The following is a 57,671-nucleotide window of genomic DNA, read 5'->3' as shown; positions in this document are numbered from 1 at the left end:
CCGGTCGAGCTTCGGCATCTGCCGGGGATCGGGAGCGAGGATCTGCACCGCCGGCAGGAGCAGGCTGACCGCCTGCCTGTCCAGGATCGCGTCGCCGTCGAGCAGCCGGACTTCCATGACCTCCGAATTCCCGTCCGCGTTGAGCGGAGTCGGCATCCGGAAGCTGAACGCGTACGGAGTCGGCTCCTCTCCGTCCCCCTGGAAGTTGGCGTCGAACTGCCGGGCCTCCAGGACCTGGCCATTGACTCCGATGAGCTCGATCGCGAACCGGCCCTTCCCGCCGCGCTCGATCGGCACGGCCCGCTTCAGGCGCCAGGTCGGCCAGAGGACGCCCGTCCCCTCGGGGTTGATGATGCCGTTGATGAACCCGATGTCGATCGTCGGCAGCTCCTCCTCGGGAGGGTTCAGCAGACCGTACGGCATGAACACGTCGATCGGGATGACCTGCCACCAGTTGAAGTGACAGGAGTCGAAGAGCGACTCGGGCGTCGTGGCCTGCCACAGGTTCCAGAAGTGCGAGTAGCGCGACGGACTCTGCCACGCCTGGCTCGTGAACAGGCCGGGCACCATGACGTCGAACTGGCTGGAGGAGACGGGCACCGCGAGGTCGGTGTCGAAGCCGGTGATTCCGATCTGACCGGTCGCCATCGACTGATGCACCTGGCAATAGTTGTGGTACAGCTCGTGGTTGAAGGTGCGCTGGAAGCGGCTCGCCTCGGTGTTGCCGTAGGCGGCGACATCGTGCGGGGCCGCGCAGGACGGAAGCTGGGACAGCCCGTTGCCGTTGACCGGTCCGGGCCACCAGCCGTAGACGTTGTCGTAGGTCGTCCCGCCGACCGTGCGCATCAGCGCCAGCGAATCGAGCAGCGTGCCGTCGACCGTCGTCGAGAGATCGGTCGGCCACTGCTTCACGGTCGGGTTCAGCCAGTACTGCAGCTTGCAGGGGGCCAGCGGCCCCGCCTTCAGGAACCAGGCCATCCCGTTCGCCGCCATCCCCGCGTCGGCGATGCGTGTCGCGTCGCTGTCGAACTGCAGCCGCACCCCCTCCACGCGTAGACGCTGGTTATGGATGAAGTCGCGGCTCGTCGACGGCGGGCTCAACACGTTGATGTTCGGTGTGGAGGACGACAGGGCCAGCTCGAACGACACGTTGCCGCTCGGAGGGAAGGCCCAGGTGAAGGTGAGACTGCTGTTGGCGTTCTCCGGGTTCGGGCTCGTCCAGGGGGCCACGGAGATCGGTCCGTTGATGGGCGCCAGCGTCGCGATGACCGTCGCTCCCTGCCTCACCGTGAGCGTGCCGTTCACGCTGACGGGAGGAAAGAAGGTCGGGAAATGAAAGCTGAATCCCAGGATGCTGAAGTGGATGTAGCGCTGCGCCTGGATGTAGGCCCGGATGGCGGTCGGCTTGTGGGCCGACAGACCGATGCCCGGGTCCGCCGGCACCTGTGGGCGGGTCTGGACCGACTGGGTGACCTCCAGGTCCCCCAGCGCCAGACTGACCTGGCCGTCGTGGGCGCGCGCCAGTCCGGCCCCGAGCGGCAGGAGCAACAGGGTGAGAAGCGGGAAGATTAGGGACCGACACCTCATGGGGCCTCCTCGGAGAGAGCGTTCTCTCCTCAGACACGGGTGAATGGGTCCCGGCCTTTCCCCCGCCCGGTGCGTCAGGGCTCGGAGGTGGCCGCGCTCGCCCAACTGCGGACGCGGCGACCATACGAGTCCGACGAAGCCATCACGAGAGTTCAGCCAGGAAACAGGAAATCAGATTGCGGGAGGCTAACAGGAAGAGTTCGAGAGCGCAAGACCCCGTCGAGCGGAAAAATTCATTCGGCGCACAGGATGGGATGGAAATCGCTGCACGGTCCGGGACTGAACAGCCCCGTGCCCTTCTCGCGCAACAGGGTTCCGTCGATCCGGGTGCCGTCGGGGTGGACGGTCATCTGCCAGTCCTTCCCCGCCGTGCTGTCCGAGCAGTTTCTGGCCAGGTCGAGGTCGTCCACCCAGGACCTGTCGCTCTCGCTGGACAGCCAGAGCACTCCACGGGTGCCGTAGGCGTTCTTGATCTCCCCCGTGCTCGGGAAATGGCTGTCCGGGAACTCCGCCCGGCATTTCCGGGTCGCGCCGGTCCGGCCTCCCAGGTCCCCCTGGTAGGCGGCCGTGGTCGAGCGCAGGGTCATCGGCAGCGTCCCGCTGCCTTGCAGGGTTACGAGGAGGCGCCCGCCGGCATCGGTGGACAGATTGCCGACGGAGACGGTCCCGGCCACCGGCTGGATGGCGGGGAAATTGGAGACGGCCACCGGCACCGGCCCGGCGGTGGCCGCCGCCCCGGTCGTCGCCCGCGGGCGCTCCGCCCCGACTCCCGGCAGGAACAGCGCCGCGGCCCCGGCGAGCCCCAGACAGGCCCACGCGGTCATTCTACGCATGCCTATTCATGTACGACGAGGCGGACCAGGATGCAACAGGAAACCCGCTGCCAGAACGGGTTTCATGGCAACTGCGCCGATCCGGGGACGGGTGGGCCGTCCGAGGAAGCGTGCTCTGGACACTCGTCCGGCATCCGTGGCATTCTCCGTCTCCGCGACCTTTCGGGTTGCCACGATGCCGGAGTGGCGAAACTGGTAGACGCACGGGACTCAAAATCCCGCGGGCGCAAGCCCATGTCGGTTCGAGTCCGACCTCCGGCACCAACCGACCGCCTGGCGCCGATTCGGCTTCAGTGCTCCGACGCCCCCGCCGGCGCCGCTTTCACTTCGTCGGGCAGCTTCTGCGGCTTCTTGTCGCTCGCCGGCGTCCCCTCGGGAGTCGGATTGAGGTGGGCGTCGAGCCAGCCGATCCATTCGCGGTAGACCGAGCGCATACGCACGGGGTCCGAGGGGAAATGCCCCGCGACGGGCCAGGCGACGAAGCGTGTGTCGACGCCGTTGTCCTTGAGGGCGTGGTACAGGCGGTACGACTGGGTCACGGGGACGCGCGCGTCGCCGGTGTCCGAGAGGATGAGCGTGGGGGTCTTGATGCGGCCGGCGTAGGTGATCGGCGACTGCTCGCGGTACGACTTCTCGCGCCCGCCCGTCCAGGGCGATCCTTCGAACGACCAGCGCGCCTGCACGTTGAAATCCGACAGATTGTACTGGTCAACCCAGTCGGTGACCGGGGCGCCGGCCACGGCCGTCTTCCATTCGTCGTAGTGGCCGATGAGCCACGAGGTCATGAAGCCGCCGTACGACCAGCCCGAGACTCCGATGCGCGAGGCGTCGACCGAGCCGCGGTCCTTCACGACCTTGAGACCGGCCATGACGTCCCTGCCCGGGCCGGCGCCGGCGTCGTTGACGATGGCGCGCTGGTAGGCGTTGCCGAGATTGTCGCTGCCGCGGTAGTTCGGCTGGAAGACGATGTAGCCGCGCGCGGCCATCAGCTGGCCGAAGGTCGAGAAGCTCTCGGTCGAGGCCGCCTGCGGTCCGCCGTGGATCAGGAGCACCATCGGATACGTCCTGCGCGCGTCGAAGTCCGGCGGGTAGATCAGCACGCCGTCCTCCGACCAGCGGTCGGGCCCCTGCCACGCGATGCTCTCGACGCGTCCGAGGTCGAGAGCCGCCACCGGATCGTTGAACGAGGTCAGCCGCTGCGCAGGTGAGTCGGCCGAGGCCATGTAGTACAGCTCGGTCGGGTGCTGCGACTCGCTGCCGGTGAAAGCGATGGCGCCGCCCGGCGCCACGGCCGCGTCGATCCAGAACGACCAGGAGGGGTTCGCCCTGCCGAGGTCGAGCCGGCGCGCCTTCCCGTCGACCGGCTGGAGCCACAGCGAGACGCGCGTGCCGTCGTTGCCGCCCACCAGGAGCGCGCGGCCGTCCGGCATCCAGATCGATCGGTACAGACAGCGGTCGAGCGCGCGGGTCACGACCCTCGGCTCCCCTCCCGCCGCCGGGACGACGGCGACCTCGTTGACGTTGTTCGGGTTTCCGTCGCGCGGATACCACAGGGCGACCTGCCGGCCGTCGGGGCTGAAGCTCGGATACCCTTCCAGGGTCCGGCGACCGGTCAGCGGGCGCACGGCTCCCGTGGCGACGTCGAGGATCTGGATGGACGACTGATCGGAGTCGCCGAAGTGCGGCCTCTCCTGGCGCGTGAAGGCGATGCTCTTGCCGTCGGGCGACCAGGACAGGGGGGACGAGGGAGGACCGGGCGGCTGGCTCACGGGCAGGGACCAGGTTCCGGACGTGAGCCGCTTCGCCCCTCCGCCCTCGGACGGCACCAGCCAGATGTGCGACCGGTTCGGCGCCTCCTGCGCCAGGAAATCGTTGTCCCCGACCTCGAAGGCGTCCTCCCCCTTCTTCATCTCCTCGAGCTTCGCGGGAACGTCTTCGGTCACGAAGGCGAGAGCGCCGCCGTCGGGCCTCCAGGCGAACTGCTGCACGCCGCCCCAGGCGTCCGTGATCTGCAGCGCGTCGCCGCCGTTCATCGGCAGCACGAAGATCTGCCGGCGACCCTCTTCATCTTTCTGTTCCGCGGCAGCCGGCGTTCCGGCATCGTCCTTCTTCGCCGGCTTCTTCGGCGTGCCCTTGGCCAGGAAGGCGATCCGCGCCCCGTCCGGAGACCAGCGCGGATGGGCGAGCTCCTCGCGTTCGCGCGTGAGGATCCGCTGCGCCTTGGTCGCCACGTCGACGAGGACCAGCTCGGCCTCGTGCCGGTTGTCGTCGTAGTTGGGGCGCGACACCACGATGAGGATCGATTTTCCGTCGGGCGACACCTGCGGATCGCTCGGGCGCACCAGGCGCGCCAGGTCCTCGAGAGCGAGGCGGCGTGGTGATGCGCTCGTGGCCGGGGCGTCGGCGAGCGCCGGCAGGGTGAGAAGGCATGAGGCCAGCGCGACAATAAGAACGACGGGGCGTCTCATCGATGCGTCTCCTTCAGAATGACGGCAGGGTGGGGCGATTATATCGGACTCACCGCCGTTCGCAGAGGATGACGTGATCGGTCGAATCGGCGCCGAATGGCTCGCGCCGGAAGGAGCCCCAGTGCTCGCGAACCACGAACCCCTCCTTCCCGAGGAGGACCTCCAGCTCGAATCGCGTGTACAGGTGGAACATGAGGCTGGTTCGCCGCTCGTCCAGCACCTCGCCGCCTATCCTCATAGTCCTCCAGGTGTAGGTCACCTGCAGATTTCCGGACGTATCCAGGGGGCGCGTGTCGACGCTCCTGACGACCACCTGATCCGTGCCCGTCAGGGCTCGTTCGATGGCACGGCTCTCTTCGTGAGGGCGAGTCAGCAGATCGGGGTCGGGCCGCAGGACATCGAAACAGAGGAGCCCGCCGGGTTCGAGGTGACGGGTCACGTTGCGCAGCCAGGCCCGTCTGTCGTCCGGATCGAGCAGGTGTTGCGCGACGCGGAAGGGGGCGGTCACGAGGCGGTAGCGGTTGGCGAGGCACGCGCTGCGAATGTCCCCCTGGGTCAGGCCGATCCTGCGCCTGACCTCGTCGGGCTCGGCGGAAAGCTTGTCCCGCAGCGCCCGCAGCATGGCGGGCGAGGAATCGATGCCGTGGATGGCGACCCCGGCGCGGGCAGTCGCCAGGAGGTTCCGTCCGCTGCCGCAGCCCATTTCCAGGACCTGTCCGCCTACTTCCCCTGCCAGTGATGAGTAGAACTCGATGTCCTCGACTCGGCCGGCGGCCACGTAATCGGCGTCATAGAAGCGGGCCATGAGGGCGTACGGGTCCGGGCCCTCCGGTTCAGTCACGCGCTTGCCATTCATGTCGGCGTCGATCCCGCACGAAAATACCGCCTGACCTTGCCGCCGCGCAAGCGGTCTCCTGGCATGCTCGCGTCGCCCCCGGCTCGAACGGGTGGCATGCTAGGATCGGACGTGGCCTCATCCGGCAACAATGCCCGGCACGAGCGGCTTCTTTCCGCCCGGGACAGGCTCGCCGCACTGCTGTCGCGTTGGCGGGCGCGCCATCCGGCCGCGGCTCTGGAACGCGTCGAACGCTTCGTCCCGGTCATTCAGGGGCTCGCTCCTCCCGGCGACGATCCGCCCGGACAGCGGCCGGAGCTCCTGCGTTTCCCGGGTCTCTCCGCGCGGCCGTGGTACGAGAACGACCGCTTTCCATGGATCGAGCCGCTCGAGCGGCGCTGGCGCGAGACGCGCGCCGAGCTCGATGCCCTGCTCGCACGACCGGGCTCCTTCGCGACGTTCGTCGACGGGGAGGGGGCCGAGTACCGGGAAGAAAAGTTCGGCCTGCGCGACCGCCGGGACGCCTGGACGGTGTTCGACCTCCTGTCCCCCGACGGCGTCCGGTGTTGCCCGCGCACCGCGGCCGTGGTGGAACAATTGATCGGCGAGGTGTTCCTGGCCCAGTTCTCCCGGCTGCTTCCAGGGACTCACCTGCCTGCCCACTGCGGTCTGGTCAACTATCAGCTGACCCTGCACCTCGGCGTTCTCATCCCGCCCGGCTGCACGATCCGCGTCGGCTCCGAGACGCGGACGTGGACGGAGGGCCGCTGCCTCGTCTTCGACGACAGCTTCGAGCACGCAGTCTGGCACCGTGGAGAGGGGGACCGGGTCGTCCTCCTCGTGCGCTTCCCGCACCCGGACCTGACCGCCGTCGAGATCGATGCCCTGGCCGACATCGAGGAAAATGTGGGGGCGCTTCTCGGCGACACCGCCGCCGCACGCAAGGCCAGCCTGCAGGACTTGCGCCTGCTGCCTTGCCAATCGGATAACATCCGGACCCGGAGGACCGCATGGCCGCTGAAGACAAAGACGACGACCTCTACAGGGTCGTGATCAACCACGAAGAGCAGTACTCCATCTGGCCGATCGACAAGGAGAACGCGCCGGGCTGGAAGGACGCGGGCAAGACCGGCACCAAGGCCGAATGCCTGGCCCACATCAAGGAAGTCTGGACCGATATGCGGCCGAAGAGCCTGCGCGACAAGATGGACCGGGACAAAGGCCGGGCTTAGGGTCCCGGCCCTGAAGCCTCTTTTTTTTGCCCGGCGGACGGCGCCCTGGACGCCCCGGCAACGGCCGCTTGCAGGCGCGCTCGGAGCTCCCCGGCCAGGGCGTGGACGTGCGGCTCGCGCAGCATCGAATAATGATCGCCCGGGACCTGGTGCACCTCCACCCCCCCGGCGGCGATTTCGCCCCAGCCGAGCGTCGGATCGCGATGGTGCGCCGTCGCGTCCGCGGCGCGGAACAGGGTCACGCGTCCGGGATAGATCCCGGGCAGGTAACCGCGCAGGGCCTTCAGGTTCGACCTGAGGACTTCAAGCAGACGCCGGACCTCCGCGTCGCGGATCTCGGGCGGCAGGAGCCCCTCGGCTTTCGCCCGCTCCACGACGCCGTCCAGTCCGGACGCAGATCCGCCGCCCAGCTCGCGCGCCAGCATGGCCACCAGCGATGAGCCGTCCACCGGATTGGAGGACTCGGGAAGCGAACCCGGGGCGCGGCTGTCGATGAGCGCGAGCAGCGACACGCGCTCGCCGCGTGCCGCGAGCCGGCGGGCCATCTCGAACGCGACCACTCCGCCGAACGACCAGCCGCCGAGGGAGTACGGCCCGCGGGGCTGGTGCTTCCTGAGGGCCTCGGAATACTTCGACGCGAGGGCCTGGACCGAGGTCTCCGGCGTGTCCCCGTCCTCCAATCCCGGCGCCTCCAGGGCCATGAACGGCCGGTCGGTCCCGAGACGGCGCGCCAGTGCACCGTAGCAGAGGATCGTCCCGCCGATCGGGTGCACGCAGTAGAACGGCGGCCCCGTGGCGGAGTCGCCTGAGAGGCGCACGAGCGGCGGGCGCACGTCCGGCGCGGCTCCGCGCCGGAGCGCGTCCGCGAGTACGGCGATCGTGCCGCCGCGGAACAGGGTCGAGAGCGGCAGCCGCCTTCCGAACTCGCTCTCCACCCGCGCCATGAGTCGGACGGTCAGGAGGGAGTGACCGCCGAGGTCGAAGAACGATTCGTTCACACCGATCGGACGGACGTTCAGTACCTCCTCCCAGAGAGCCGCCAGACGACGCTCCACGTCGTCACGGGGTGCCGCGGCTCGCGTCGCCGGTCGCGCGGGATCCCGTCCTGCCCCTCCCGGCCGCACCACCCGGAGGGCGCGGCGGTCGACTTTGCCGTTTGGCGTCCTCGGCAAGGAGTCGAGCGCGACGATGGACGACGGCACCATGTGGACCGGCAGCTTCTGCTTCAGGAAGGAGCGCAGGTCGCCGGGCAGGACCACCTCCCCTGCCTCGGGCACCACGAACGCCACCAGACGACTGTCGCCCGGGGACGGCTCCTGGACGACCACGGCGCTCTCGTGGATGGACAGGTGCTGCGCCAGGACCGCTTCGATCTCCCCCGGCTCGATCCGGTAGCCGCGCAGCTTGATCTGGTGATCCGTGCGCCCGAGAAATTCAAGCGTGCCGTCCGGCAGGAAGCGCCCCAGGTCGCCCGTCCTGTAGAGGCGAGCGCCGCGCTCGCCGCTCCAGGGATCGGGCAGGAAGACCTCGGCGGTCAGGTCGGGACGGTGGAGGTAGCCTCGGGCCACGCCGGCCCCGCCGACGTACAGCTCGCCCGGGACACCGATCGGCGCCGGCTCCATTTTGCGGTCGAGCACGCGGAGCCGCGCGCCCGGGATCGGGCGGCCGATCGGAACGCTGTGGTTCCCGTCCTCCACACCTCTCGCCGGCGCGGTGCATTCGTGCGCGGCGCACCAGACCGTCGCCTCGGTCGGTCCATATTCGTTGAACAGTCGGGCCTCCGGGAGCAGGCCGCGGTGCTTCGCCACAAGCTCGGGCGGGCAGACCTCTCCCGCCACGATGACGGTCCGCAGCGACGCGAGATCGTCGGGCCGCGCCTGGGCCAGCGTGTAGGCGTACAGAGACGGGACGCTCAGCCAGTGCGACACGTGCTCTCCCCGGATCAGGTCGAGGAGTCTGTGCGGGTCCTCGTGGACGTTCTCGGGAGGCACGACGAGTGTGCCCCCGGAGGAGAGAGTCCAGAAGATCCCCGCCACCGAGCTGTCGAAGGCGAAGGGCGGGAGCAGCAGGAAGCCGGCGATCGTCTCCCGGTACATATCCAATCGGGCGGCGGTCGAGCGGGCCAGGTTGCCATGCGTCACGAGCACCCCTTTCGGCAGCCCCGTCGAGCCGGACGTATAGATGACGTAGGCGAGATCGTCGCGGTCGGGGCGGCGGTCGAGGGGCGACGCGCCCGCTGCGGCGATCGCCGCGGCGTCGTCCGCGTTGTCCAGGCAGACGGCGCGCGGCGGGCGCAGCCGAAGCGACGATAGCAGCGGTTCGCGGGTCAGCAGGATCGGGGCGCGCGTGTCGCGCAGGATGAACTCGAGCCGCTCGCGGGGATAGCCCGGGTCGAGCGGGACGTAGGCGCCGCCCGCCTTCAGGACAGCGAGGATCCCGACGATGAGGTCGAGGGAGCGCTCGAGACAGATCGCCACGGGGACCTCGGGCCCGACCCCCAGGGATCTCAGATGCCGGGCCAGCCGGTTCGCGCGGCGATCCAGCTCCCGGTAGGCGAGGCGGCCGGTCCCGGAGACGACGGCCGGCGTCCCGGCTGTGCGGGCCGCCTGCGCCTCGATCCGATCGAGGATCAGGGGATCCTCCGTCCGGGTCTCCCCGCCCGCGCCCCGGCTCCACTCTTCGAGCACGGTCCGCCGCTCCGAAAGCCGCAGGATCGGCAGGTCCGACACACGTCGCTCCGGGTTGTCCAGGGCCGCGCGCAGCAGGACCTCGAGGTGTCCGGCCATCCGGCGGATTCTCGGTTCATCGAACAGATCCGTGGAGTACTCGAACGAACCGGCCAGCCCCTCCCCGGCGTCGGTGATCGACAGCGTCAGGTCGAATTGCGACGTGCCGGTGTCGATCTCCATGTACTGCATCGTCAGGCCGTCAAGTGCGGGGACGTCCTCGCTCGGGGGTTGCAGGGCGAACATCACCTGGAACAGCGGCGCGCGGCCGAGGTCGCGCTCGGGCTGCAGCGCCTCAACCAGCTTCTCGAACGGCAGGTCCTGGTGCGCGTAGGAGCCGAGGGCGGAGTCCCGCGTGCGCCGGAGGAGCGCCCGGAACGACGGATCGCCGCAGAGGTCGCCGCGCAGAACCAGCGTGTTGACGAAGAAGCCGATCATCCCTTCGGTCTCCACACGGCTGCGCCCGGCGATCGGCGTCCCGACCAGGATCTCCTCCTGCGCCGTATAGCGGTGCAGGAGCGACTGGAAAGCCGCGAGGAGCGTCATGAACAGGGTGACTCCCTCGCGGCGCCCGAACTCCTCGAGATCCTTGCCCTGATCCGGCGGCAGGGCGAAGGAATAGCGCGCTCCGCGGTAAGTCTGGATCGGCGGACGGGCCCTGTCGGCCGGAAGGTCGAGGACCAGGGGCGCCCCGGCCAGCCGCTCCTTCCAGTACTCAAGCTGCCCCCGCAGGACGTCCCCCTGCAGCCACCGTCTCTGCCACAGGGCGTAGTCGGCGTACTGGACCGCCGGCTCCGCCAGGGAGGACGGGCGCCCGGCGCGGAAGGCGCCGTAGATGTGCGCCAGCTCGCGCAGGAACACGTGCATCGACCAGCCGTCGCTGACGGCGTGATGTGTCGTCAGGAACAGGACGTGATCGTCGTCGGACAGCCGCACCAGGCCGGTGCGCGCCAGCGGGCCCCGAGCCAGATCGAAAGGGGCGCGGGCTTCGTCACGCGCCAGCCTGAGGATCTCCCCTTCGCGCTCGCGGGCCGGCAGGCGGCCCAGGTCGACGACCGGCAGGTCGAGCTCCGACGCGGCTGCGATGACCTGCACCGGCTCGCCCCGGCGCTCGGCGAACGTGGTCCGCAGCGCCTCGTGGCGTCGGACGATTTCGGAGTGGCTCCGCCGCAACGCCTGCACATCGAGTCTCCCCCGCAGACGCAGAGCGGCGGGGATGTTGTAGAAGGCGCAGCCGGGCTCGAGACGGTCGAGAAACCACAGACGCTGCTGCGCGAACGACAGCGGCAGATCGCCGTCCCGCGGCGCTCTGCGGAGCTCCGGAACGTCATGCCCCGCGGCCGCGGCGCTACCGCTCTCGATCGCACGCAGCAGCCCCGCCACCGTGGGCGCGTCGAACAGGGCGCGCAGGGGGAGGTCGACCTTGAACGCCTCGCGGACACGCGAGACGAGCTGCGTCGCCAGCAGCGAGTGGCCACCCGCCTCGAAGAAATTGTCGTTGAGGCCGACCCGTTCCGTCCTCAGGACATGTCCCCACAGACGGGCCAGCTTCTTCTCCTCGGGAGTGACCGGTGCGGCATGCTCCGCGGCTCCCGCGAGCCTGGAGGGACCCGGCGCCGGCAGAGCCTTGCGGTCCAGCTTGCCGTTCGGCGTCCGCGGCAGCGCCGCCAGGACGACGAACGTCGCCGGCACCATGTACTCCGGGAGTCGCGCCGCGAGGTGGCGCCGCAGCTCGCGCAGCGACATGGACGCCGGCCCCGGCTTCGGGACGACGTAAGCCACCAGGCGTCTGTCGCCGTCGCTCTCCTCCCGCACCTGGACGACCGTCTCGCCGATCGCCGGATGGGAGCCCAGCACCGACTCGATCTCCCCCGGCTCGATCCGGAAGCCGCGGATCTTGACCTGCTGATCGATGCGGCCGAGAAAATCGATCGTCCCGTCGGGGCGGAACCGCCCGAGGTCGCCCGTGCGGTACATCCGGGCGCCGGGCGCGTCGCCGAACGGATCCGGGATGAACCGCTCCGCCGTCAAGCCGGGGCGGTTGATGTAGCCGCGCCCCGGGCCGATGCCGCCGACGCAGAGCTCTCCCGGCACGCCGGGGGGCACGGGGTCCAGGTTCTCGTCGAGAATGTAGACACGGGTGTTCGACACCGGGCGGCCGATCGGCGTGGTGTCGGTCGCGCCCCGGGAGGGGCGCGCGATCGTCGTGTAGACCGTCGCCTCCGACAGGCCGTACAGATTGATCACCCTCTCGATGGTGCCTTGCGTGTAGATCCTCTGCACCAGGGGGTTCTGCAGCGCCTCCCCGGCGAGACTGACGGTCCTCACCGAGGCGGGAATCCCGCCGGTCCTGAGCAGCTCGGCGATCGCCGACGGCACCGTGTTGATGAGGCGGACCTGGTCGCGCGCCGGGAGAGTCGGGAGCTCCAGGGCGTTTTCCGCCAGGATGACCGTGCCGCCCCACGACAGCGGCCCGAAGATCTCCAGGACCGACGAGTCGAAGCAGATCGAGCTGCTGGCAAGAACACCCGAGAGGTCCCGGTCGCCGAAGGTCTCGCGCGCCCAGTGCAACAGGGACACCGTGCTCCCGTGCTCGATCGCCGCTCCCTTCGGCCGTCCTGTCGAGCCCGAGGTGTAGATGACGTACGCGAGATTTCCCGGCGCGACCCCGCAGAGCGGGCGGTCGGAGGGTTCGCGCTCGATCGCGTCGCGGTCGCGGTCCAGACAGAGGACGCGCGCCCGGTGGGGAGGGAAGAGCCCGAGCAGGTTCTCCTCTGTGATCAGCACCGTCGCCCGGGTGTCCTCCAGCATGAACGCCAGGCGCTCCCCGGGATAGGCCGGGTCGAGCGGCACGTAGGCCGCGCCGGCCTTGAGTGTTCCGAGAAGCGCGACGACGATGTCGAGCGATCGCCGCAGGCACACGGCCACGAGCGCCTCCGGCCCCGCGCCGAGCGCGCTGAGCCGGCGCGCCATCCGGCTGGACCTGCGGCCGAGCTCCCCGTAGGTCAGGGTCCGGGTTCCGTCCACGACGGCGACGGCTTCGGGTGTCCTCTCGACTTGCGCCTCAAACAGGTCGTGCACGCAGCCGTCGAGCGGGTAGTCCCGCCGCGAGTCGTTCCACTCGACGAGGACCCGGCGGCGCTCGGGCGCCGTCAGCGCCTCGAACCGGTCGTGCCGGCCATCGGGGGCGCCCGCCATCGACGCCAGCACACGGGCGTAGTGCGCCGCGATCTCCTCCACCTCCCGGCGCGACAGCTCCGCGGAGCGGTAGTCGAGGGCGAGGTAGACCTGGGAGGTGGACTCGTCCAGGTTGAACTGGGCGGTCAGGGCGAAGTAGGTCTGCTCGAACCCGTACCCGCCCCACAGATCGAGCCCTCCCTTGCGCTCCAGCCTGCGGTAGACGTGGAAGTTCGTATAGTTGAAGGCCGTATCGGAGAGAAACCGACCCCCGGTCATGCGCTGCAGCTCGGACATCGGGAAACGTCTGTACGGCAGCATCTCGCGCTCGGCCTCGAAGGCGCGCCGCGCCAGGTCGCTCCAGGTCCCCCCCGAAAGACGCAGACGCAGCGGCAGGGTGTTGAGGAAGATGCCGAGGATCTTTTCGCCGTCCTGCTCTTCGGGCCGGCCGTTGGCGATGAGGCCCGTGACGACGTCCCCGCGGCCGGCGCACAGAGACAAGACTTTCAGGTGCGCCGACAGCAGGACACTCTTGAGAGGCACGCCGGCCGACCACCCCAGGCGCTGCAAGGCGCCCGAGGTCTCGGGAGATATCGGCACCTCCACGCGGCAGACCGGGAGGGCTCCTGTGTCCCGGGACGCCATCTCGAGGCGCGGCAGCCGTGTGGCGGTGGCATCCGCCACCTTCCCCGCCCAGAAATCCCGGCACCCCTCCGATCGGAGTGCCTCACGCTCCAGCGCGACGAAGTCGCGGTAGGTCGAGCGGAGCGGCGGCCCGGGCGGCGGGTCCTCCCCGCGGAGCAGGGAGGAATACGTCTCGATCAGATCGGTCATGAGCGTCGCCACGCTCCAGCCGTCGAAGAACGGCTCGCTCACCGTGAGCTGGAACCTCGCCTCCGCCAGGAGGTGCACGTGCAGGCGCATGAGCGGCCGGCGGGTCCAGTCGAAGGGGATGCGCATCTCCTCTTCGACCCACGCGGCGAGCGCCCGGTCCTGTTCCGGCGGAGACAGGCGGCCGAGATCGAGGACCTCGATCGGAATCTCTGCGTCGCCGTGCACGAGCTGAAGCGGCTCGCTGAAGCCGGTGAGGTCGAACGAGGTCCTCAGGATCGGCTGGCGCTCGACCAGATACCGTACGGCAGTCCGCAGCCGGTCGCGCAGGAAAGGGGCGCCGATCTCGATGCTGCTGACGTAGATGATGTAGTCCGGGCTGAATTCGCTGTGAAAGACGAACCCCTGCTGCAGCCGCGACAACGGGTAAGCATCCTCAACGCCTGAGGGAAGCCGGTTGCGATCCTCGGGAGAGACGAGGTCGAAGGCGCCCGGGCGGGTGCCCGGGGCGTCCGCCGGCAGGACGCGCGCGAGCTCGGCGGCCAGACCGCGGATCGTCTGATGGGCGAACATCTGCTGCAGGGTGATGTCGATCCCGGCCTCCCCCGCCTTCGTCCGCACCTGGATGCAGCGGATCGAATCCCCCCCCAGGGCGAAGAAGTTGTCGTCGATGCCGATTGTCTCGAGGCCGAGCACCTCCGCCCAGATGTCCGCGATCGCCTTCTCCACAGGTGTCCCGGGCGCGACGTACCCTCCCTCGAGATCCGGCCGCGCGCGCTCGGGCACCGGCAGCGCGCGCCGGTCGACCTTGCCGCCTGGTGTCGCCGGCATCGCCTCGAGGAACAGGAAGGTCGAGGGGACCATGTAGTCGGGCAGTCGCTCCATCAGGAAACCGCGCACGACGTCCAGGGTGCGCAGGGCGCCGCTCTCCGGCACCACGTAGGCCACCAGCCGCTTCTCTCCCGAGGCCTCGGCGCGCGCCACGACCACCGCCTGACGCACTCCGGGGCAGCAGGCGAGGACCGCCTCGATCTCCCCCGGCTCGATCCGGAAGCCGCGGATCTTGACCTGGTCGTCGGCGCGCCCCAGATAGACGACCTCGCCGCCCGGACACCGGCGGGCGAGGTCACCGGTCCGATACAAGCGGGAGTCCGCACGCTCGCCGGAGGCGAAGGGATCGGCGACGAACCTCTCGGCGGTGAGATCCGGGCGGTTCAGGTAGCCGCGCGCCAGGCCGTCCCCCCCGACGTAGACCTCCCCGATGACACCGTACGGGGCAGGCTCCATGTTCGGATCGAGGACGTGCAGGCGCAGATCCGGCATCGGCCGCCCGATCGGGCTCCCCTTCCTGCCCGCGTCACCGACGCGCAGCCGCCGGCAGGTCACGTGCACGGTCGTCTCGGTGATTCCGTACATGTTGAAGAGTTCGGGCTTCTCGTCGCCGTGCCGCTCGAACCAGGGGCGCAGCGCCGCCGGCTCCAGCGCCTCGCCGCCGAAGATCACCAGACGCAGGGCCGGATCCCGCTCGGGAGCAGCGCTCCGCTCTGCCTGCATCAAGGGGAGAAAGGCGGACGGCGTCTGGTTGAGGACCGTGACGCGCTCCCGGCGCAGGAGATCGAGAAACGCCTCGGGCGATCGGCTGACCAGGTGCGGGACGACGACGAGCCGGCCGCCGTGCAGCAACGCTCCCCACATCTCCCAGACCGAGAAGTCGAAGGCGCAGGAGTGGAACAGCGTCCAGACGTCGGCCGGGCCGAAGTCGAACCAAAGGCGCGTCGCCTCGAACAACCGGGTGACGTTCCGGTGCGTGACCACGACCCCCTTGGGGCGGCCGGTCGAGCCGGAGGTGTAGATGACGTAGGCCGCGTGTTCCGGGCGCGCGCCGGACTCGAAGGGCGATGTGCCGTCCCGATCGGGCTCTCCCTCGTCGGCGTCGACACAGATCGCTTCGGGTCCGCGGCCCGCCGTCGGTGCCGGGAGTGCGTCCAGGAAACGCGCGCGCGTCAGGATCACGCGCGCCTGCGTATCGTCCAGGATGAAGGCGAGCCGCTCCCGCGGGTAGGCCGGATCGAGAGGGACGTAGGCACCGCCCGCCTTGAGGATCCCGAGAATCGCGACGATCAACTCCGGGGATCGGTCCAGGCACACGCCGACCAGCGATTCGGGACCGACTCCGCGGCGGCGCAGGATCCGCGCCACGCGGTCGGCCCGGGTGTTCAGCTCTCCGTAGCTCAGAGCCTGGTCCTCGAACGTGAGCGCGATGGCGGCGGGGAGGAGCAGGGCCTGGCGCTCGAAGCGGTCGTGCAGGCAGAGCGTCCCGGTGGCCCGCGGAAGCGGCCCCCCCGGGAACGCCAGCAGCTCCCGCCGCTCGTCCGGGCGCAGGAGCGGCAGCTCCGCGATGCGGCGGTCCGGGTCGGCGGCGGCGCCCTCGAGGAGCGTCTGGAAGTGGCCCAGGAGCCGCTCGACCGTCGCGGCATCGAACAGATCCGTGCTGTACTCGAGCGAGCCGTCGAGACTGGGGCCCCTGTCCTCGACCTGCATCGTGAGATCGAACTTGGCCGTCCCGGTGTCGATGTCGACCGTCTCGACCGAGACATCGCCAAGACGCAGCTCCGGGATCGGCATGTTCTGCATCACCAGGGCGACCTGGAACAGCGGCTGGCGCGCCGGGTCCCGGGGCAGCGACAGAAGGTCCACGAGCCTCTCGAACGGCAGATCCTGGTGCGTCTGCGCCTCCAGGACGACCTCGCGCGCGCGCCGCACGACATCCCGGAATGTGGGATCGCCCGACAGATCGCCGCGCAGCACCAGGGTGTTGACGAAGCACCCGATCAAGTCCTCCGCCTCGAGGCGGCTCCGCCCCGCCACCGGCGTGCCGACGCACACGTCGTGCTGTCCGCTGTAGCGGAAGAGCAGAGTCTGGAAGGCGGCCAGGAGGACGGCGAACGGCGTCGTGCCCTCGCGCAGCGCGAGGCTCCTGATCACGGCGCTCGCGTCCTCGGACAGCCGGAAAGAACGGAAGGCGCCGCGGAACGTCGCGGACTCGGGGCGCGGCCGGTCGAACGGCAGGTCGAGGTGGCCGGGGGCGCCGTGGAGCCGCCGCTTCCAATAGGCGATCTGCTCCTGCATCCGCGCGTCCTGCAGGCGATCCTGCTCCCACGCGGCGTAGTCGGCGTACTGGATCGGCAGGTCCGCGAGTCGGGGCGGCCGCCCCGCGACGAGCCCTTCGTAGAGAGTCTGGAGCTCGCGCAGCAGGACCCCGAGCGACCAGCCGTCGCCGACGATGTGGTGCAGGGTGAGGATCAGGATGCGATCCTCCTGGTCCAGGCGCAGAAGCCGCGCCCGGAAGAGCGGTCCGTGCGCGAGGTCGAACGCCGCGCCCGCCTCCTCCGCCGCCAGACGGAGCGCTTCACTCTCGCGCGCCCCGGCCGGCAGCGCGGTCAGATCGATACGCGGCAATCCGGACGGCTCCGCCGGCAGGACGCGCTGCACCGGCTCCCCGTCCGCCAGAGTGACGATGGTCCGCAGGGCCTCGTGGCGCCCGACGATGGTCGAGAGGCTGCGCTCGAGCGCGTCCTCGTCCAGAGGCCCGCGCAGGCGGAGGGCCAGCGGGATGTTGTAGGCGGGGTTACCGGGCCGCATCTGATCGATGAACCAGAGACGTCTCTGGGCGGACGACAGCGGGGACGGAGCGCCGCGGGGCAGGCGCGCGATGCCGTCCTCCCGGATCGGGGCGGCCCGCGGCGCGTCACCGTCAATCAAGGCCGCCAGCCCGGCGATCGTCGGCCGCTCGAACACACGGCGCACCGGGAGATCGACGCGAAGCGCCTGACGCACCCGGGAAACGAGCTGCAGGGCGAGGAGGGAGTGGCCGCCGGCCTCGAAGAAGTTGTCGTGGATGCCGACCCGCTCGCCGCCGACGAGGTCGATCCAGAGGCGTGCCACGGCCCGCTCCGTGGCGTTGCGCGGGGACACGTGCGGGGCCGGTGCGGCCGCCGGAGCCGCCTCCCGGTTCGGACCCCTCCCCTCCCAGGGTGTGTCCACCAGTCCCGGGAGAGGGACGGTCGCCGGGCGCCGCGACGGGTCGGTCAGGAACGCCTCGAGCAGGATCTCGAAGTGACGGGCCATCCGCTCGATCGACGGGCGATCGAACAGGTCGGTGCTGTACTCCAGGACGGCCTCCATGGTCCCGTCCTGCTCCGAGACGATCAGCGTCAGGTCGAACGGCGTCGACCCGAGCTCGAAGTCCACGGGCTCCGCCTCCAGGTCCGGGAGGGCCGGCACGTCGTGAGCGCCGCCCTGCAGGACGAACATCGTCTGGAACAGAGGGTGGACGGAGGGATCGCGCGCCGGTCGCAGCGTCTCGACGATCTTCTCGAACGGCAGATCCTGCCGGACCAGGGACTCGAGGGTCGTCGCGCGCGCGCGCCGCAGCAGCTCCGAGAAAGTCGGGGCGCCCGAGAGGTCGGCGCGCAGGACGAGACTGTTGACGAAGACACCGAGGAGCGGCTCGGTCTCGAGGCGCGTGCGACCGGCGACCGGCGTCCCGATGCACAGATCGTCCTGGCCGGTCAGCCGGGACAGGAGGGCCTGGAAGGTGGTCAGGAGGACCATGAACGGCGTGGCGCTTTCACGCTGCGCCAGCTCCTTCAGGCGCCGCACGGGCCCCGCCGGAACGACGAACGCGACGCGCGCGCCGCCGTAGGTCGGCGCCGGCGGCCGCGGGCGATCGAGCGGCAGGCCCAGAACGGGCGGCGCCCCGAAGAGATGCGCCCGCCAGTACTCCAGGTGTCGCCGCGCCTGGTCGCCCTTGAGCCAGAGCCCCTGCCAGTGCGAGAAGTCCGCGTACTGGAGCGTCGGATCGGGAAGGGGCGACGGACGCCCCTCCAAGAATGCCCTGTAAAGCACGGCGAGCTCGCGATCGAACAGATCGATCGACCATCCATCGCCGACGATGTGGTGCATCGCCAGCACCAGGACATGCTCGTCGTCCGAGAGACGCAGGAGGACGATGCGCACGAGCGGGCCGCGTTCGAGGTCGAACGGACGGCGGGCCTCCTCCGCCGCGCGGCGCCCGATCTCCTCCGCCTGGCGATCTCCCTGGATCGGGCCGCACTCGACGATGGGCACCTTCATCTCCAGAGCCGGCGCGATGCGCTGGACCGGTCCGTCCGGCGTCTCGACGAACGTCGTCCGGAGAATCTCGTGGCGCCTGACGATCTCGTTCAGGGCGCGCTCGAGCGCCTGGCGGTCGAGCCGGCCGTGCAGCCTGACGGCGCGCGCCATGGTGTAGGTCGGCGCGCCGGGGGCGAGCCGATCGAGGAACCACAGACGCTGCTGCGCGAAGGACAGCGGCGCGGGGGGGCCCGCGGGTCGCTTCGGGATCGGAGCGGACCCCTCCCCCCGCGCGACTCGATCGCGCAGCAGGCGCATCAAGTGCGCCCGCCGCTCCGGGTGCAGGTCTCCGGCACGATCCGTGGGATCAGGATTCTTCGGCACGCGCTCCGTCCTCCCCGTCCATGAGACCCAGCATGGCGTCGAGCTCGCTCGGGGACGCGGCGCTCAGGTAGGCCGTCTCCACCAGCCGGCCGAGGCCGCGGATCGTCGGCCGGTCCAGGAAATCCTTCAGGGAGACCTCCGCCCCGAGATGCGCCCGCACGCGCGAGATCAGGAGCGTGGCCAGGAGGGACTGACCGCCGGCCTCGAAGAAATTGTCCTCGACGCCCGGGGTCTCGACACCCAGCAGGCCGCCCCACAGCCGCGCCAGCTCCCGTTCGATCGGCGTGTCGGGCGGCACCGGAGCCGGGTCCGCCTCGGAGCGCGCCGTCCCGGGCGCGGGCAGCGCGCGGCGATCCACCTTGCCGTTCGCCGTCGTCGGCAGCGCCTCGAGCGTCACGATAGCCGACGGCACCATGTAATCCGGCAGCGACCGCTTCAGGAAGGCGCGCAGCTCGGCCGGCGCCGCCTCCTGACCCGACCGGGGCGCGACGTAGGCGACCAGGCGTCTTTCTCCGTCCCCGTCCTGCCGGGCCAGGACAGCCGCTTCGCGCACCGCCGCGTGGCGAAGCAGCGCCGCCTCGATCTCCCCGGGCTCGATGCGGAAGCCGCGGATCTTCAGCTGGTCGTCGATGCGGCCCAGGTACTCCAGGTCGCCGTCCTCCGAGAGGCGCGCCAGGTCGCCCGATCGGTACAGACGCGCCCCCGGCGGGCTCCCGTAAGGATCCGGCACGAAGCGTTCGGCGGTCAGATCGGGCCGGCCGAGATAGCCCCGCGCCAGACCGGGCCCGCCGACGTAGATCTCCCCCGGCACGCCGATTGGAACCGGTCGCAGGAAGGCGTCGAGCAGATGCACGCGCCACCCGGGGATCGGCCGGCCGATGGCGCTCTTCGACGGGCCTCCGGAATCCCCGCCTCGGAGCGGGTGCCAGGTCACGATCACGGTCGTCTCGGTGATGCCGTACAGGTTGAAAAGGAGCGGCCCGTCGGGGTGACGCGCCATCCACGGCGTCACATCGTCCGGATTCAGGGCCTCGCCGCCGATGTTCAGGAGTCGCACCGCCAGGGCGTCCTTGCCGTGCCGCTCGTCCTCCTGAAGAAACTGCCGGAGCTCCGCGGGTGTCAGGTTCAGCACCGTCACCCCTTCGCGGCGGAGCAGATCGTAGAACGCCTCAGGTGATCGGCCGACCAGAGGCGGCACCAGGACGAGGCGGCCGCCGTGCAGCAGGGCTCCCCAGATCTCCCACACCGAGTAGTCGAAGGCGCAGGAGTGGAGCTGGGTCCAGACGTCGCGCCGGTCGAACCCGAGCCGCTCCCGCGTCGACTCGAACAGCGCGGCGGCGCTCCGGTGCGTCACCACAACACCCTTCGGACGCCCCGTCGAGCCGCTGGTGTAGATGACATAGGCCGGGTTCTCCGGGAGCGCAGTCGGCGCCAGGTTCGCATCGTCGCCGGTCGACGGGTCCGGCGAGGCCACGACTTCCTCGTCGCAGAGGACGATCGCGGCCGAGTATCCGGGGAACCTGTCGATCGTTCCCTCCGAGACAATCAACGCCCCCGCCCCGGCATCGTCGAGCATGAGCGCCAGCCGGTCGACCGGGTAGCCCGGGTCGAGCGGCACGTATGCGCCGCCCGCCTTGAGGACCGCGAGCATCGCAACGATCAGCTCGATCGATCGCGGCAGGCAGATCGCCACGCGTGTCTCGGGCCCGACGCCCCGGTCCCGCAGGCGACGCGCCAGACGGTTCGCCCGCCGGTTCAGGTCGTCGTAGGTCAGGCGAACGCTCCCGGAAACGACGGCGATCGTGCCGGGCGAACGCTCCGCCTGAGTCTCGAATCGCTCGTGCAGGCAGCCCTCCGTCGTGACACGGCGAGGAGGGTCGCGCTCCTCGAGCCAGACCCGCTCGGAAGTCGTGAGCATCGGCAGATCGCACAGTCGCCTCCCGGGGTCGGCCGCAATCCCCTCGAGCAACGCCTCTAGATGGCCGAGCATGCGCCTGATCGCCGAAGCGTGGAAGCGTCGCGCGTCGTAGCTGATCTGGATCGACGGCTCGGACTCGGGTGGCACGACGACGTTGAGCGGGTAGTGGGTCCACTCGGCTGCGCGCAGGTCGCGGATCTCCAGATCCCCCGCGCGCTCCAGGAGCTCCCGGTCGAGGGGGTAGTTCTCGAACACGAAGATCGACTCGAAGAGCGGCGTGCCGCGCGGCACGTCGCTCCACTGCTGAACCTGGACCAGGGACGTGTACTCGTACTGCCGCATCTCGACCTGCGCCTCCTGGAGCCCTCTCAGCCATTCGGCCACCCTCCGGCGTCCCGGCAGTCGAACCCGAACCGGGAGCGTGTTGAGGAACAGACCGACCATCGTCTCCGATCCCGCAAGCTCAACCGGGCGTCCCGACACGACGCCGCCGAAGAGCACGTCCTCCTCGCCGCTGTACCGGGAGAGGAGAAGCGCCCACGCCCCCTGCAGGACCGTGTTCAGCGTGAGCTGCTGGCTGCGCGCCAGGGTGCGAAGCCGGGCGGCGAGGGCGCGGGACAGCCGGATCCGCTCCAGCCGGTAGTCGTCCGGCCGCGCCGACCGGGACGCGGGTCGGTCGACCACCAGGGGGGTCGGGGCGCGGAACCCGGCGAGCGCCCTGCGCCAGTATTCCTCGGCCGCTCCCGGATCCTGCCTCTGAAGCCACGCGACGTAGTCGCGGAACGGCCGCGTCTCCGGGAGACGCGCCTCGTCCTCCCCGCGGCAGGCCTGATACAGCGTCATGACCTCCTTGAGCAGGACCGGCAGCGACCAGCCGTCCAGGAGGACGTGGTGATGGCTCCAGACGAACTGGTGGAGATCGTCCGCAAGCCGCATGATCGCGAGGCGCTGCAGCGGCGCCCGGGACAGGTCGTAGCCGCGCCGCATGTCCGACGCCAGGAACTGCTCGAGCTCGCGTTCCTGCTCGGCGCCGGCGAGACCGCGCCAGTCGAGCCGGTCCCAGGCCGGCTCGACGCGCCGGCATACAACCTGAAGGGGCCTTTCGACGCCGGCCCACAGGAACGAGGTGCGGAGGATCGGGTGGCGCTCGGCGGCGCGCCCCCAGGCGCGCACGAACGCCGGCTCGTCGAGCGGACCGTGGAACTTCCAGCCGAGGTGCTCCACGTAGACGCCCGACTCCGGCGCCGACAGCGTGTGGTAGAGCATCCCTTCCTGCATCGGCGTGAGCGGATAGACGTCCTCGAGATCCGGACGCGCTCCGACCAGGGAGTCGACCGCCTCCTGGTCGAGACGCGCCAGAGGAAAGTCCGACGGGGTGTACGCGGACGCCTCCGGCCTGCCTCCCAGCGCGAGGAGCGCGCGCAGCTCCTTCTCGAAGCGTCGCGCCAGCGCCTGAATGCCGGCGCGGGAGTGCACCTTTCCGCCGTATTTCCAGTTGACCCGCAGCCTCCCCGAAGCGACGTAGCCGCCGATCTCCAGCAGGTGGGTGCGGTGTCCCCGCCGGCTGACCACCGGGCCGGTCGATTCCGGGGCGAACTGGAACGGCGAGGACTCGGGCACCGTGGCGTCGAACTGACCGAGGTAGTTGAAGCTGATCTCCGCCCGCGGCAGGGCCCGCAGGCGGGCGCCGGCATCGCCGTCGTCCCTCAGGTAACGCAGCAGACCGTAGCCGATGCCGCGCGCCGGCAGCGCGCGCAGCTGCTCCTTGATGGACTTGAGGATCTCCTCCGGTCCGCGCCCGCCCTCGACGACCAGACACACCGGCTTGATGGTTGTAAACCAGCCGACGGTGCGTGACAGATCGACGTCGTCGAGAATCTCCTCCCGGCCGTGACCCTCGAGGTCGAGGAGGACGGCGCGTCGACCCGTCGCTTCGCTCACGGTCCGGACCAGGGCGGTCAGAAGAACGTCGTTGATCTCGGTGCGCCATGCGGCGGGCAGGCCGTGCAGGAGGGCACGCGTTTCGTCCTCGCTGAAGACGCTCGTCACGACGCGCGCCAGACCCTCGGTGTCGTCGGCGGCCGGGTGATCGACCGCGAGCCTGCCGACCTCACGCCCCCCCGCCGGGACCCAGTAGTCCATCTCCTTCTCGATCGGCGCCTTCCTCGCATACTCCACGAGACCTTCCGCCCATCGCCTGTACGAGGTCGTTTTCGCCGGCAGGGCGACCGAATCGCCCCGCTCGAGCTGGCGATAGACCGTGCTCAGGTCATCCAGGAGGATTCGCCAGGATACGCCGTCCACAACGAGGTGATGGATCACGATCAGCAGGCGCTCCCCGAGCTCCGCACCGAGCGTGAACAGCGCGGACCTCAAGAGGGGACCTCGCTCCAGATCGAGCCCGCGCTGCAGATCCCCCGCCGCCGTGCCCATCGCAGCGAGACGCGTCTCCTTCGGAAGCGCCGTGAAATCGAGGTGCTCGAACGGGATCGCTCCACCCGGCGGAGCACACTCTTGTCGCCATTCCCCGTCGACCCGCCGGTAGCGCATGCGCAGCGCGTCGTGGTGATCGAGGAGGCGCCCCATCGCCGCCTCGAGCCGGGCGGGATCGAGCGTCTCGCGGGGCTTCAGGAGAACAGCCTGATTGAAGTGGTGCGGATCCGGGAAATCCTGCTCGAAGAACCAGAGCTGGATCGGCGTCAGCGGCGTGTCGCCCGTCACCGCGCCCTGGTCCGCCGCGACGAGGACACGCGTGCCGGCCACGGATGCGAGCCCCGCGATCGTCTGGTGCTCGAAGATCTGCCGGCTGGTGAGCCTCAGGCCCGCCTGGTTCACGCGCGCCACGATCTGGATGGCGAGAATCGAGTCGCCGCCCAGCTCGAAGAAGTTGTCGTGGACGCCGACGCGCTCGCGGCCGAAGACCTGCCCCCAGATGCTCGCCAGCGTCTCCTCGGACGGCGTGCGCGGGGCGATGCGCTCCCCCGCGAGATCGTTCCTGGCGGCGTCGGGCGGCGGGAGGGCCTTCCGATCGATCTTGCCGGCGCGTGTGCGCGGCAGGCGTTCGAGGATGACGAACGCGGAAGGAAGCATGTGCTCAGGGAGAATCGCCCCGAGGTGCGCGCGCAGATCGGTCACGGACGGAGCCGGCTCCGCGTCGGCGCAGAAGACGACGTAGGCCACCAGGCGGATGTCCCCCGGAGAGTCCTCGCGTGCCAGGACCGCGGATTCCTCCACCCTCGCGTACCGCTCGAGGGCCCGCTCGATCTCTCCGGGCTCGATCCGGTGGCCGCGCACCTTCACCTGATCGTCGAGCCGGCCGAGGAACTCCAGGTCGCCGTCAACGAGCCAGCGCACGCGGTCCCCTGTCCGGTAGAGGCGTGAGCCGGCGGCGTCCGCGAACGGATCGGGGAGGAAGCGCTCGGCCGTCAGGTCGGGCCGGCCCACATAGCCCCGCGCCACGCCCTCCCCGCCGATGTACAGCTCGCCGGGGACGCCGACCGGCGCCAGGTTCAGATGAGGATCCAGGACGTAGGCCCTGGCGTTTGCGATGGGCCGGCCGATCGGCACCAGGCCTTCCGTCCTGGCCGGTCGCTGTCCTGAATGCAAGTACACGGTGGTCGTGATCGTCGCTTCTGTCGGGCCGTAGGCGTTGAACAGCGCGACGCGCCCGCCGGTGACCTCGTCCCACGCCGCCAGACGGGAGGCCAGGGCCTTCTCGCTGCCGATGACGACGCACCTGAGACAGGCGGGAAGGTCCTGCCCCTCCCTCTGGAGCACGGCGACCCAGGCGTGCCAGTAGGAGGCCGGCAGGTTGACGACCGTGACCTTCTCGCTTTCCAGGAAGCGGTGAAAGTCGGGGACGGAGACGAAGACCGGGTCGGGACGGAGAACAAGCGTCGCGCCCGACAGGAGGGTCGGGAAGATCTCCTCCGCGGCGACGTCGAAACTGAGCGACGCGAACTGCAGGACGCGATCGGCCTGCGACAGGCCGTAGAGTCGTGTCACGTCGACGGCATGGTTGAGCAGGGCGCCGTGCGTCACCGCCACCCCCTTGGGGACCCCGCTCGAGCCGGACGTGTGGGTGATGTACGCCAGGCTCTGGGGCTCCGGGTCCGGGATCGACTCCCTTCCCGCAGCGGGACCGGTGACCTCGATGTCGTCGAGCAGGACGATTTGCGCCCCGCACGCCTCCAGGCCGGCGACGAGGCGCCGCTGCGCCAGGAGGACCCGGGTTCCCGTCTCCCGCAGGATGCCGGCGACGCGTTCCCCCGGATAGGCCGGGTCGAGCGGCACGTACGCCCCGCCCGCCTTCAGGATCCCGAGGAGACCCTCCAGCATCTCGATCGAGCGCTCGACGCACAGACCGACCGGGACGTCGGGCCCCACGCCCAGCGGGACCAGCCGGCGCGCCAGCGCCGCGGCACGTTCGTCCAGCTCCGCGTAGGTGATCCGTCTGTCTCCGAACGAGACCGCGGTCGCGTCCCGCGCCGTCGCAGCCCGTTCCTCGATCAGTCCGTGGACGGTGCGTGCCTCCCGGTTCTCCGTCCGGCGTCCGTGGGACCCCAGCAGGATGCGCCGGCGCTCGTCCTCCCGGAGAAGCGGCAGGCGCGACAGTCTCCTGCCGGGCTCGGCCGCGATCCCCTCCAGGAGCGTTTCCAGGCCTTGAAGCATCCGGCGCGCGGTCGCATCGTCGAACAGGTCGGTGCTGTACTCCAGGTCGCACGCGAGCTGCCGGCCGCCGTCGTCCACGTCGAGCGTCAGGTCGAATTTCGAGATGCCGTCGTCGATGTCCACGAACTCGGCTTCCAGTCCCTCGAGATCCAGCCGCGTCGTGGCGGCGTGCGCCACCATGACCTGGAACAGTGCCGTGCGCCCGAGGTCGCGCGGAGGACGCAGTTCCTCGACCAGCCTCTCGAAGGGCAGGTCCTGGTGTGCATAAGCCTCCAGAGCGACGCGGCGCACGCGCCGCAGGAGCTCGCGAAACGTCGGATCGCCCGACAGATCGGTTCGCACGACGAGCGTGTTGACGAAACACCCGATCAGCCCCTCGATCTCGAGACGATGGCGGTTCGCGATGGGAGTGCCGACCAGAATATCGTCCTGTCCCGTCCAGCTCATCAGGAGCAGGTTGAACGCCGCCAGAATCGTCATGAACGGCGTCGCCCCTTCCTCTCGGCCGAAGTCGCCCAGCGCTTCCGACAGTCGCGCGGAGAGCCCCGCCCGCACCTTGGCGCCGCGATGCGTGCGTACAGCCGGCCGGGGGCGGTCGGTCGGCAGATCCAGCGTGAGCGGGGCGCCGGCGAGCGCCTGTCTCCAGAACGCCCTCTGTGTGTCGAGCACCTGGCCCTGCAGGAAGTCGCGCTGCCACGCCGCGTAGTCGGCGTACTGGATCGGCAGGGCAGGCAGCGGAGACGGACGCCCCTGCAAGAATGCGGCGTAGAGCGCCGCCAGCTCGCGGTGGAGCACGCCTTCCGACCAGCCGTCCGTGACGATGTGATGGAAGGTGAGGAGAAGGACGTGGTCCTGCGCGTCGAGACCGAGCAGATGCGCCCTGAAGAGCGGTCCCCGCTCCAGGTCGAACCTCCGCTGCGCCTCCTGACGCGCCCTGCGCAAGGCCGCCGGCCAGCGCTCCGCAGACGGCAGCTCCGAGAGGTCCTCGATCGAAAGCGCGGTCTGCCAGCGGGGGGCCGGCACCGCGACCGGCTTGCCATCGACGCCCGGGAAGGTCGTCCTCAGCACCTCGTGCCGATGGACGATTTCGTCGAGCGCCTTCCCGAACACCGCGCGGTCGAGAGGACCACGCAGGCGCAGCGTGCTGGGCACGTTGTAGAAGGGCCGGCCGGGATCCAGCTGATCGAGAAACCAGAGTCGCTGCTGCGCGAACGAGATCGGCCTCTCATGCTCCGCGCGCGCGGGTCCGCGCGTCGGCGCCTCGACCTGCCTCCGCTCCCGGCGGGCGGTCTCGATGCGCGACGCCAGACCTTCCACGGTGGGCGTCTCGAACAGGTCCCGAAGCGGCAGCTCCACGCCGAACTGATCCCGCACGCGGGAGATCACCTGCGTGGCGACCAGAGAGTGCCCGCCGAGATCGAAAAAGCCGTCCAGCACCCCGACCCGATCGAGACCCAGCAGGCCGGCCCATAACGTCGCGACGCGCCGCTCCACTTCGGTGCGCGGGGCGACGAACGGCACCGCGAGTTCGGGACGCGCGGGGGCGGGACCCGGCAGACGCCGGCGGTCGATCTTGCCGCTCGACGTTCTGGGAAGCTCGTCGAGGATGACGAACGCCGACGGGACCATGTGGTCGGGGAGCGACGTCTTCACGTGGGCGCGCAGGTCGGAGGGGGGGGCCGGGAGCGCGGGTCCGACCCCCTTCCGCAGCGTCGCGTAGGCGACCAGGATCGAGCCGCCCGGCGCATCGGGACGCGCGACGACGACGCACTCGGCGATCGACGGATGCCGGTCGAGAACCGCCTCGATCTCCCCCGGCTCGATGCGGTAGCCGCGCACCTTCACCTGATCGTCGATCCGGCCCAGGAACTCGAGCGACCCGTCGGGTCGGAGACAGGCGCGGTCACCCGTGGCGTACATGCGCGCGCCGGGCGCTCCGGAGATCGGATCGGGGAGGAAGCGCTCGGCCGTCAGGTCCGGGCGCTCCAGGTAGCCGCGCGCCAGACCCGCGCCGGCGATGTGGAGCTCGCCTTCCGCGCCGGCCGGCAGCGGCCTCAGGCGCCCGTCCAGGACGTACGCCCGCGAACCGTGGATCGGCCGGCCGATCGGAATCGCCCTTTCCCCGCGCCTGCACACCCAGGAGGTGCTGTCGATGCACGCTTCGGTCGGCCCGTACAGGTTGACCAGCTCGGCGTCGAGGCGCTCGAAGAAGCGCTCGACGAGGTCGGCCGGCAGCGCCTCGCCGCCGCAGAAGACGCGCCGCAGGGAGCGGCAGCGCTCGAGACCCGGCTCGTCGAGAAGCGCCCTCAGCCCCGTCGGAACCATCTGCAGGACCGTGACGCTCTGGTCCGCGATCAATCCGGCAAGGGAGCCGGGATCCTGATGGGCCCCGGGACGGGCCAGGACCAGGCGCGCACCCGCGACGAGCGGCGCCAGGAACTCCCAGATCGAGGCATCGAAGGTGAAGGGTGTTTTCTGAACGACGCCGTCCGCCGGACTCAGCGCAAACACGGCCTGCATCCAGTGCATGTGGTTCGTGAGCGCCAGGTGCGGCACCAGGACCCCCTTGGGCGTTCCCGTCGATCCGGACGTGTAGATCGCGTAGGCGATCGCCGAGGGATCGGCCCGGTGGCCGGGGTTCGCCGCGTCACCTGTCTCCGGACCCTCGGCCCGCCGGTCGAGCGCGAGGATCTCGCCGCGAAACGCCGGCAGCCTGTCGAGGTGACGCTCCTCCGTCAGGATGATCGCGGCACGCGCCTGTTCGAGCATGAAGGCGATCCGCTCCTTGGGATCGTGGGGATCGAGCGGAAGCCAGGCGGCCCCTGCCTTGAGGGAACCCAGGATCGCGATCACCATGGAGATGGAACGATCCATGACGATCGGCACGAGCGCGTCGGTCACAGCACCGAGGTCCCGCAGTCGCCGGGCCATCCGGTTCGCGCGCGCGTTCAGCTCGCGGTACGTCAGGCGTTCGCCGTCGCAGACCACCGCGACCGCATCCCCTGCGGCCGCGACCTGGGCCTCGAACATCTCATGGACGCACGGCCCCTCCAGGGTCGAGGTGGAAGCGGGGGACGGCTTCTGCGCGGGGTCGGGGAACGATGACTTCAACCCGGACGGCCCTCCAACGAGGAGCGACGTTCGTGCCGAAACGCCTGTCGTTGCTTGATTGCGTGAAGATACCCGACGCGTTCGAGCGTGTCAACGGACGGGAGGCGCCGGGCGCGGGCGACCGTCGTCCTCAGACGCCGGCCGCAGCCTCCAGGAACGATTCGATGTCCGCTCGGGTGTTGTAGATGTGCGGTGAGACGCGGATGAGATTGTCGCGGACGCTGACCACGATGCCGCGCTCGCGCAGGCGGCGGAAGATGGCGCGGGTCTCTTCGTGCGACGACCCTTCCAGGGCCAGGATGCCGGAGCGGCGACCGGGTGACAGGTCCGAGACGACGCGCAGGCCGGTCGCGTCGAGTCCGTGGACCAGGCGGTCGTGCAGGCGTCGGGTATGCGTTTCCACGCCCTCGATGCCGACCCGGGCGAGGAAGGAGAGCGAGGCGATCAATCCATGCAGGTTCAGGAAGGACGCCGCCTCCGGAATATCGAACCGGCGCGCGCCGTCGCGGAATCGCAGCGGACCGCCGGCGGGCTCGGCGAGATTGCTCGAACCCTCCACGTTCATCCAGTTCACGTCCCTGACGCGGAGCTTCCCCAGGATCGCAGGGTTGATGTACGTGAAGCCGGTTCCGAACGGGCCGAGCAGCCACTTGTCGCCGCTCGTGGCCAGGATGTCGACCGGCAGCTCCGACACCTTGAAGTCGACTGCGCCGACCGACTGCGCGCCGTCCACCACGAGAAAGATTCCGCGCTCCCGGCAGGCCTCCCCGAGCGCCTTCAGATCCGCGCGATATCCCGTGGAAAAGGCGACGTGGCTGATGGCGATGATCCTGGTCCTGGACCCTATCGCCGCGATGAGGTTCTGCTCGCCGACGAAACGGCTCGCGGCCGGGCCGACCCGGCGCACCTCGATGCCGTCGCTCGCCCGGTTGAGCCAGGGGTACACGTTGGCAGGGAACTCTCCCTGGGCCAGCAGGACCTCGTCTCCCCTCTCCAGAGGAAGGGAGCGCGCCGCCAGGTTCAGCCCGTGCGAGGCCCCCGAGGCGAGCGCGATGCATTCCGGCTCGCAGTCGAGGAGGCGCGCCACCGCCTCGCGCGCCCGCCCCGGCAGGGATTCATAGAGGGATCCGGGGATTTCCTCGGGATGCTCCTTCAGGCGCAGGGCGCGTCGGACCGCCTCCACGGTTTCGGCCGGGAACGGTCCCTGGGCGGCGCAGTCGAGATAGACCTTGCCGCCGAAATCGGAGAAATGACGTTTCCAGGGCGTCGCCTCTTCGGGTGCCATGATCGTTCCCGCGTTCGGTGATGCAGGGAAGCCCGGATGATACACCGCACGGCCCGAGGTCGGTGTGTGTCTCCCCGACCGGGTCACCGCCGATTTCTTCGAATCCTTAACCGACAGATCCTCTCGCGCCATTCGTACAGAAGGTGCAGAGGCGGGCCCAGGAGCGTGACCGGAGTGTTCCACCAGAAGTTGAGGGAGATCGAAGGTTCGAGCGCGTGCAGATGGTGCCACCAGGTTGCGGGAATGAACAGCATCTCTCCCGGCCGCACGATGATCTCCCGGGGCGTGGCGTGCGCGAAGCGCGGGTGCCTGTTCGGGTCGGGATGCTCGACGTCGACCGGACTGAAGTGCAGGTTCAAGCCGAACTCGCGGCACGGATAATACAGGAACTTTGATTGGTCGCGAGGAATCAGAATGACCTTCTTGACCCCGGAAATCTGCACGAACAGGTTGTGCGTCGAATCGAAGTGGAGGGTCGTGACCGCCCCCGCCGGACCGATCCACAGCGCCGGGTCGAGCCTCAGACCCGCGGCCAGCCTCTTCGGGAGGAGGACCGGGGCCTTCATGTACTCCTCGGGCGGCCGGATGTCCTCCAGAAGACGCGGGGCCTGTTTGAGGATCGGATACTGCGCGAGGTAGCGGCTGCACGATCCGTTCCCGGCCCCGAGAGCCATGTCGAGGAAACGGCCGAGAGGCATCGTTTCGCGCCGGACCCTCAGGAGGTAGTCTGCCGGATCGTTGTGCGGCCCGCCGCGCTCCCAGACTTCGACCGGGACCTCCGCTTCCGGAAGCGTGCGCTTGAGGTACGCCGCGTCCCACAACGAGATCGCCGGCCACCGGTCTGCGACCCCCGTGATGACGACGGGCCGGCGGCGCGAAACGAACTCTTTGTGAAAGACGCGGGGGGAGAGACGATCGACGCGCGGAACAGCGATCGGATCGGGCATGTCGGCGCAGGGGATTATAGACTCCCGCGAGGCTATTTCACGGCCTGCGCTCTTTCGAACACCTCGCACCATCGGGCGTACCGCCGGGCGATCTCCGCGACGGCGCCGTCCCGGGCCGCGGGCCGGTCCCGCCACGCGACGAGCGGATCCCAGAACGTCGTCCGTCCGACCGCGAAGCCGATGAACCCCGGAACGCCCGCGGCCGTCGTCAGCCAGGTCTCGACCTGAGCCGCGTCCGCGCCGCGGCCGAGGACGATGCAGCCGACGCCGTCCCGTCCTCCACGACGCGCCGCCGCGACCACGGCCACGCAGTCCTCGCGCCGGTCGAGCCCCTCGATCTTCCAGACGTCCGGCTCGACCCCTGCATCCTGAAGCCCGACGATGGCGTCCACCATGTGCTTCGGGCGGCGGGTGCGGTCGTAGGCGGCCTGGTCGCCCGAGAGATCCTCGAGCTCCGCCTTCTCGGCCGGCACCAGGAGCTCGAACATGAAACGGCGTCCCGCTCCGCGAAGATAGTCGGAGAGACGCCTGAGGCGGGCCGCCTGGCGTCGATTCAGGGCCGGGTCGCCTTCCGGATTGTAGCGAACCAGAACCTTGCTGAAGACCGGGTCGAACTCCTCGATGTGGCGGACAAACTCCTCGCCGTACTCGAAGTCGAACTCCTTCTGCCCGCTCTTCTCGACCGGGACGGCGGTGAGATATCCCTGGCGCGCGGCGTCGCGGAGGATCGCGGCGCCGAACTGCTCGTCGACGAGAACACCGGCGCGCTCCTTCGGGACGCCGGAGGCGACGGCGGCCTTGAACCCGTCGTAGATCACCCGCTTGGCCTCGGCGATGCGCGCCGTCTGCTCCGGCCCGAGCGCCCCCTCCCAGCCGAAGAGGCCGGACTCGAACGAGCCGCGGTGGTCGAACGGCAGGACGTACAGCGGGCGATCGTACCCGAGGGTCATGCCCCTCCCCCGCTCCCGAGGAGGGCCGGCAGGTCGTATCCCGCCAGGTCGCCGATGCGCTCGATCGCGATGTCGGGAGGCGGATAGTCGGCGACGTCCGGGGCGAGCGCGTAGTGCCCCTGGCGCGGAAAGACCGTCGTCAGTCGCTCCTTCCAGACCTTCTTGAAGGCGGTCAGGATGCGGATCTTGTCGTCCACGAGGACGTAGTGCCCGGCCGGGTACTGCCGCTCGATGTCCTCGAGCTCACGCTCCTTGTGGATGTAGATCAGCACGCGCCCCTCGACCGCCTCGAGCAGGCTGGAGCGCTCGATCTTGCGCGGCTGGAACACCACGTCGCCGTCGGTCAGGATCACGGTCGGGCCCCACGCGGAGAGGCGCTCGATGACATCGAGCGAGCCCGGAAAAAGCCGGTCGGCGAAGGGGTACTCCAGGAGGAACGAGGACAGCGCGAGCACGTGCGGGTCGTGCGGGTTCTCCACGCGGTAGCGCTGCAGCGCCCCCAGGTAGTCGGCGTAGCCGAGCTCGGCTCGCAGCGTCTCGAAGATCGCCCAGTAGCGCTCCTGACGCTCGGCGCCGAACGCGCGCGTCAGGTGCCGCTTGAGATCGCTGGCCACCCGGTCGTTGTCGAGCAGGGTGTTGTCGACGTCGAGCAGGAACACGACACGACTTGGGCCGGTCCTGCCGGCGGCGGGGCTCACCTCGATCCCGGCGCCGCCTTCCCCCGCGGCAGGGGCGGCGGCAGAGGCTTGCGCGGCAGCAGGTCGGGGCGGGTGGCGGCGTTGTAGGCGAACGACGCCAGGATGGCGGAGGCCTGCATGAGATCGGACGGCTGCACGTGGTCGTAGACGTCCAGGTTCGAGTGGTGCGTGCGCGTCTCGTAGTCGAGCGGGTCCTGGATGAACTGGAACCCCGGCAGACCGACGGCGTCGAACGACACGTGATCGGTGTCGGTGGTGTTGGCGATGGCGACGGTCGTGGCCCCGAGATCCCGGAACGGCTCGAGCCAGGCCTCGAAGATCGGCCGCGCCATGTCGTTCTCCTGCAGGTAGACGCCGCGGATCCTGCCGGTGCCGTTGTCGACGTTGAAATAGCCGGACAGGCGCCCGTGCTCCGGGCGGAGCGCCAGGCTCACCGGGTCGCCGAAGTGCTCGCGGACGTAGCCCCGCGAGCCGAACAGTCCCTGCTCTTCGCCGCCCCACAGCGCCAGCCTGACGGTCCGGTCCATCTTCAGATCGAGCGTCTTCAAGATACGCATCGCCTCGAGGGCCACGGCGCAGCCGGCCGCGTTGTCCGTGGCCCCGGTCCCGCCGTGCCACGAGTCGAGGTGGGCTCCCAGCATCACCACCTCGTCCTTCTTGCGGCCGCCCGGAATCTCGGCGAGGACGTTCACTCCCTGCGGATGGTCGTCGTAGAACTTCACCTCGACGTCGAGGTCGACGCGGGCGGGGATCTTTTTCGCCGCGAGGCGCGCCAGGCGGCCGTACTCCTCGGGCGGAAGTGCTATGACCGGCGGCGGCGTGGGGGCGCCGCTCTCCCACGATCCGGCGGTCGTCGCGAAGACGATGCCGCCGCTTCCCCGGGCGTCGGACGACAGGACCGCGACGACCCCTTCCTTGCCCAGGAAGGCGTTCAGGGAGTCGCGCGTCCTGATCCAGCGGATGTAGTAGTCCTCGCCGACCTCGTCGGGGAGGGTCTTCAGGAGGCGTTCGCGCTCCTTCTCGTCCGCGGGCAGGCCCGGAAGCGGGTACTCGAAGGAGGGACGCGGGAACAGGTCGGGAGCCCGGGCGATCGCCGCGAGATTCGTCGTGTCGTATCTCTCGCCGACCGGCTCCGTCGGCTCCTCCGGCTCCGGGAGAGCGTCGATGAGCACGATGGCGCCCCGCAGCTTCCCGGTTTCTTCGGTGATGTAGCGGTCGATGCGGGCCTTGAGCGTCGGGATGTCGTAGTCGTCGCCGCGCTTGTGCTCGTCCGCCGTGAACAGCGGCGCCGCGACGACCGGGGCGGCGACCGGTCCGCTGGTCCCTCCCGACCAGGCCTTCGACACACCGTCGAGCGGCGCGTAGACCGGCTGCCGCAGATGGGCCGCGAAGCGGGTCACCGCCCAGCCGCGGCCGAACGTCCCCCACGCCTCGGTGCGGGCGCCGGCGATCCCCCAGCTCTTCAGCGAGCGGATCGACCACTCGGTGGCCGCCGTGAACCCGGGCGAGCCGGTCAGGCGGGGTCCGTTCACGTCGGTGAGGTAGAACAGGTGGTCCATGACCTTGGACTCCTGGAACGCCTCGCGCTTGATCCTGTGGATCGCCGCGAGGTCCACCTTCTCCTGCGCGCGCGTCACCACGGGGAACAGCATCATCAGGACGAGCGCGCAGGGGCCGGACTTCATGGGGCGGAGACTAACCCGCCCTCTCCCGGACGGTCAAGTTGACAGGCGGCGTGGACGGGCGCTAGTCTGCCGGGCATCGCACAAGGAGATCACGCCATGCGCAGACCTTCCCGATGGGTCGTCCGACTCCTGATCCTGGTAACCGTGTTCGGTGTCCTGCAACTCGCGCTCGGGACGCAGGCTCCGCAGCGCAGCCCGTACCTGTCCGCGCTGTCCGACGCGCTGGCCGGGCAGACGCAGGCGGCCACGTCCTGCGAGATGAAGGACTGCGCCGGCGGCTCGCGGCACAACATCGTGTGCGCCAAGGTCGCACCGTATCAGCTGCACTGCACGATCTATCACGGGTACTGTCTGGGGAGCTCGTGCTGAGGGGTCGTTCCCGGGTCAGTTCGGGGACGGAGCGCCGAGCAGGGCCCGCACCATCTCGGCCAGGGCGTCGGGCGTGAACGGCTTGCGCAGGAAGGACGCCTTCGACAGGAGTATCGGGCGCACCACGCCCGAATCCTCGCCGTAGCCGGACATGTAGAGGATCTTCATTCCGGGACGCAACGGGGCCAGTGTCTCCGCCAGCTCGTGCCCGTTCATGTGGGGCATGACGACGTCGGTCAGCATGAGATGGATCGGCCCATCGTGCGTGCGGCAGATGCGCAGGGCCTCCTGCCCGTGCGTCGCCTCCAGCACCGTGTAGCCGTTCAGCTCCAGGAGCTCGCGGGCCAGCTCGCGCACGGTGGTCTCGTCCTCGACCACCAGGATGGTTTCCGTTCCGCGCGCGTGGACGCGCGCCGGGCCCTCCTGCGGCTCCACCTGCACCGCGTCCTCGACCCACGGCAGATAGATCGTGAAGCAGCTCCCCTTCCCCGGCTCGCTCTCGACGGCGATGTGCCCCGACGCCTGCTTGACGATCGACAGGACCGTCGGCAGACCCAGGCCGGTCCCCTTCCCCTTCTCCTTGGTCGTGAAGAAAGGCTCGAACAGGTGCGACCGCACCCCCTCGTCCATGCCGGTGCCGCTGTCCCTGATCGACAGCGTGACGTACCGGCCCGGGTCGAGGTGCCCGACGGGTGACTCGATCGGGCGATCGAGCTCGGCGTTGGCCGTCTCGATCGCCAGCCGCCCTCCGCTCGGCATGGCGTCGCGCGCGTTGACCGCCAGGTTCATGATCACCTGCTCGAGCTGCCCGGGGTCCGCCCGCACGTTGCCGGGCTCCGTCTTCAGCCGGATCTCCAGGTCGAGGTCCTCGCCGATCAGGCGCTTGAGCATCGAGTCCATGTCGGAGACCACCGTGTTCAGATCGACGACCCGGGGCTCGGCGGCCTGCCGCCGGCTGAAGGCGAGGAGCTGGCGCGTGAGCGACACCGCCTGCTCGCCCGCCTGCGAGATCACCTCGATCTCCTCGCGCAGGGGAGTTTTTTCCAGGGCGCCCAGGAGGAGCCGGCAACGGCCGTTGATCACCGTCAGGAGATTGTTGAAGTCGTGCGCCACGCCGCCCGCCAGGCGGCCGATCGCCTCCATCTTCTGGGCCTGCTGGAGCTGCTCTTCGCTCAGACGCAGCGACTCCTGCACGCGCCGGCGCTCGTCTATGTCCTGCACCAGAACGACGGCGAACTCCGGGCGGCCCGCCGAGTCCCGGAGCCAGGCGGCGGTGAGGTAACCCCACGCGGTCGTGCCGTCCTTGCGCAAGTAGCGCTTCTCCATCTCCAGCGGCCGGCTGCCGGCCAGGCTCTCGTCCATGGCCAGCCGGGTCCTGGCCCGATCCTCGGTGTGGGTCACGTCGAACACCGTCATCTTCATGAGCTCGTCGCGCTCGTACCCCAGGAAACGGCAGAGGGCCGGGTTGACTTGAAGATACTGCCCCTCGGGAGTGGCGGTGGCCATGCCCAGCCGCGCCTGCTCGAAGATCGCTCGAAAGCGCGCCTCGCTCGTCTCCAGCGCCTGCTTCGACTGGCGCAGGACGTTCAGATCCGTCAGGTCCTGGACCATGAGGATCGTCTGCTCGACCCTGCCGGCGAGAGACTTGATCGGCATGGCGGTGGCGTAGATGTGGCGGCTCTGATCGTGGATCGACAGCCGCATCTCCTGGTGCGCCACGATCCCCGATCGGAACGGCCGGGCCGCCGGACACGTATCGCACGGCAGCGCGCGGCCGCACAAGACTTGATGGCACTTGGCGCCCAGGAGCGCCGCGGCGCTCGTGCCGGGGCAGAATCGGTTGGCGAAGATGTTGTTCGCCCAGCTCACTCCGAGAGCCGCGTCGAACACCAGGAAGCCGGCGTCGGTGTGGTTGACCACGGCGGACAGCTTCTGACGCTCCTGCTCGAGGACGCGCATCTGCTCGTCCATGAGGCGGAAGCGGCGCTCGTAGTCCTCGAGCTTCTGCTGCGGGGAGGTCTCGCTGCGGTCAGCCACGCGCTCCTCGACGGCCCGCCCGCTGTGAGTGCCGGGCGTAGGCGCGGGCGAGACACTCGGCCACCCTCTCCACCTGACTGACACTGTCGGGGTCGAACGCGTCGAGCTCGTGGCTGTCGATGTCGATCTGGGCGTAGATCATCCTGCCCTTGCGGACGAGCACCACGAGCTCGGAGCGCGTCGCCGCCGAGCACGCCAGGTAGTTGGGGGCCTTGCTGACGTCCGGGACGTTGATGTTGCGCTCCTCCGCCACCGCCAGGCCGCAGACGCCCTGGCCGACCGCGATGAACACATGATCGGTGGGAGCACCGATGAAGGGCCCCAGGCGGAGCACATTGTCGGGAAACAGCTCGTAGATGCCGGTCCAGTGGAAACGGGGATTGGAGGCGTGCAGCTCTTCGACCGCCCGCCGCAGCACCTGCTCCAGCGGCGCGCCGGAGTCCGTGATGCGATCGAGCGTCCGGCACATCTCCCCGCCGCCGGTGTCCCTGGTCTGCTTCTTCCCCGCCAAAGTCGTCCCCCGGCCGCACACCCTTGCCCGCGGTCGCCGCCCTTTCGGCCGCATATAAGATGATAGGCTTCGGACCGGGACGCGCAAGGGCTAACCCGGGCCTTTTCAATGAAAACGGCCGCGCCGGGGAGGGTTCGGCGCGGCCGTCGGGTGCATGAGATGCACCAGCTCGACTAGGTCTTGTGGGCCCTCTGGACGGCCCTCGGGAAATAAGCCTTGTAGAAGTGATAGCTCATGATGCAGAAGGGCACCAGCAGGAAGAAGACGACGAGTCCGTAGTGCTGCCGCAGCATGCCGATCAGGATCACCAGCGAGCCTCCGGCCAGCTGGCTGTTGATGGTCCACGAGTACTTCTCGTACCAGACCCTGAACGGATCGACCTTCTGCTCCAGCCCCACCGCGACCGACACCAGAGCGGTGTTCACGACGAAGAAGGTCAGGACGCACAGCAGCAGCGCGACCAGCGATTCCGGCGAGGTCACGTCACCCGTCCGGCCCCCGGCGAGCCGGTACGCGTGCCCCCCCAGCCAGGCCGCCAGCACGAAATTGCAGAGGTTGAACAGCCCCTTGTGCAGCTGCAGGCGCGGGCGGCCGACGATCCAGAAGTAGGTCATGCTGACCGCCGCCAGGAGCATCGATTCCCTGACCCCGAACAGGACGATGGCGCCGAGGAGGAACGGCTGCAGGGTGGAGATGCGGGCGTTGTGCCCCAGGTTGAGCGTGTGGGGCGCGGCCACGCACGCGAACACGAGGAGCAGCAGGTAGTCGGCGCTCAGGTTGAGCGGGCCGTGCGTCAGCCCTTCCAGGGCCGCGAACCCGCCGAGACTCAGGACCGTTGCGAGAAACAGGCTCATGTTCCGCTCCGCCGACTACCGCTTGTTGCCGCCCCAGACACCGCCCATGTTGTCGACCATGCCCAGCGTCGAGTCGAGCAGGCACCTTTCGCCGCCCCAGATGAGACCGCTGCTGGTGATCAGGGTGTTGTCGACGATCGACTTGGGCGCCGCTTTGCCGCCCCAGACGCTTCCGAACGACGAGGTGATGGCCGGGGGCACGTCCGTCATGTCGATGCCGACGCAATTGGCCTTTCCGCGGTTGCCCCAGATGCCCCCCATCGTGAAGTCGCCGCCCCAGATGAGCCCCGTGTCCTCGACATAGATGTAGCCGTCCGAGGCCAGCATCGCCTTGGGCGACGGCGCGTCCTTCGTCGAGCCGTTGGCCTGCAGGGCGGCGTCGACGTCCAGGTATCCGGCGCCGGTCTCGAACACCAGGCGGTCGTCCTTGACGGACGACTTCATGATCCGCGCCTTCACGGTCGCGGGGTTCAGGGACGGGTCCTTCTGGAACAGCAGGGCGGCGGTCGCCGACACCATCGGCGCGGCCATCGAGGTCCCCGACAGCTCGTAGTAGTCGCCGTCCCGCTGGGAGTTCGAGGGGTCGGTCTTGTAGTCGCCGATCTTCAGCGTCAGCTGGTGATAGCTGGTGTCCAGGTAGGAGCCGTTGTCCCGCAGCGACACGATGGCCGTCCCCGGAGCGACGACATCCGGCTTGACCACATAGTCGACGAGCGTCGGCCCCTTCGACGAATACCAGGCCAGGACGTCGTCGGTCGTCGTGACCGTGTTGCCGTCGTCCATGGCGCCCACGGTGATCGCGGTCGGCTCGTTGCCGGGGGTCGTGATCGTCCCGAAGCCGCTGCCGACTCCGCCGTCGTTGCCGGCCGCGACGATCACCAGGATGCCGCTGTCGTACGCCTTGCGGATCGCCAGGCAGAGCGGATCGGTCCGGTACGACTCGTACACCGGGTGCCCGAGCGACAGGTTCAGGACGCGGATGTTGAACTGCGCCTGGAACCGGATGGCCCAGTCGATCGCCGTCAGGATGTCGGAGGTGTACCCCGTACCGTCCGGGTACAGCGCCCGGAGGGAGATGATCTGGGCCCCCGGCGCAAACCCCTTGAAGGTGCGGAACGACAGCTTGTCGCTCGAGGCGGAGCCGTTGCCGGCGATGATGCCGGCGACGTGCGTTCCGTGACCGTAGTAGTCGGCCAGGCCCGCCTCGTGCCCCACCACCTCGACCTCCATGACCTGGGACGCCTTGGCCCGCATCAGGTCACGGTGCAGCGCGACGCCGGTGTCGATCACCGCCACGCCGACACCCCGGCCGTCGAGACCGCCGGAGTTGACGAACGCCTGGTCCGCCTTGACCACCTTGTACGCGACGTCGAGATGCGCCTTGACCGGCGAGTCGAAAGAGATGTGGGCGACCTCGGGGTCGTCGGCGAGCGCCTCCAGCTGCGACGCCGGGACTCTGGCCGAGTAGCCGCGCAGGGCCTCGTGACGCGCCTTCACCGCGCCACCCCGGCCGTGCAGGCGGGAGAAGTGCGCGGCGCTCGGCTCGCCCACCGTCTGCACGATCACGGAGAGCAGATCGTCGGCGCGCGCCGCGTGGATCTTCTCCTCCACGTCGCGCGACAGCTTGGCGCCGCCCTGTCCGCTCTGCGCGGCCGGAGCCGCGAGGAAGAGCAGGGCCAGGATGGCGCAACCCGCCAGCACTTGTCTCAGCCCGTTCACCGTTCCACGCGTCGGATGCATGTTGACCCCTCGAGACCGTGTGCCCCGCCGTAGGCCTAGAGCCATCGGCGCTTCACCAGAGAGCAACCTCCCTGCCAGGCACGATTCGGTAACTCATCGCGTGAACCGCTTGATGGACAAGGCTTTTGGAGTGCGCGCCTGGAACACGCATAGGCGTGTTCAAAAAGGCGCGAATGTCCAGGGCGGCGACGCGGATCGGGACGACCCGCGCACTCGCTGCCGTTAGGGTTGGAGGCTCAGAGGGTTAGAGGTTGGGAAGAGATCTGAACACGCCTGTCCAGATTCAGCACTCTGATCAGGGCGCGGCGAGAGCTCCGCTCATCACCGCTCTGCATACGTCGAGGGCGCTCACGATTCCCACGAGGAGGGATCCGCGGACGATCGGGACCCGGTGAATTCGATGCTCCCACATGAGACGGCAGAGATCGTCGACCGTGGATTCCTCCGGAGCGCTCAGCACGTCGCGCGTCATGATTTGGCCGACGGTCGCCGGCCCGTTCCTCCCCTGGTCGAAGCCGACGAACCCGGAGCTGAACAGGGAGCGGATGTCAGGGGTTTGACGCGCCTCCGTCACGACACCCCGTCCTCGGAAAAGGACGTCGTCCTTCGAGACGATGCCGACGAGTCGTCCTCCTTGATCCACGACGGGCGCCCCGGTGATGCGGCGCTCGCGGAACAGGTCGCACAGATCCTCGATCAGAGTTTCGGGGGTCACGGTCGCCACGTCTCGTGTCATGAAGTCGGTTGCGCGCATGCTCTCCTCGTGGATCGGCCACCGCCGCGGCGTCAGAAACGCCCGCCGGGCGCGGATCATTGACGATCGCCGGCCTCGCGTCAAGGTCGGCGGGCGTGTTCGCGTCGAGCCCGCCGGCCGGCCCCCCGTCCGGGGTGGCGCTGGCCCCTCCTAAACCTATATTGCAGAGAGGCACAGGGCACGTGGGCCCGGGTGCTTTTGTGTGGCGCAGGCCGGGATGGATTTCAACGGACTCAAGGACCTAGTCAAGGACCTCACCCAGAGCGCCGAGCACCGCGCCGTGTCGCGGGCGCTCAAGTGCTTCTCCAAGGGGCAGATCGACAAGGCGATCGAGATCCTCCAGGAGGCCCGCCACGACTCCCCGGAGAACGTCGACGTCCTGTTCGACCTGTGCCGCTACCTGGTGCTGGCCAACCGCGGCGGCGATGCGGCCGAGGCCCTGCGCTCCGTCCTGCGCCGTCACCCGCGCGCCTACCAGCGCGCCACGGAGATGATCGAGGAGCTGCGGGCGAAGCACGCCACCGTTTCGCCGCTGTTCGACGCCGTCGCCGAGCACTTCATCCGCCAGGACGATCTCAAGAGCGCGCTCGATGCGCTCGAGCGCATGCGGCCCGAAGAGATCCGCGCCTTCCTGCCGCGCCACAAAGGCAAATGGGAGGGGCTGCGCAAGGGCGCCCCCGACGCCAAGATGGCGAAGACCTCCCTGCAATCGGCCTACTACCTGGCGCTCTGCCACGAGGCGCTGCGCGAGTACGATCCCGCGGCGACCATCTACCGGCTGGTGGCCAAGAACAACCCGGAGGAGCTGCCCCGGGTCCTGAAGCGCCTCGAGGCGCTCCTGGCCAGGGATTACCAGAACGCCGCGCTGCGCTGCGCCGTCGGCGACCTGCACCTGCGCGCCGGACGCGAGGATGACGCGGTGCAGCAGTTCTCGGTCGTCCTCGAGACCGACGCGCGCGGCGGGAAGCCGGTGGCCGAGAGGGTGCAGGAATATCTCCATGAGAAGGGGGAGAAGACCGGGCTGCGCTGGGTCCTGGTCACGGCGCACCTGGCGGCCGGCGACAACGACGCGGCCATCGAGGCGATGCGCCCTCTCGTCGACGCTTCGGCCCTGCTCAATCAGGTGGTCCCCGCGCTCGAGAGCCTGGCCGCCGACGACAAGGACAAGGGAGGGAAGGCGCGGCTTCTGCTCGCCTCGGCGCTGGCGCGCCGCGGACAGCCCCAGGCCGCGGTCGAGATCCTCCTGGCGATCGCCGAGGAGAAGGGTCTGCCGGCGATCCGAGTGCCGCTCGAGGTCATCGCCTCGGCCGAGCCGGCGAGCGCACGGGTGTTCCATCTCCTGGCCGATGTCGACATGGCGGACGGTCGGACCACCGAGGCCGTGGAGTGCCTGCGCAAGGCTCGCAAGCTGGCGCCGCAGGAGGAGAGCCTCCTGTCGCCGCGGCTGATCAAGATCCTCGACGCCGACCCGTCCTCCGCCGAGGCACACCTTCTCCTGGCCGATGTTCTCATCAAGAGCGGCGAGCGCGACCGCGCGATCGTCGTCCTGCGCCACCTGGTGCTCATGGCACCGGCCTCGTCGGGAGAGGCGCTGGCGCGCTTCGCCTCCATCCTCAAGGAGGACCCGCAGTCACCGCGCGCCCGCATCGGCGCCGCGGAGGCCTGCCTCGAGCTGAAGCACTTCCCGGAGTCCCTCGGACACCTGCGGAACGTGGCCGCGGCCCATCCCGCGCTCGCGGCCGAATACTTGAGAGATCTCTCGGTGCTCGCGGAGACCGCCACGGATCAGGCGGCGGGGGTCGCCGAGGTGCTGCGCGGTCTCGAGTCCACGGGCGCCCTTCCCCACGCAGTCCGCTTCGCCCTTGGCGAGGCGCTGTTCTTCGCGGGGCAGGTCGCGCCCGCGGGTGCGATCTTCCGCGACCTCCTGCAGTCGGTGCCGGAGCGCACCGAGGAGATCAAGAGCGCGCTCATGCGTTTCGATCGCAACAGTCCCGAGGCGGCGGAGGCGTGCGTTCTCCTGGCGACCCTCTCCCTCGATCGCCGCGACTACAAGGGGGCCCTCGCGGAATTGTCGCAAGGGGGCGAGGCGATCGCCCCGCTCCTGGACCGCGTCATCGCGAAATACGAGGAGATCCTGGGGTCGACCGCCGGCGACGTCGACGCGCGTCTCGGCTTCATCGAGGCGCTTCTCCTGACCCGGCGCTACGACCGGGTCCTGTCGGCCGGCGCCGAGACGCTGAAGCTCCGGGACGATGAGACCACGGCGCGCGTCTATCTCGCCATGGGCGACGCCCTGCGCCAGAAGGGGGACTCCGACGCCGCGGTGAAGCGCTATTTCGCCGGGTACGGCAGGAACCGATCCCTCGGGACGGGCGTGATCGATCGACTCAGAGGGCTCACGGTGGCGGAAGGCTCCCACGCGCTGGCCTCACTCGCCCTCGGCAAGGTCCTGGCGTCCGAGGGGCGCGCGCCCGAGGCGGTCGAGGCGCTGGGCGCGGCGCGCGCCGCCGATCCGAAGCTCACCGACGCGGTGCTGTCCGAGCTGCAGCGCCTCAAGGACGCCTTCCCCGCCGACCCGCAGCCGGGTCTGGCCATGCTCCTCATCCTGGCCGAGTCGGGGGACCACAAACGCTCGGTGCAGGTGATCTCGGCCATCCTCGACGCGCGCCCCGACCTGGCGAGCGTCCTCGCCGGCCACCTCGACCGCATATTGAAGGCCGATCCGCAGCAGGCGTTCGCCACCTTCGAGATGGGGCGCGCGCTGCAGTTCCTGAAACTCCAGCCGCGCAGCGCCGCGAGCTACCTCCAGGCGTTCCGCCTCGACGCGACGCTGGCCCCGATGATCCTGAAGCGCCTGCACGAGATGATCGAGACCACCCCGCCCTGCCTCGACCCGTACCTGGCCGCCTGCGCCATCCACGCGGCGCGGGGCAAGTTCCAGGCCGCCGCCAAGTCGATCGAGCAGGCCCTCGAGAAGATGCCCGGCGAGGCGGAGCGTCTCCTGCCGCGTCTGGAGGAGATCCAGAAGCAGAACAAGGGGAGCGCGCCGATCACCGTGCTGCTCGCCGACGCCTGCCTGCGCGCCGGACGACACGACCGGGCGCTCCAGGCCTACGGCGAGGCGGCCCGCCGCGATCCCGGGCTGGCCGACAGGGCCCTCGCCGGGATCGAGGCGATCCTGAAATCCGACCCGAAGATGGGCGAGGCCTACCTGTGGCGGGCGCGCTTCCTGTCCCGGCGGATGCTGGTCGACCAGGCTCTCAAGGACCTGCATCAGGCGGGTCGGCTGAACCCGGGGCTCGGCCCCCAGATCATCGAGGAGGCCGAGGCGCTGCGCGAGCGCGCACCCGAGGCCCACGCCTGCGCCCTGCTCCTTGCCGACCATTACGCCGCGGCCGCACGCGACAGTGATGCGGTCAAGGTCCTCGCCGACCAGCTGGAGAAGGTCGGCAGCCAGAACGAGCGCCTGGCGCTCCTGGTACGGCTGTGGCGGCTGTCGGCGGCGCGCGGGGACGACGACGCGTCCCGTCAATACCTGGCCGAGGCCCAGCGCCTCGCTCCGGACAAGAATCAGTTCCTCCTGCGCGTGCACGAAGCGCAGGTCGCCCTCATGCGGGCCGCCGCGGCGCGGCTCAGGAATCAGATGGAGCAGGGCTCCCGCCGCGGCGCCGACTTGCAGGCGATGCTGCGCCTCCTCGTGGACCTGGGGGAGGTGCGCGACGCGTCGGCGATCCTCGACCGCCATCAGGCCGAGATGGACGCGCAGGAGGCCCACCGCCTGCGCGCCGACATCGCGCTGCGGGGCGGCGAGTACGCCCGCGCCGCCGAGCATCTCGTGCGCCTCGGCGCCACGAGGGCACTCGCCTTCGCCGCCGACCGCGCCGGTGATCACGCCCTCGCGGCCCGCACCCTGGAGACGCTCGCCAGGGAGCGCCCCGAGCCCGGGCTCGATGCCTCGCTGCACCGCGTGTACCGCGACCTGGTCGCCGCCGACCTGATGGGCGGCAGGAGACGAATCCTGGGCGAGACCAGCCTGACCTTCAGCGAGGGAGCCGGCTCATGATCTGTCCGATGCTGTCGGCGCTCAAGCCGACCGACGACAACGGCAACCCGGTCGATCGCGAGTGCATCTACGAAAACTGTCGCTTCTTCAACATCGAGGTGCGGGACTGCAATCTCATGATGGCCAGCCGCGCCATGCTGAAGATGGCCGAACAGGGGCCGCCGTCCGCCTCTCCGGGCGTCCCCCCCGCGGCCCTCGCCGACATGGAGAAGCGCTTCACGGAGGTGGGCAAGGGTCTGCTGCACTCTTCGATGGAGATGCAGCAGCTCGTCCAGCAGGCCGGTCAGGCGACCTCCAGCAGCGTGGCCGAGGTCGGCGACTCGCTGGCGCGGCGCCTGGAGGGTCTGGCCGAAGGGCTGCACGCCGCCCCCCGCGAGACCGAAGCGAAGCTCGCGGCCTCCTTGCAGGAGATCGAAGGGCGCCTCGGCGCGGCCCAGCAGGAGCTCGAGAGTCGCATTGCGACCACCCTGCAGGAGAGCGAGGCGCGCACCGCGCAGGGGCTGCAGGACTATCTGGCCGAGATGCGCCACGCCTTCGAGGAAGGCCTGGCGCGCGTCCAGACGCGTCTCGAGGAGCAGGGCCGGGGCGTGGGCGCCACGGCGGCCGCGGCCTCGCAGAGCCTGGATCAGCTGACGGCGCTCACCGACCTTCAGCAGAAAGTCGCCGAGAGGCTTCTCGAGGAGATGTCGCTCCTGAGCGCCAACTCGCGCAAGCTGGAGACCACCCTCGCCTCGCACGACAAGAAGCTGGACAAGGCGGCCGACGAGGGGCTGCAGATCTCGCAGCAGCTCCTCCTGGTGAAGGGCCAGTCGGAGAAGACGCACTCCGCGCTGCGCGGTCTGCACGAAGGGAACCGGGCGGTCATCAAGGCGGTCGAGACGCAGCTCGAGCGCGACCAGACCGACCTGGCGCGCAAGCAGCGGGAGACGGCGGAGGAGTGCAACAACCGGGGCGTGGCTCTGTATTACCGCGGCGCCCTCGACGCGGCGCTCGCGGCCTTCCGCCGCGCCATCGAGCTCCTTCCCGGGTACGCCGAGGCGCACAACAACCTGGGCCTGGTGCTGTCCAGGATGGGCCAGGACAAGGAGGCGACCGAGGCCTTCCAGGAGGCGCTGCGGATCGACCCCGCGATGGCGGAGGTGTACAACAACCTCGGCTTCATGTACCACACGACCGGCAAGTTCGACCGCGCCGTGCAGATGTTCGGCCAGGCGATCCAGAACAGCGGCGACTCCTCCGTCGCCTACGCGAACCTCGGCAACTCGTTCTACAAGATGAAGCAGGCCGACAAGGCGGTCGAGGCCTGGCGGCGGGCGCTGGAGCTCGATCCGATGAACGAGAACGCGCGCCGGAGCCTGCGCATGTTCCAGCAAGATCCCGGCAGCAACTAGGAAAACCCCATGGCCCCCGACGCCAAAGACATCTACCAGCGGTTCGAGCTTCTAGTGAGGACGCCGAAGAAGCGCACGCTCCTCGACGCCTTCCTCCCCGCCCCCGCCTCGCTGGAATCGTCGGTCGCGCCGCAAGTGCCGCCGCCCCTTCCCGTGCCCGAGATGACGCCGGAGGAGGCGAACATGTTCCGCCGCCGCGAACCGGAGGAGGACGAGCCGGCGAGCGCGCCGAAGCCGCGCGCGAAGAAGAAAACCGCCTCGAAGAAGAAGGTGGAGTCCCAGTCGCTGCAGGATGAAATCGCCGAGTTCATGAAACGCGATCAGACCGCCCTGGCTCCCGACGACGACCTGTCGAGCCTCGTCGACCACGCCCTCGACCCGAAGCCCGAGCCGGACAAGAAGGACTGAGCACCCTCCGTCGTTCGTTCTATGATCGGCACGCTCCCCGGGAGCGCCTTCGTCCATGCCGATCATCGAAGGACATCATGACTTCGCGATCCTCGAGACCCGTCTCGCGACTCTGCTCCTGGAGGCGCAGCGGGAGGCCGGGGCGTCCCTGCCCGCGCCGGTCGCGGTCGTCGCCCCCACACTGCGGCTGATCTCCGACCTGCGTCTCCGTCTCGCGGCCCTCGCTCCGTCCCTCTTGAACGTCCACTTCTTCCACCACAAGCTGCTGGCGGACAAGGCGCTCGCCGCGTCCGGTCTTGCGGTCCAGGAGCCGTTGTCCGACGACGTCCGGGCGGCCCTCGTCGCCCGCCTCGTCGAGGCGCGCGGCGGTCCGCTCGCGGCCTACGCACGCGCCCGCCCCGGGAGTGTCTCCTCCATCCTGGCGACCCTGGACGACCTGCGGGAATCCGGAACGCCTTCCGAAGCGCCTACACCGATCGCGGGTCTCACCGATCGCGGTCGTGAGTTGCTGCGGATTTACGCCGACTACGCGCGGGCGCTCGACTCCCCGGCCGCCGGCCTCTGCGACCGGGCCGCGTCGATCCTGCGCGCCGTTCCCGCCGTGCGGCAGTACGCCCGGCGCTTCCGCCTGGTGGTGCACTACGGGGCCTACGATCTGATCGGCGTCAACCTCGAGCTGATGCGCGCCGCCGAGACCTCCTCGACGCGCCTCGTCTTCCTCGTGCCGAACCACCCCACCTCCCGCGCCTACGATCTGGCGCGCCGATTCTGGCCGGAATTCCTGGCCGTCCAGCCCAAGGGTCTGGCCGATGCCAGAAGCAATCGCCTGCTGGCGGACCGGCTTCCCCGTCTCTACGACGAAGCGGCGGAGCCCGGTCCGCTCCCCGGAGACCGCCGGGAGCGGGTCGAGTTCTTCCACGCCCAGGGGGCCGCGGCCGAGTTGCGCGAGGTGGCCCTGCGGATCCTCGCGCTCCACCGTGACGAGCGGGTGCCCCTGCACCGCATCGGCGTCCTGTCCCGCTCGCTCGAGCCGTACGCCGCCGAGCTCCGTCCGGTCTTCGAGGACCACGGGCTGCCGTTCGAGACGACCGCCTCCCTCGGGGCGCTGCGGGAGGCGCGCGCGCAGGCGGCTCTGCAGCTGGCGCGCGCGCTCCTGCGGGACTTTCCGCGGCAGCCGCTCATGGACCTGTGCCGCGGCGGGCTTCTGCGTCCGGGGAGCCACGACCCGGCACGGGAGGCGCACGCCTGGGATCGTCTCAGCCGCGACTGGCACATCGCGGGCGGATTCACAGCCTGGACGCGCGATCTCGTGCGCTGGGTGGACGACTGGCGGCCGCACATCCAACCTGATGCCGACGAGGGGGAGAAGGAACGCGCCGCGGCGCGCAAGGCCGGCCGGAGGCGGCAGGCCGGGGCGCTGGCTTCACTGGTCAAGGACCTGCAGCGCGCCGGCCGGCCGCTGACGCGCGCCTCGAGCTGGACCGACTGGGTCGACTCTCTGGTGTCCCTGCTGATCGGTTGCCTGGACGGCTTCGCCGCCCCGGAGGGCGCCGCGGCGCTCGACCCGGGCGCCGCGGTCGTCCTCCGTGTCCTGAGGGACATGCGGCGGCTGGACGCCGCCGGCATCCCGTACGCGGGCCCTGCAGCGCTGTCGTTCTTCGAGCAGGCGCTGGCGCGCAGCGACGCGCCGATCGGGGCGCTCGGAGGCGCCGGCTCACCCGCTCTGCCGGACCATGGCGGCGTGCGGGTGCTCGACGCCATGCAGGCTCGCGGCCTGTCGTTCGACAGCGTCTTCCTGATCGGATTCAACGCCGACCTCTTCCCCCCGCGCCGCACCGAGGACCCGTTCCTGCCCGACGCGGATCGACGCGCTCTGCGGGCCGCGTTCAAGGTGCCGCTGCCGATCAAGGGGTCGGCGCTCGAAGAGGAGCGTCTTCTCCTGGCGCACCTCCTCGGAAGCGCCGCGCGGCGGTTGACCGTGTCGTGGCAGCGCGCCGACGAGACCGGCCGCGCCAGGATCCCGAGCCTCGCGCTGCGCGAGGTCGCCCGCCTCGTGGACGGCTCGCCCGACATGAGGCGCCTCGAAGCCGGGGCGCGTCGCGTCCTCACCCACCCGGCCGAGGCCGGCCAGGACGCGCTCCAGCGGTTCGGCATGCTGCCGCCTCAGGACGCCGCCGTCCTGGCGGCGCTGCAGGCACGCTCGCCGCGCGTCCTGCTCGACGCCCTGCCGCGCGGAGTCCTCCCCTTCGCACCCGGGAGCCTCGACGCTCTCCGGCCCGGCCTCGCCATGCTGGCGGTGGTGGAGGAGTTCACCCCAGCGGACCTCAGGTTCGACGCCTTCGTCGGGTCCGCGGCGCCGCCGGCGTCCCGCTTCTCCCCATCGCGCCTGGAGATTCTCGGCGCCTGTCCGCAGCACTACTTCTTCCGCCACATCCTCCTCATCGAGGAGTTGGACGAGGTGCGCGAGACCTACGAGCTCGAGGCGCGCGAGATCGGGTCGAGGGTTCACGCTGTCCTGCGCGACGTATTCGCGGAACTCATCCGCACCGACGGATCGCTCCCGGACGAGCCGGCCGACGAGACGGCGCGGCGCGCCTCCGGGCTCGCCCGCGCCGCCTGGACGCGGCACACTCGCGATATCGCCGGGCGCATGACCGCGCGCTATCCCCTGCTCTGGCGCGCCATCGAGACTCTCTGGTTCCACACCCTCGATCGGTTCCTGCGGGACGATCTCGCGGCGCTTTTGGAGGACGGGACGCGGCTCGTCGGCCTGGAGCGAGAGGAGAGCGGCCGGATCTCCCTGGGCGCCGACGGCAGGGGTCTCGATCTCCGCGGCCGCTTCGACCGCCTGGGCGTCGGCGCCGCCGGCCTGATCGTGTCCGACTACAAGACCTCCGGGAAGCTCGCCCGGCAGGTGTCCCCGGCGCAAATCCTCAAGGGGATGAGCCTGCAGCTGCCTCTCTACCTCCTCCTCCTGGAGAGCCTGTCGCGCGACGGCAGGGTGGAGGCGCCGCCGGCGCGCGCCGACGTTCTCGGCGTGGGGCCGGCGTTCCCGCCTGGACGCGGCGACGAGGAGACCCGGGCGCGGGTGACTCTCGAGATGTCGACGCTGACCAGGTACCGGGACGGCTTTGCCGAGACGCTCGGCACGCTCCTCGATCTTGCGAGGACCGGCAGCTTCCCCCTCAACAGAAGCAGCTGGTTGTGCGAGTCGTGCGCATACGTCCGCGCCTGCCGGCGCTGGCACGTCCCTACCGTGGCAAGGGTGAGATCCGCTCCGGACGGACGGGACTACGCGCTCCTAGGTCGCAAGAGCAGCCTCAGGCCGATGCTGGACCAGGTCAGGGACACCGGCGCGAACGAGGAGGACGGGTGAGCTCGGCCCATCTCCCCGGAGTCCTGACCGACGGCGCGGCCAGGCGTCGTGCAGCCACCGCGTTCGACCGCAACTTCGTCGTGGTGGCCGGCGCCGGCACCGGCAAGACGGCGCTCCTCGTGGAGCGGGCCCTCAACCTGGTCGCCGGGCACGGCGTCCCGATGACCGAGATCGCCGCCATCACCTTCACCGAGAAGGCTGCGGCTGAGCTGCGCGAGAAGCTGGCCCGAGCCCTGGACGAACTGCGCGGCCTGGCGCGCGCGCGGACCGACACCGCGGGCCTCCCGGCGGACACCGAGGCTCGGCGCGCCTACGCCTGGCTCGCCGGTGACCTGGGGCTGGAGCTGCGGCACATCGAAGAGCGCGCGCTGGCGGCCCTGGTCGACCTCGATTCCGCGTCGGTCTCGACTCTGCACGCCTTCTGCGCCGAGATCCTGCGCCGCTACCCGCGCCAGGCCGGAGTCGATCCGGCGTTCGCGGTCGATGACGGGCCGTTCTTCCAGGGCCTGTTCAAGGTGGAATCGGAGAGCTTTCTCGCCGAGGAGCTTGGTCCCCGGGCCCCGCGCGCAGCGATCTGGAGCCGGGCGCTCCTCCTCCCCGGCGCCCTCGACGGCGTCGTCTCCGTCGCAGAGGCGCTCGCCTCCTTCCGGCTCCCTTCCGAGGCGACGGAAGCCGGAGCGCTCCGGCCGGCACCGCCCCGTGTCGTTCTTGGAACCGAGGTCGAACAGATCCTCGCGGCGATTGCCGGAGTCCAGCGCAGCGCCCGCGGCGTGAACCCGAATATGGAGACTCTCCTGGAGATCTCCGCGCGCTATCTCCGTTCGTTCCTCGAATCGGGTCCCGGGTCGATGGCTGGGATGACGGGACGGTGGACGCTCGCGGAGTATCTCGGAAAGGAGCCGGTGGCGGGGAAGAGGCTCGAGGGATGCGAAGCGGACGAAGTCGAGGAGATCGCGGCGCGGGCGATGGAGCTGGTCTCCGCTCTGGTCCGCGTGGACGAGGAGAGCGTCTCCGCAGTCGCCTCGGCCGCCGCACCCTTGGCTCAGCGGGCGCGCGAGCGGCTCCTGGCGGCCGGTTTCGCGTCGTTCGATGCGCTTCTGCGGCTGGCGCGCGACCTGCTGGCGCGTGACACCGCCGTGCGCCGCGAGCTTGCGGGGCGGCACCGCGCCATCCTGGTCGACGAGTTCCAGGACACCGACCCGCTGCAGTACGAGATCCTCTTCTTCCTGTCCGAGGAGGCGGGAACGGAGACGGGGGACGCCTACCGCACGCGCCTGGCCCCCGGCCGTCTGTTCATCGTCGGCGATCCGAAGCAGTCGATCTACCGTTTCCGCGGCGCCGACATCGAGGCCTACCGGCGCGCCGTGGAACACGTCCTGGCCTGCGGTGGCGAGATCCTGACGCTGGACAACTCCTTCCGGAGCCCGGACGAAATCGTCTCCCCGATCAACGCTCTGTTCGACGCCTGGATCGGCCGCAGGGAAACCGCCGAGCAGCCGGCCTACCGACCGATCGTCTCGGCGCGCGGCCCCGCCGGGGACGGGACGGCGCGCCTCGAGATCTGGTCCGTCCCCGCCTCGGGCGTCGCGGACGACAGGCGTACCGCGGAGGGGAACGTCATCGCCGGCTGGCTCGCGGCGAACCTGGGGCGTCCCGACGCCACCGGCCGGCCCCTGCTCTGCAAGCACGTGGCGCTCCTGTTCCGGGCTCTCACGAACGTCGACCTCTACGCCCAGGCGCTCAGGCGGGCCGGTCTGCCGTTCGTCGTGGAAGGGGGCAAGACGTTCTACGAGCGTCCCGAGGTCGGCGATCTGGTCGCCTTCCTCCGGGCGGCGGCGAATCCGAACGATCGGGCGGCGCTTCTGGCCGTACTGCGCGGACCCCTGGGCGGCGTCCCGGACGCCGAACTGGCGGCCTTCGCGTCCGCAGGCGGGCGGCTGGACCTCGCGTCGGCCGGCGACGTCGACGCCGCCGGCTTCCCGGGGCTGTTCCGGGTGCTCAGTCTTCTCGAATCGTTCCGCGCCGCGATGCGGGGACGGTCCCCCGATTCGATCATCCGCGCCGCCCTGAGCGACACCCCGCTGCCCGTCCTGCATGCCGCGCTGTTCGAGGGGCCGCAGCGCATCGCCAACCTGCGCAAGCTCGTCGCCCGCGCCGAGGACCTCGCCCGCCGGGGGTTGTCGCTGGAGGAATCGCTGCGGGCGCTCGAGGACGAGTTCCAGGAGCAGCGCGACGACGGAGAGAGCCCGCTCGCGGACGAGACCGTCGATGCCGTCCGCATCCTTTCGGTTCACAAGGCGAAGGGGCTGGAATTCGACGTCGTGGTCGTGCCCGACCTGGGGCGCGAGTCGCAGCACAGCCGGCCGTCCGGCACGGCCGTGGCCTGGGTGCCCGAGGACGGCGGCCTCCTGGGAATCCGCCTCCCCGACGGCACCACGAATCTGGCCTGGGTGAAGCACGAGCGCGCCGCGCGACTGCACGAGGAGGCGGAGGAGAGGCGGGTCTTCTACGTCGCCTGCACGCGCGCCAGAGAGCGCCTGATCCTGGTCAACAGCAACGAGGCGCGCCGGGCCCCCTGGCGCGACGCCCTGTCGGCCCTCGGCTACTCGGTGGAGACGGGTTACCCGCAGGACGGGCCGCTCGCGGGCGGCCGCGTGATGCACCGTCGCATGACGCCTCGCGAGCCTCCGGCCTCTGGACCCGGCGTCGCGCTCGACGAACGCTGGAAGGAGGGGGCGCGGCGCTTCGCCGCGACCGTGGCCGCAGCGGCCCGTACGACTCCTCCCATCCGTTCGCCGGCGCGCGAGGCGGAGTCGGAGCCCCGGGGGCCCGTCGGCGTGGACCGGGACGCGGTCGGGACCACGCCCGGACCGCGCCCCGCCGCGCTGGAGGCGCGCGACACGGCCCGTCTCGCGGGGGCCGCCGTGCACGCCGCCCTGCAGCACTGGGACTTCGAGACCGCGGAACGGCTGCGCACTCTGGCCCGGGGCGCCGTCGGGCGGGTCCTCGAGCAGGAGATGGACGAGCGCGCGCGCGACGAGCTGCGCCGGCGCGTCCTCTCCGAGACGGACGGGATCATCGAGGAGTTCCTGCGCTCGCCGCTCCCCGCCCGCCTGAAGAGCGTCGACGTTCTGGGGCGGGAGGTCCCGATCCTCTTCCGGGACGGGGACGGGGTCACGTGGTCCGGGGCGTGCGACCTGGTGTACCGGGACGGTCGCGGCCGCCTGGTCGTGGCCGACTACAAGACGGAGCGTCCCGGACCGGATCCCGCCGCCGCGGCGGAACGTCATCGGCGCCAGGTGGAGATCTACCTCGATGCCTTCCGGAGAGCGCTGCCGCGGGAGACCATCCGGGGAGAGATCCTGTTCGTGCGGGCGGGAGTCAGCGTCGAGATTTGAGCCTGTCGATCGCACCGTCCCAGTCGAACGGCGCCAGGTTCGTGGCGTCGGTGGCGAACAGGCGGTGCTCCAGGATCAGGACGGTGGAGGCGCCGCCGTCCTCTTCCTGCAGCCAGAGACGCACCATCGACGGGCGCTCAGCCTCCCAGGTCAGCACCAGGAAGCGGTCGGGGTCCCAGACCACAAAGCGGCCTTTGATCGGGGGCCCGCCGTCGCGGTCCAGCCTGAACTCCCCGCCCAGCGAGGCGTCCGCGGCGGCGCGATCGGCGAGCCAGGAGGACAGGCCCGCCGACGTCGTGAACGCCTCGTAGATCTGCTCCGGGGATCCGGGAAGTCTCGCCTCGTGGAAGCGGGAGCGGGTGATGAGACCGCGCGCCGATTCCATGTACAGCTTGAGCACCTGGATCTCGGACTGCCAGCCCTGATCGACCGAACGGAACGCGTCGTCCCAGGATTCCTCCCCCGGGAAGCCCGAGTGCGATACGGTCAGGATCGATCCGTCCCGCCACGGATCGAGGCGGAACTCGAGGAGGGTCTCGGTCCCCTCCACCGTCGTGCTCAGGCGCAGGAACTGCTGGGGGATGATGTCGACGAACTCCCCCGAGCTGACCAGCGGGTCGGAGCCAGCCGCCCCGGTCCCCTCCCCGAACACCCAGCGATAGGAGCCGCCCGGGCGCAGGTCGATACTCGCCTCCGAGACGAACCAGCGCGACAGCTCCTTCGGATCGGTCAGCGCGTGGTAGACCTCGGCCGGCGAGGCATGGATGCCGACGCTGTGCCGGCTGCAGCGATCCGGCTCGAGTGTGAGGCCGCGCGGTTCTTCGGTCACGGGCGGGATTGTAGCATCGGCGCGCGGCCGCCGGACGCGCGTGGCGGGCGGGGCCGCGGCGCGTCTCATATTCGCTCGCGCAGGACGCTGGCCACCCGTTCGCGCGCATGGCGCGGCTCAAAATCGACGCACCGCGGCCCCGCCCGCCACGCGGAGCCTGGGGGGGACGATCACAATGTTACAATCCCGGCCGTTTTCTCATCAGAAACAGTGACTGCGAGGCACCGGATCCTGTCGCCTGCCGCGGCTGGTACGGTCATTCGCGTTCGCTGACAGTGGAGGCGATCGATGAACAGGCGAGTTCTTGTGTGCGCTCTGGGGCTGGCTTCGGCGCTCGTTGCTTCTTTCGTCCAGGGGCGTCCGGCCGCGGCGCCGGCGCAACCTTCACCGCCGACAGCCACCTTGATCCGCGGGGGCACGCTGCTGACCGTCACGAAGGGGACGATCGAGAACGGCGACCTCTTGATCCGGGACGGGAAGATCGCCGCCATCGGCAGGAAGCTCGACGCTCCCGACGGCGCCCGCGTCATCGACGCGGCGGGACGGTTCGTCATGCCCGGAATCATCGACACCCACTCGCACATGGGCGTCTACCCGTGGCCCGAGGTGGACGCCAACAGCGACGGGAACGAGGCGACCGACCCGATCACACCGTACGTGCGTGCCCTGGACTCGGTTTGGGCGGAGGACCCCGAGTTCGACCGGGCGCGGGCCGGCGGTGTGACCACCGTGCAGATCCTCCCGGGGAGCGCCAACCTGATCGGCGGCGAGGCGCAGACGGTCAAGCTGCGTCCGGGCGTGGACGTGTCGCGGATGATCTTCGCGGGGGCGCCGCGCGGTCTCAAGATGGCCCTGGGCGAGAACCCGAAGCGCGTGTACGGCGATCGGCAGAAATCCCCCTCGACGCGCATGGGGAACATGGCCGCCTTCCGCGAGGCGTTCAACGCGGCGCGCAACTACAAGGCGAAGTGGGACGCCTGGCGGGCGAAGAAGGAAGACGAGCGCGGCTCGCCGCCCGACCGCGATCTCAAGCTGGACACGCTCGTCGATCTGCTCGACGGAAGAATCGTGGCGCACGTGCACTCCTACCGCAAGGACGAGATCCTGATGTTCCTGAAGATCGCGGACGAATACGGCTTCAAGATCGCCTCCTTCCAGCACTGTCTCGAGGGATACAAGATCGCCGACGAGCTGAAGAAGCGCGACATCGCGGTCGCCACCTTCGCGCAGTGGTGGGGGTACAAGGTCGAGGCCTGGGACGGAATCCCGCACAACGCGGCCCTGCTCGCGAAGAAGGGGGTGCGCGTCAGCATCCACTCGGACTCCGGGAACCTCGTGCAGAGGCTCTACAACGAGGCGGCCGTGGCGGCGCGCTACGGCCTGTCCGAGGAGGACGCCCTCAAGGCGATCACGATCAACGCCGCGACCGCCCTGGGGATCGGCGACCGGGTCGGCTCGCTCGAGACCGGCAAGGACGCCGACATCGCCATCTTCACCCGCCACCCCCTCGACATGTACACGCTGGTCGACAAGACCTTCATCGACGGCGACCTGGTGTACGACCGCGGCGCCGTCCCGACACCGGCCGGCCTGCCCGCCCCGCCCCCCCTGCCGAAGGGACCCTCCGCCCCCGAGCCGTCCGTCATGGTCCCGCGCCCCGATCCGGTGAACGCGTCGGGTCTCTACGCCTTTGTGGGAGCGCGCGTGTTCACGATGGCCGGGGCACCTGTCGACAACGGCACCGTCATCGTCGAGAACGGCCGGATCCGCGAGGTGGGGGCCGGCCTGAAGCCGCCGGCGCGCGCCACCGTCATCGACGCGAAGGGGCAGTGGATCTTCCCCGGCCTGATCGAGTCCCACACGCACCTGGGTCTCGCGGAGATCGATCTCGTCCAGGTGATGCGCGACGACGAGGAAGGGACCGACCCGGTCGCCCCGCAGCTGCGCGCCCTGGACGCGTACTACACCGAGAGCGAATTGATCCCGGTCGCGCGCCTGCACGGCATCACCGGCGCCTTCACGGCGCCGGGTGAAGGGGACGTGTTCGCCGGAGAGGGAGCCGTGGTCCACCTGGACGGGGCGACACCCGACCAGGCGCTCGTGAAGGACGGGGCCGCGCTGATCGTGAACTTCGGCGAGCCGCCCAAGGCGCGCTACGGGGAGCGCCGGCAGAGCCCGGCCACGCGCATGGGGGTCGCCGCCGTCGTGCGCGACGCCTTCACGAAGGCGAGGAACTACCAGGCGAAGTGGGATGAGTACGAAGCCAAGAAGAAGGCGTACGACGCGAAAGGGTCATCGAAGCCGGCGGCGGGGGACGACAAGGCGGCCGGGCCGCCCGGCCCGCCGGACCGCGATCTCAAGATGGAGGCCCTCCTGCCGGCCCTTCAGGGCAGGATGCCGATCCTCGCGCGCGCCCACCGCGTGGACGACATCCTCACCGCCGTCCGCCTGGCGGACGAGTTCAAGCTGAGGCTCATCATCAGCCACGGCACCGAGGCGTACAAGGTCGCCGACCTCCTGGCGGCGAAGCACATCCCCGTCGTGGTCGGTCCGATCACCGTGCAGCCGGAGCGGGTCGAAACACTCGGCGCCCTCTACGACAACGCCGCCCGCCTCAACCGGGCCGGCGTCGTGATCGCCATCCAGAGCGGCGAGACGCTGAACGCCCGGATGCTCCCCTACGAGGCGGGGCTCGCGGTGGCTTACGGGCTGCCGTGGGAGCAGGCGATCAGGGCCATCACGATCAACCCGGCCGAGATCTACGGTGTCGCCGACAGGGTCGGCAGCCTGAAGCCCGGACTCGACGCGGACCTGATCGCGACCGACGGGGATCCACTCCAACCGCTGGCGCGCCTCCGTCATCTGATGATCAAGGGGCGTCCGGTGCCGCTGACCAGCCGGCAGACCGCGCTCTACGAAAAGTGGAGATGACGACCGACCCGGTGTGCGGGATGGAGGTCGACCCGGCGCGAGCCGCGTCCCGGCACGAGCACGACGGCGCGACCTATTACTTCTGCTGCGACGGCTGCCGGGATGTTTTCCGCTCCGACCCTGGAAAATTCGCCGCGGGCCCCGCGCGGGGGATCCACGCCGCGGCCCCTTCGAGCACAGCCCCGCACCGATCCACGGCCCGGGCGCCCGCCAGGTTCACCTGCCCGATGCATCCTCAAGTGGTGCGCGACGGTCCCGGCGCCTGCCCGATCTGCGGCATGGCCCTGGAGCCGATGCTCCCCACGCTCGACGACGACAACGCCGAGCAGCGGGACATGACCCGGCGGTTTGTGATCGGGTCTGTCCTCACGATCCCTCTCCTCGTCATCGCCATGTCCGGGATGGCGCCGGGAATCGCCGACCTGCTCGATGCGCACGGGCGCGCCGTGACGTGGGCGCAGCTCCTGCTCGCGACACCCGTGGTCCTCTACTGCGGCCGGCCGTTCTTCGAGCGCGGCTGGGCGTCGATCGTCAACCGCAGCCTGAACATGTTCACT

At 69.9% G+C, this 57,671-nt stretch carries 27 protein-coding genes and 1 tRNA gene (2 of these 28 cut by a window edge); 11 read left to right on the top strand and 17 right to left on the bottom strand.

Annotated features, from left to right (window positions below):
* Both VEW47_07355 and VEW47_07350 read right to left on the bottom strand, forming a co-directional pair.
* Positions 1-1,587 carry the start of a cohesin domain-containing protein gene (locus VEW47_07355; protein HYS04994.1) on the bottom strand. 2,325 nt of this gene lie to the left of the window's left edge, so only the first 1,587 of its 3,912 coding nucleotides appear in the window; it begins with the start codon at positions 1,585-1,587; the stop codon falls past the left edge of the window.
* Positions 1,588-1,820: 233 nt separating this feature from the next.
* Positions 1,821-2,420 carry a hypothetical protein gene (locus VEW47_07350; protein ID HYS04993.1) on the bottom strand — a complete coding sequence of 200 codons (600 nt, stop codon included), beginning with the start codon at positions 2,418-2,420 and terminating at the stop codon, positions 1,821-1,823.
* Between the two features lie 177 nt (positions 2,421-2,597).
* On the opposite strand from VEW47_07350, the gene VEW47_07345 reads away from it, so the two are divergent.
* Positions 2,598-2,684, top strand: a tRNA-Leu gene (locus VEW47_07345).
* Between the two features lie 26 nt (positions 2,685-2,710).
* On the opposite strand, the gene VEW47_07340 is transcribed toward VEW47_07345, so the two are convergent.
* Together VEW47_07340 and VEW47_07335 are read right to left on the bottom strand one after the other, a co-directional pair.
* On the bottom strand, positions 2,711-4,888 hold the full coding sequence (locus VEW47_07340; protein HYS04992.1) for a S9 family peptidase: 2,178 nt from the start codon (positions 4,886-4,888) through the stop codon (positions 2,711-2,713).
* A gap of 49 nt (positions 4,889-4,937) precedes the next feature.
* Complete coding sequence (locus VEW47_07335) at positions 4,938-5,729, bottom strand: class I SAM-dependent methyltransferase (protein HYS04991.1); 792 nt, start codon at positions 5,727-5,729, stop codon at positions 4,938-4,940.
* Between the two features lie 111 nt (positions 5,730-5,840).
* Between VEW47_07335 and VEW47_07330 the strand changes: the two genes are divergently transcribed.
* Both VEW47_07330 and VEW47_07325 read left to right on the top strand, forming a co-directional pair.
* The gene (locus VEW47_07330; protein HYS04990.1) at positions 5,841-6,776 is read left to right on the top strand and encodes an aspartyl/asparaginyl beta-hydroxylase domain-containing protein; all 936 of its coding nucleotides are present in this window, start codon (positions 5,841-5,843) and stop codon (positions 6,774-6,776) included.
* Positions 6,734-6,955, top strand: coding sequence for an MbtH family protein (locus VEW47_07325; protein HYS04989.1), 222 nt, complete (start codon positions 6,734-6,736; stop codon positions 6,953-6,955). Before VEW47_07330 ends, VEW47_07325 begins: the two co-directional genes overlap by 43 nt.
* Here VEW47_07325 and VEW47_07320 read toward each other — a convergent pair.
* From VEW47_07320 to VEW47_07290, 7 genes are all read right to left on the bottom strand, one after another.
* A complete protein-coding gene (locus tag VEW47_07320) occupies positions 6,952-19,188 on the bottom strand; it encodes an amino acid adenylation domain-containing protein (protein ID HYS04988.1) in 12,237 nt (4,078 codons plus the stop codon). The two genes, VEW47_07325 and VEW47_07320, sit on opposite strands and share 4 nt — an antisense overlap.
* The gene (locus VEW47_07315) at positions 19,172-28,888 is read right to left on the bottom strand and encodes an amino acid adenylation domain-containing protein (protein ID HYS04987.1); all 9,717 of its coding nucleotides are present in this window, start codon (positions 28,886-28,888) and stop codon (positions 19,172-19,174) included. The genes VEW47_07320 and VEW47_07315 overlap by 17 nt, the downstream gene beginning before the upstream one ends.
* Positions 28,889-29,018: 130 nt before the next feature.
* A complete protein-coding gene (locus VEW47_07310; protein ID HYS04986.1) occupies positions 29,019-30,173 on the bottom strand; it encodes an aminotransferase class V-fold PLP-dependent enzyme in 1,155 nt (384 codons plus the stop codon).
* Between the two features lie 83 nt (positions 30,174-30,256).
* Positions 30,257-31,120: a cupin-like domain-containing protein gene (locus VEW47_07305; protein HYS04985.1), complete on the bottom strand. Its 864-nt coding sequence runs from the start codon at positions 31,118-31,120 to the stop codon at positions 30,257-30,259.
* 32 nt (positions 31,121-31,152) lie between these two features.
* Positions 31,153-32,070, bottom strand: coding sequence for a DUF2090 domain-containing protein (locus VEW47_07300; GenBank protein ID HYS04984.1), 918 nt, complete (start codon positions 32,068-32,070; stop codon positions 31,153-31,155).
* A complete protein-coding gene (locus VEW47_07295) occupies positions 32,067-32,768 on the bottom strand; it encodes an HAD family hydrolase (GenBank protein HYS04983.1) in 702 nt (233 codons plus the stop codon). The genes VEW47_07300 and VEW47_07295 overlap by 4 nt, the downstream gene beginning before the upstream one ends.
* The gene (locus VEW47_07290) at positions 32,765-34,453 is read right to left on the bottom strand and encodes a M20/M25/M40 family metallo-hydrolase (GenBank protein ID HYS04982.1); all 1,689 of its coding nucleotides are present in this window, start codon (positions 34,451-34,453) and stop codon (positions 32,765-32,767) included. The genes VEW47_07295 and VEW47_07290 overlap by 4 nt, the downstream gene beginning before the upstream one ends.
* Positions 34,454-34,549: 96 nt before the next feature.
* Between VEW47_07290 and VEW47_07285 the strand changes: the two genes are divergently transcribed.
* Positions 34,550-34,822: a hypothetical protein gene (locus VEW47_07285; GenBank protein HYS04981.1), complete on the top strand. Its 273-nt coding sequence runs from the start codon at positions 34,550-34,552 to the stop codon at positions 34,820-34,822.
* A 15-nt stretch (positions 34,823-34,837) separates the two neighbouring features.
* Here the strand turns inward: VEW47_07285 and VEW47_07280 are convergent, their stop codons facing one another.
* The 5 genes from VEW47_07280 to VEW47_07260 all read right to left on the bottom strand — a co-directional run bounded on the left by VEW47_07280 (position 34,838) and on the right by VEW47_07260 (position 40,718).
* Complete coding sequence (locus VEW47_07280; GenBank protein HYS04980.1) at positions 34,838-36,859, bottom strand: PAS domain S-box protein; 2,022 nt, start codon at positions 36,857-36,859, stop codon at positions 34,838-34,840.
* Positions 36,852-37,370 carry a GAF domain-containing protein gene (locus VEW47_07275; protein ID HYS04979.1) on the bottom strand — a complete coding sequence of 173 codons (519 nt, stop codon included), beginning with the start codon at positions 37,368-37,370 and terminating at the stop codon, positions 36,852-36,854. Before VEW47_07275 ends, VEW47_07280 begins: the two co-directional genes overlap by 8 nt.
* Before the next feature lie 173 nt (positions 37,371-37,543).
* Positions 37,544-38,224: a hypothetical protein gene (locus VEW47_07270; GenBank protein HYS04978.1), complete on the bottom strand. Its 681-nt coding sequence runs from the start codon at positions 38,222-38,224 to the stop codon at positions 37,544-37,546.
* Positions 38,225-38,239: 15 nt separating this feature from the next.
* Positions 38,240-39,964 (bottom strand): S8 family serine peptidase, encoded by a 1,725-nt coding sequence (locus tag VEW47_07265; protein ID HYS04977.1) that lies wholly within the window; start codon positions 39,962-39,964, stop codon positions 38,240-38,242.
* Between the two features lie 295 nt (positions 39,965-40,259).
* Positions 40,260-40,718: a CBS domain-containing protein gene (locus VEW47_07260; GenBank protein ID HYS04976.1), complete on the bottom strand. Its 459-nt coding sequence runs from the start codon at positions 40,716-40,718 to the stop codon at positions 40,260-40,262.
* Between the two features lie 217 nt (positions 40,719-40,935).
* Between VEW47_07260 and VEW47_07255 the strand changes: the two genes are divergently transcribed.
* Genes VEW47_07255 through VEW47_07235 form a run of 5 tightly spaced genes read left to right on the top strand, consistent with a single transcriptional unit; the run spans position 40,936 to position 53,354 of the window.
* Positions 40,936-44,781: a tetratricopeptide repeat protein gene (locus VEW47_07255; protein HYS04975.1), complete on the top strand. Its 3,846-nt coding sequence runs from the start codon at positions 40,936-40,938 to the stop codon at positions 44,779-44,781.
* Positions 44,778-46,172 carry a tetratricopeptide repeat protein gene (locus tag VEW47_07250; GenBank protein ID HYS04974.1) on the top strand — a complete coding sequence of 465 codons (1,395 nt, stop codon included), beginning with the start codon at positions 44,778-44,780 and terminating at the stop codon, positions 46,170-46,172. Before VEW47_07255 ends, VEW47_07250 begins: the two co-directional genes overlap by 4 nt.
* 9 nt (positions 46,173-46,181) lie before the next feature.
* Positions 46,182-46,580, top strand: coding sequence for a hypothetical protein (locus VEW47_07245; GenBank protein ID HYS04973.1), 399 nt, complete (start codon positions 46,182-46,184; stop codon positions 46,578-46,580).
* Between the two features lie 55 nt (positions 46,581-46,635).
* Positions 46,636-49,956, top strand: coding sequence for a PD-(D/E)XK nuclease family protein (locus VEW47_07240; protein HYS04972.1), 3,321 nt, complete (start codon positions 46,636-46,638; stop codon positions 49,954-49,956).
* Positions 49,953-53,354, top strand: a complete 3,402-nt coding sequence (locus tag VEW47_07235) for a UvrD-helicase domain-containing protein (protein ID HYS04971.1) — start codon at positions 49,953-49,955, stop codon at positions 53,352-53,354. The genes VEW47_07240 and VEW47_07235 overlap by 4 nt, the downstream gene beginning before the upstream one ends.
* On the opposite strand, the gene VEW47_07230 is transcribed toward VEW47_07235, so the two are convergent.
* Positions 53,338-54,183 (bottom strand): SRPBCC family protein, encoded by an 846-nt coding sequence (locus VEW47_07230; protein HYS04970.1) that lies wholly within the window; start codon positions 54,181-54,183, stop codon positions 53,338-53,340. The two genes, VEW47_07235 and VEW47_07230, sit on opposite strands and share 17 nt — an antisense overlap.
* A gap of 288 nt (positions 54,184-54,471) precedes the next feature.
* On the opposite strand from VEW47_07230, the gene VEW47_07225 reads away from it, so the two are divergent.
* Together VEW47_07225 and VEW47_07220 are read left to right on the top strand one after the other, a co-directional pair.
* A complete protein-coding gene (locus tag VEW47_07225) occupies positions 54,472-57,114 on the top strand; it encodes an amidohydrolase (protein ID HYS04969.1) in 2,643 nt (880 codons plus the stop codon).
* A protein-coding gene (locus VEW47_07220; GenBank protein ID HYS04968.1) for a heavy metal translocating P-type ATPase crosses the window boundary here: on the top strand, positions 57,111-57,671 show its beginning. Its footprint extends 1,791 nt past the window's final position; 561 of the gene's 2,352 nt are visible here — the first part of the coding sequence; its start codon is at positions 57,111-57,113; the stop codon falls past the right edge of the window. Before VEW47_07225 ends, VEW47_07220 begins: the two co-directional genes overlap by 4 nt.

This window comes from Candidatus Dormiibacterota bacterium (genome assembly GCA_035635555.1).
Taxonomy (GTDB): Bacteria; Acidobacteriota; Polarisedimenticolia; order Gp22-AA2; family Gp22-AA2; genus Gp22-AA3.
This window is presented reverse-complemented; position numbering and strand designations above follow the sequence as displayed.

Coding starts and splice junctions, on each gene's coding strand:
- VEW47_07350 (HYS04993.1), bottom strand. CDS start 2,420: ATGCGTAGAATGACCGCGTGGGCCTGTCTGGGGCTCGCCGGGGCCGCG.
- VEW47_07340 (HYS04992.1), bottom strand. CDS start 4,888: ATGAGACGCCCCGTCGTTCTTATTGTCGCGCTGGCCTCATGCCTTCTC.
- VEW47_07330 (HYS04990.1), top strand. CDS start 5,841: ATGCTAGGATCGGACGTGGCCTCATCCGGCAACAATGCCCGGCACGAG.
- VEW47_07325 (HYS04989.1), top strand. CDS start 6,734: ATGGCCGCTGAAGACAAAGACGACGACCTCTACAGGGTCGTGATCAAC.
- VEW47_07310 (HYS04986.1), bottom strand. CDS start 30,173: ATGGCACCCGAAGAGGCGACGCCCTGGAAACGTCATTTCTCCGATTTC.
- VEW47_07305 (HYS04985.1), bottom strand. CDS start 31,120: ATGCCCGATCCGATCGCTGTTCCGCGCGTCGATCGTCTCTCCCCCCGC.
- VEW47_07300 (HYS04984.1), bottom strand. CDS start 32,070: ATGACCCTCGGGTACGATCGCCCGCTGTACGTCCTGCCGTTCGACCAC.
- VEW47_07290 (HYS04982.1), bottom strand. CDS start 34,453: ATGAAGTCCGGCCCCTGCGCGCTCGTCCTGATGATGCTGTTCCCCGTG.
- VEW47_07285 (HYS04981.1), top strand. CDS start 34,550: ATGCGCAGACCTTCCCGATGGGTCGTCCGACTCCTGATCCTGGTAACC.
- VEW47_07270 (HYS04978.1), bottom strand. CDS start 38,224: ATGAGCCTGTTTCTCGCAACGGTCCTGAGTCTCGGCGGGTTCGCGGCC.
- VEW47_07265 (HYS04977.1), bottom strand. CDS start 39,964: ATGCATCCGACGCGTGGAACGGTGAACGGGCTGAGACAAGTGCTGGCG.
- VEW47_07260 (HYS04976.1), bottom strand. CDS start 40,718: ATGCGCGCAACCGACTTCATGACACGAGACGTGGCGACCGTGACCCCC.
- VEW47_07255 (HYS04975.1), top strand. CDS start 40,936: ATGGATTTCAACGGACTCAAGGACCTAGTCAAGGACCTCACCCAGAGC.
- VEW47_07250 (HYS04974.1), top strand. CDS start 44,778: ATGATCTGTCCGATGCTGTCGGCGCTCAAGCCGACCGACGACAACGGC.
- VEW47_07245 (HYS04973.1), top strand. CDS start 46,182: ATGGCCCCCGACGCCAAAGACATCTACCAGCGGTTCGAGCTTCTAGTG.
- VEW47_07240 (HYS04972.1), top strand. CDS start 46,636: ATGCCGATCATCGAAGGACATCATGACTTCGCGATCCTCGAGACCCGT.
- VEW47_07225 (HYS04969.1), top strand. CDS start 54,472: ATGAACAGGCGAGTTCTTGTGTGCGCTCTGGGGCTGGCTTCGGCGCTC.